The sequence below is a fragment of the Streptomyces sp. NBC_00988 genome (assembly GCF_045162645.1).
GTDB lineage: Bacteria > Actinomycetota > Actinomycetes > Streptomycetales > Streptomycetaceae > Streptomyces.
On sequence record NZ_CP108730.1, the window covers coordinates 4929052 to 4986197 of the forward strand.

The following is a 57146-nucleotide window of genomic DNA, read 5'->3' on the forward strand; positions in this document are numbered from 1 at the left end:
CGTGCTCGGGTCGCCGCATGCCCGGCTGCGGCCCGGGGTGATCAGTTATCGGGGGATGCGGCTCGACCTGGCGCGGCCCCGGGCGCGGCTGGAGGCGCCGATCGGGGCGGCGACGCTGCTGCTCGGGTTCGAGGGGTCGGTGCGGATCTCGCGGGCGGGGCGGCCTACGGCGACGCTGGGGTCCGTGTTCTGCGGGCCTACGACCACTGCGGCGCTCGGCGAACACAGCGGGCGGCTCGCGGGAGTTGAGGTCCTGCTGATGCCGTGGGCGGCGTTCACGCTGTTCGGCACGGCTCAGCACGAACTCGCCGACCGGGTGGTCGATCCGGACGAACTCCCGCACGTACTCGGCTCCCGCTGGGCCGGGATCGGCGAACTGGCCGCCGCGCTCGCCGCGTTGCCGACCTGGACGGCCCGATTCGAGCTGCTGGACGACGTGTTGACCCGCTGGACGGCGGCAGGTACGCCGAGTTCGGAGCGGGTGGTGCGGGCCTGGTCGGAGCTGGTGCGGACCCGGGGCGCGGTGCCGGTGCCCCGGCTCGCGGACGAAGTGGGCTGGAGCGTCCGGCAGTTGGAGAACCGTTTCCGGGAACAGATCGGCCTCGGCCCCAAGGCGGCGGCACGGGTACTGAGGTTGCAACGGGCCCGGCGGCTCCTCGCGTCCGGCCGCAGCCAGGCGGAGACGGCGGCGGTCTGCGGCTTCTACGACCAGGCACACCTGAGCGGCGAGTTCAGGGCGATGACGGGGTGTACGCCGGGGCAGTTCGCGGTGGCGCGGGTGAGTCCGGCGGCGGCGCGGTCCGGGATGCCGGCCGGGGACCGGATGACGGGCGAGGCGACGAGTCTGCTGATCGCCCCGGGCCGCGGTGCGGATTTCTCCAAGACCGGCCGAGCACGTTGATGCAGGCTGAGCGCCTGGCCGGTTGATCCCTGGGGACCCGAGGGTCTTCAGCGGGCTACCGGCCCGACGGGGGATGCGGGGGCAGCGGGCCGGACCCGACGCAGCGGGTCCGGCCCGCCTTGGTCGGGGGTGGGGGCGCCTTGCCGGGGCGGAGGCGGGGCGGGGGATCCGGCCTACCTCGCTGGGGGCCAGTACGGGAGATCTGGGGCCCCCACGCCAGGGCCGGCGCGGGAGGTTCGGGCCTCCTCGGCCGGAGCCGGCGTGGAAGATCTGGCCCACCTTCGCCGAGGCCAGCACGGAAGATCCGGGCCGCCTTCGCCGAGGCCGGCGCCGGAGGTCAGAGCCGCCTTGCCGCCCCGCGTCAACGCGTCCAGCCCACCTCGCCACCCCGCTCAGCCCGCCTTCGCCGGGGCCAGCGCGGGAGATCCGGCCCGCCTCGCCGCCCCGCCTCAGCGCGTCCGATCCACCTCACCGCCAGCACACCCCCGCCCCACACGTCAACGCGCCGCGCCCCCGCGCCCGCGTGCGCCTTTGCGTCACGTGTGTCACAAAAGCCTCCCTTGTGTCACACATATCGCGTGTACGCGGGTTTTGCGTCACACCCGGTCGACAGGCGCTTCCCGTCCCTCACTGTGTGTCGTTCACCCGGCACAGGCTTGTGATCGCCAGCGCAGCGCACGGCTCCCCCGACGGCCGCCCCCGGCCGCCGCCGCGGCGCGCGCAGGGAGGTGCACTCATGACCGACCGACGGCTCTGGTCGTACAAGGAAATCGCGGCCCACATCCGGGTCCAGCCCGACACCGTCCGCTCGTACCGCAAGCACGGCCTGCTGCCCCCGCCCGACCACGTGGAGAGCGGCAAGCCGTTCTGGTACGCGGACACGGTCCGGGCGTGGGTCGCCTCCCGGCCGGGCAACCGGGGTCGCAGAGACGACTGAGCCGAGCGGGTACGCCGACGCGGTGCCGGGCGCCCGGTACCGCGTCCGTCCCTCCGGTCGCGTCCGCGGGCGATCGATTCGGCTGCCGGTACGACCGGCCGTGGCCGGGGATCCCTCGGTGAACCTCTCCGCCGAACCCGTCCTCACCGGTGAGAAGACCGTCCTCCGCCCCTTCACCGCGCCGGACGCCGCATCGCGTCCAGTCGGAGGTCTGCGGCCACAGTCAACGCGCCCGGCGGGTGTACGAGAAGGTCGGGTTCGTGGTCGAAGGCGTGTGGCGCGAGGCTCAGTTGCGGGACGGGGAGTGGGTCGACGAGGTGGTCGTGGTCGTACTGGATCGCGGGTGGAGCGTGCATCGCGGATATTCCGGGCCCGCCCTCAACTCCACGGCTCGATGACCGTCACCCCCGCCCCCGGTGCCGTGCCCATCGCGGCCAGTGCCGCCGGGGTCTCCTCCAGGGTGATCGTGGCGGTGGTCAGGAGGTCCGGGCGGAGTACTCCCGATCGGACCAGTTCCAGCATGGGCGGGTAGGTGTGGGCCGCCATGCCGTGACTGCCGAGGAGTTCGAGTTCCAGGGCGATCGCGCGGGCCATGGGGACCGGGGTCGTGCCGGACGGGGAGGGGAGGAGGCCGACCTGGATGTGGCGGCCTCGGCGGCGCAGGCCGTTCACCGAGGCGGCGCAGGTCGCCGAGGAACCCAGGGCGTCCAGGGACAAGTGGGCGCCGCCGCCTGTCAGTTCGCGTACCGCCCGCGCCGTGTCCGGGGTGCTCGCGCCGTCCACGCACTCCGCCGCCCCGAACTTCCTTGCCAGCGCGAGCGCTTGGGGTGAGATGTCGACCGCGACGACCCTGGCGCCCGCGGCCGCCGCGATCATCACCGCCGACAGGCCCACTCCCCCGCAGCCGTGCACCGCCACCCACTCCCCCGGCGCGACCCGGCCCCGCTGCACCACCGCCCGGAACGCCGTCGCGAACCGGCAGCCCAGCGAGGCCGCCGTCGCGAAGGTCATCTCGTCCGGCATCGCGACCAGGTTCACGTCGGCGTGGTCCAGGGCGACGTACTGGGCGAAGGAACCCCAGTGCGTGAAGCCGGGCTGGGTCTGCCGCTCGCACACCTGCTGGTCGCCCGCGGCGCAGGCGGGACAGGTTCCGCAGGCGCACACGAACGGGACGGTGACGCGGTCGCCGCGGTGCCAGGCCGTTACCCGGGGGCCCACCGTCTCGACCACGCCGGCCAGTTCGTGGCCCGGGACGTGGGGCAGGGTGATGTCCGGGTCGTGGCCCTGCCAGCCGTGCCAGTCGCTTCGGCAGAGGCCGGTGGCTTCGACCCGGACGGTCACGCCGTGGTCTGCGGGATGGGGGTCGGGTACGTCGCGCACCTCGGCGGGTTCACCGTATTGCTCGAACACCACCGCTTTCATTCGGGCTCCCATCGTCGTTGCGGTCTGCGGGTACATCGTGGCTGGTCGCGCCCCGCGGCGGAGTCGCAGATTGATACAGCCCCGCGCCCCTGGGTGGGTTCTCTCCTCCCTCGCTGACACCGAACCGTTCGTGGAAGCGTCGCAGCGGACCCGGCGCCCACCAAGTCGCCCTTCCCGTCAGTCTCATCACCGCCGGGACCAGCAGGCTCCGGACGATCATCGCGTCCATCAGTACCGCGAGGGCGATGCCCAGGCCCAGCATCTTGGTGTTGGTGACCCGGGACGTGCCGATCGCGATCATCACCACCGCGAGGATGACGGCGGCGGCGGTTATCAGGCCGCCTGTCCGCTGGAGGCCGTGGCGGACCGCCTCGTTGTGGTCGCCCGTGCGGTCGTACTCCTCCTTGATGCGGGAGAGCAGGAACACGCCGTAGTCCATGGAGAGGCCGAAGGCCACGCAGAACATGAGGACGGGAAGGGTCGTCTCTATGGAGCCGGTGCTGGTGAAGCCGAGGAGGCCGGAGAGGTAGCCGTCCTGGAAGACCCAGACGACCGCGCCGAACATCGCCGTGAGGCTGAGCGCGTTGAGCAGGACCGCCTGGATCGGGATCAGCACGCTGCCGGTCAGGAGGAAGACCAGGAGCAGGGTGACCACGGCGATGAGGGCGGCGGCCCAGGGCAGGCGGGTCGCTATCGCGTGCTTGGAGTCGACCAGGACGGCCGCCGTGCCGGTCACCTTGGTGGTGAAGGGGGCGTCCGTGGCGCGCAGGTCGCCGACCAGGCGTTGGGCCGCGGCGTCGACCGCCTCGCCCTTGGGCAGCACCGTGAAGTACGCCGAGTCGCCCTTCACCAAGGGGCCGTCCACCCGTGTCACCTCTGGGAGTTGGGCGATCCGGGACTTGTACGCGCTGTACTGCGCCTGTGTCGCCCGCCCCTCGGCGAGCACTTCGAGGCCGCCACCAGGGTTGCCCGGGAAGCCGTCGCGGATGTGCTGCTGCACGACGTGCGACTCGGCGCCCGAGGGCAGTTGGCGGTCGTCCGCGGTGCCGAACCTGACGCCCAGGAAAGGCAGCCCGAGGAGGACGAGGACGGCTGTGGTGGCGAGGGCGAAGAAGGGGGCCCTGCGCATCACCAGGCTCGCTGTGCGCGCCCAGCCCGTGCCCTCCTCGCCGGAGACCTTCGCCGGGCGGCCTCGGCGGAACAGGCGCCGTAGATCGAGGGAGTTGACCCGGTGGCCGAGCAGCAGCAGGGCCGCCGGGAGGAGGATCAGGGCGGCCGCCGCGGCCAGGAGGACCACGGCGATGCCCGCGTAGGCGAAGGAGCGCAGGAAGTACATCGGGAAGACCAGCATCGCGGCCAGGGAGACCGCGACCGTGAGGGCGGAGAAAAGCACCGTGCGACCGGCTGTGCGCAGGGTGGTGGCGATGGCCGTCAACGGGTCGGCGCCGGTGGCCAGTTCCTCGCGGAAGCGGCGGACGATGAACAGGGCGTAGTCGATGGCCAGTCCGAGGCCCAGGGCCGTGGTGAGGTTCATCGCGAAGACCGAGACGTCGGTGAACTCCGTGAGGCCGCGCAGCACCGCGTTGGTCCCGAGGATCGCGACGATGCCGATGCCCAGGGGCAGCAGGGCCGCGATCGCTGAGCCGAAGACCATCACCAGCAGGAGCAGGGTCAGCGGCAGGGCGATCATCTCGGCGCGGGCCAGGTCCTCCTTGATGATCGTCTGCATCTCGTGGCGGACCGCGACGATGCCGCCGACCTTGACGTGCACCGGGCCGTGCGTGCCGCGAAGGGCGGGGGCGATGCGGTCCAGGGTGTCGTTCGTCGCCTTCTCGTCGCCCGTGAGGTGCGCGGCGATCAGCGCCTCGTGACCGTCCTTCGCGCGCAGGGACGGGGATCTGGTCTGCCAGTAGGAGCCGACACCGGTGATGCCCCGCTCGCTCGCCAGGCGGGCGGTGAGGCGGGCGGCCTCGGCGGTGACCGCCGGGTCGTCCACCGAGGCGCTGCCGGAGTCGACGAGCAGCAGGAGGTTGGGCTGCGAGGCCGGGAACTCGCGCTCCAGCGCCTTGGTCGCGTACGTCGACTGGGCGTTCGGGTCCTCCCAGCCGCCGCTGCCCAGCCGGTCGGCGACCCCGCTGCCGGCGACCACGGCGAGCGCGGTGAGCACCAGGGCCACGAGCAGCGACAACCGGGGGCGGGCGGTCACGAAACGCGTCCATCCCCCGAGCCGCGGCGGGCTGTTGACTTCGGTCATCGTGCGGTGCTCCCCTTCACCTTGACCCGGCCTCCGAGCGGAGCGGTGGCATGGGTCGGCCCTGCAATAGAATGGGAAACACGAGACACCGCTCGCGTTTCGCCGGAGCCCCAGAATGCGAGCGACCGCTCGTGTTTGTCAACGCCGTTCGGAGAGCTGGGGATAACTCGTGCCCGTGGACCAGGAGAAGACAGGCCCCCGCCGCCAGGCCCGCGGCGAGCGCCGCATCGCCCAGCTGCTGGAGGCCGCCGCCTCCGTCTTCTGCACGACGGGCTACACCGCGTCCAGCACCAACGCCATCGCCCGCGAGGCCGGCGTCTCACCGGGCACGCTCTACCAGTTCTTCCCGAACAAGGAAGCGATCGCGATCGAGCTGGGCGACCGGCTGCTGCACGAGATGCGGGACATGTACGGCGAGGCGCTCGCCCCGGTCGACCCGTCGACCCCGCTGGAGGAGGCGGTCGGCGCGGTGGTCGACCGTTTCACCGCGTTCAACTGCCGGCACCCGGTGTTCTTCGCCCTGATGCACGGCCCGGACATCCCCGGCCGGCTCGCCGAGGACCACGACGCGCTGCACGCGAACCTGCTCACCGGGATAGAGACAGTGATCGCGGTGTTCCTGCCCGACGCCCCCGCCGCCGACGTCACCCGCACCGCCCGCATGTGCCTGGGCCTCTACAAGGCCGGCCTCGAACTGGTCCTCTCCCACGAGGGCGCCGAGCGCGAGGCCTACATCCAGGAGCTGAAGAAGGTCCTGATCCGCTATCTGGCGCCGGTGGTCGCCGAGAACCGGGCCCCGGGGGACCTCACCACGACTCGGACCCCCTGACGGCCTCCTCCGCCACCGGCCGCTCCCCCCGCAGCCGCAGCGCGACCAGCGGAAACACCAGCACCGACACCATCGCCGCCCCCACCAGCGCGGCCGCGTCCGACGACTTCAACACCTTGTCGTCGACCCCGATGGTGGTGATCGCGACGACCAGTGGCAGCGCGGTGGACGCGAGGAGCGTGAGGGCGCGCCGGTCCCGTCGTACGAGATCGCGCGGGGCGAGGACGTAGACCGGAAGGCCGCGGACGAGCAGGAAGAGGGCCAGGAACACCGGGAGCAGGAGCAGGGCGCGGCCGCCGGACAGCAGGGCGTCCAGGTCGAACTCGATGCCGGTGACCACGAAGAACACCGGTACCAGGAAGCCGAAGCCCATCGCCTCCACCTTCTCCAGGACCGAACCCGCGCTCTCCGGGGCCGCGCCGTGCAGCACCAGGCGGGTGATCAGGCCGGCGGCGAAGGCGCCGAGGAGGGTGTCGAGGCCGAGGGCCTGGGAGATGCCCAGCATGACCGCCAGGAGGAGGACCACCAGTCGTACGGCGAACTGGCCGCTGCTGTGCAGGGTCTTGGCGATGATCCGGGAGAACCACGGCGGGCGGGGGCGCAGCGCCCACCACACGGCCGCGGCGGTGAGCAGGGCGAACGCGGCCAGGAGTGCGGTGGAACGGCCCGGTGCGCGGCCACTGAGCAGCAGCGCCATCGCGATGACCGGCCCGAACTCCCCCACCGCGCCGACCGCCAGCATCACGGAGCCGAAGCGCGAGCGCAGGTCCCCGGCGTCGCGCAGCACCGGCAGGACCGTGCCGAGGGCGGTGCTGGTGAGGGCCGTACCGATGTAGACGCCCTTGGACCAGCCGGAGAGGAGGGTGGCCAGGGCCAGGCCCACGGCCAAAGAGATCAGCCACGCGCGTACCGACCGTTTGAGCGTGTCCCCCCGGATCCTGTCGAACTCGATCTCGTACCCGGCGAGGAAGATCAGCATCGTCAGGCCGAGGTCGGAGAGGGTGTCGATCACCTGTCCGTCGCCCGCCCAGCCGAGTACGTCGGGACCGACGAGGATGCCCAGGAGGATCTCGAAGATGACCAGCGGGACGGGGAGCCGGCGGCCGATCGCGTAGGCCAGCAGGGGGGCCAGTACGGCGATGGCCATGATCAGGATGAGCGTCCCGGACTGCGACATGAGGCGTATCTACCATAAAGTGCCGGTAAATCTGCCCTGTAGGAGTACGAGGGGATTTGCCGTGACCTACTCTCCGCCGCCCGGTGCGCCCCGGGCCCGTATCCCCGGGCCGCAGCAGCCGCCGCCGACGTACCCCCAGATCCGTACCGGCCTGTGGAAGCACTGCCTGGGCGGCGGGCTGGCGCTGTGGGTGCTGACCGCGCTGGTCACGTACGCGACGAAGAACACCACCCTGTTGCCGACGCTGATCCTGCTCGGCAGCTTCCTGGTGCCGGTGACCTTCGTCCTGTGGGCGTACGAACGGCACGGGCGCGACCTGGGCGTCAGCGTGATCCTGGGCTGCTTCCTGACCGGCGGCACGCTCGGGGTGCTGGGCGCCTCGGTGATGGAGTACTACCTGCTGCATCCCTCCTTGTGGATGTTCGTCGGGGTCGGCCTCATCGAGGAGGCCGTGAAGCTGGGGGCGCTGATGTTCGTGCTGCGCCGGCAGCCGCGGCTGCACGGGATGCGCGCCGGGCTGGTGCTCGGCGCGACGGTCGGCTTCGGCTTCGCGGCCCTGGAGAGCGCCGGGTACGCGTTCAACGCGGCCGTCTCCACCAAGGGCATCGATCTGCGGGCACTCCTGGAGACCGAGATCCTGCGCGGGGTCCTCGCCCCCTTCGGGCACGGCCTGTGGACGGCGATCGCGGGCGGCGTCCTGCTCACGTACCGGCAGTTGAACGGGCGCTTCCGGTTCACCGCGCCGGTGGTCGGCACGTATCTCGGCGTCTCCTTGCTGCACGCCCTGTGGGACTCGACGCACGGCATCGCCATCTGGCTGGTGGCCCGGCTGTCGGGCACGGGCCTGGACAAGCAGCTGTTCGCCCAGGGGTACATCCCGAGTCCGACCGACCAGCAGGAGCACCTGTTCACGACGTTCTCGGTGGGCGGAATGGTGCTCGTGGCCCTGCTCGGCATCGCCTGGGTGCGGTCGCTGGCCCGGCGCGACCCCTCTTGGAAAAATACCCCCTAGGGGTATAGTGTGGAGCACAGAGTGAGCCACCGTGGGCCACTCCGACCCCATCTGCCTCCACACGCCTCCACGAGGAGAACGACATGACCGCCCAGACCGACACCCAGGGTTCCGTCACCACCGTCTACAAGGTGAGCGGAATGAGCTGCGGACACTGCGAGGGCTCCGTCTCCGGCGAGATCTCCCAGCTGCCCGGCGTCACCTCGGTGAAGGCCGTCGCGTCGACCGGCGAGGTCACCGTCGTGTCCGCCGCCCCCCTCGACGACGAGACCGTCCGCGCGGCGGTCGACGAGGCGGGCTTCGAGCTCGTCGGCCAGGTCTGACACAGCGGATCGGGCGAAACCCGCCGCGGTTCCGGCGGAGCGCCCCGCACGACACTTCCGTTTTTCGACCGGGCCGTGCCGACCAGCTGATACTGGCTCCGCGCGGTCCGGTCCGATGTCTGGAGTCCGGACATGACCAGCACCACCACAGCGACACCCACCACCGCGGAGACACCCATAGCCGCGGCTCCCGAATCCGCCGCCGAGGTCGAGTTGCTCATCGGCGGGATGACCTGCGCCTCCTGCGCGGCCCGCGTCGAGAAAAAGCTCAACCGCATGGACGGCGTCAGCGCCACGGTCAACTACGCGACCGAGAAGGCGAAGGTCAGCTACCCGGCGGGCATCCAGGTCGCCGACCTCATCGCGACCGTGGTGAAGACCGGGTACACCGCCGAGGAACCCGCGCCGCCGGAACCGGAGACGGAAGCCCCTGAGGACGCCCCGGACCCCGAACTGGCCTCCCTGCGCGAGCGGTTGACCGTTTCCGCACTCCTCGCCGTACCCGTCGTGCTGCTCTCGATGATCCCGGCCCTCCAGTTCGACAACTGGCAGTGGCTCGCGCTCACCCTCGCCGCGCCCGTCGTCGTCTGGGGCGGACTCCCGTTCCACAAGGCCGCGTTCACCAACGCGCGGCACGGCGCAGCGACCATGGACACCCTCGTCTCCGTCGGCACGCTGGCCGCGTTCGGCTGGTCGCTGTGGGCGCTGTTCTGGGGCGACGCGGGCATGGCCGGCATGCACGACGAGTTCCGCCTCACCGTCTCGCGCACGGACGGCGCCTCGACGATCTACCTCGAAGTGGCCGCCGGAGTCGTCGCGTTGATCCTGCTGGGCCGCTATCTGGAGGCCCGCTCCAAGCGTCGTGCGGGCGCGGCCCTGCGCGCGCTCATGCAACTGGGCGCCAAGGACGTCGCCGTACTACGGGGCGGTCGTGAAGTACGGCTGCCCGTGGCCGAGTTGGCCGTCGGGGACCACTTCGTCGTACGGCCCGGGGAGAAGATCGCGACCGACGGTACGGTCGTCGAGGGCGCCTCGGCGGTCGACGCGTCGATGCTGACCGGCGAGTCGGTGCCGGTGGACGTGGCACCGGGTGACACGGTCACCGGCGCGACCGTGAACGCCGGCGGGCGACTCGTCGTAGCGGCGAGCCGTGTCGGGTCGGACACCCAACTCGCGCGGATGGCGCGGCTGGTGGAGGACGCGCAGAACGGCAAGGCCGAGGTGCAGCGGCTCGCCGACCGGATCTCCGGGATCTTCGTGCCGGTGGTGCTGCTGATCGCGCTCGGCACGTTCGGGGTGTGGCTCGGAGTCACCGGCGATGTGGCCGCCGCGTTCACCGCGGCCGTCGCCGTGCTGATCATCGCCTGCCCGTGCGCGCTGGGCCTGGCCACCCCGACCGCCCTCATGGTCGGCACCGGCCGCGGCGCCCAGCTCGGCATCCTGATCAAGGGCCCCGAGGTCCTGGAGTCCACCCGCCGCGTCGACACGGTCGTCCTCGACAAGACCGGCACGATCACCACCGGCCGCATGACCCTCCAGGAGGTCCACGTCGCCGAAGGCACCGACGAGCGGGAGCTGCTGCGCCTCGCGGGCGCCCTGGAGCATGCCTCCGAGCACCCCGTCGCGCGGGCCGTCGCGGCGGGCGCGGAGGAGCGGGTCGGACCGCTGCCGCCCGCCGAGCACTTCGAGAACGTGCCCGGCCGTGGCGTCCGCGGCCGCGTGGAGGGCCGCGAGGTGGCCGTGGGGCGCCTCTACGACGATCTCCCGGAGGAGTTGGCCCGCGCCAGGTCCGAGGCCGAGAGCGGCGGACGTACGGCCGTGGTGGTCGGCTGGGACGGCGCCGCGCGCGGAGTCGTCGCCGTCGCCGACGCGGTCAAGGACACCAGCGAGGAAGCTGTACGGCAGCTGCGCGCCCTCGGGCTCACGCCGGTGCTGCTGACCGGGGACAACCGGGCGGTCGCGGAAGCGGTGGCAGCGGCCGTCGGGATCGACCCCGGGAACGTCATCGCCGAGGTGCTGCCCGAGGACAAGGTCGCTGTCGTACGACGGCTGCAGGGCGAGGGGCGGAGCGTCGCCATGGTCGGCGACGGCGTGAACGACGCCGCCGCGCTCGCCACCGCCGATCTCGGGCTCGCGATGGGCACCGGGACGGACGCGGCGATCGAGGCGAGCGATCTGACACTGGTGCGCGGCGACCTGCGGGTGGCCGCGGACGCGATCCGGCTGTCCCGGCGGACGCTCAGCACCATCAAGGGCAATCTCGTGTGGGCTTTTGGATACAACGTGGCGGCGCTTCCGCTGGCCGCCGCGGGGATGCTGAATCCCATGATCGCGGGGGCCGCGATGGCCTTCTCGTCGGTGTTCGTGGTCTCCAACAGCCTGCGACTTCGGACATTTCGCTGAAGTTCCGCAAAGTTACCGGGAGTTACGGGAAGTCGAAGTAAGAGTCCCCCTAGAGACGGACGACGGCCTCACATAAGCTCTTCACAAGGCTCGCGCATCATCCTTACGCTGGGGCCCCGACCACGACATCGGGGCTCTTGCGCACCTAACGGACATATGCAAGAGACGCAGATCACAGTGATGTGAACGTAACCATCGAAGGGGTTCGAAGGTCTAAGTTGACGATGTCAGCAAGCGTCTTGGGGGGCGCGAACTGGCATCTGAGGATGTCTTGGGGGACTTCCTCAGAGATGCGTTGCCGGGGCACGTACAACGGGGAGCTTTGAGCGGCCCTCCCGACGTGCGATGTCCCGGCAGATCGCACACATCACTGGCTCCACCCAGTAGTACGAGGAGTTTTGCTCGTTCTACTCAACGAAGCTCAGCTTCATCGGGCTTCGGCAGTACGCAGTACAGCGATTCAGGCGCTGGTTCTCTAAGACGCCCGGCCGGATCCCGTGGGGGGAATCCGCACCGGGACATGGGAAGGCGCCCTGTACGCCGGCCCGTGGGGGGACCGTCGGCAGGGCGCCTTCTTCCCCTCTTTTTTCGAGCTCGGTTCGCCTCCGGGGCGCCAAAGCCTGTGTCGAGAGCGCGATCGTGCTCGACCCTTCGGGCCTCCGCGCGTTCGCGCTCTCGACACAGGCGCGCCCCTTCGGCTCACTCGCCGGCGTGGGGCGAGGGGGTCGAAAGGGCGCGGGCTTGCTGTGGTCCGGGGTTGCTGCCGTGCTGCAGCGCTCTGCTTTTAGGGGCGCGGGGAACTGCGCGACCAGCCCCCACCGGGCCCGCAGCGAACAACCTACGGACCCAGCGGCGTTCTTGGCGGAGTGCTTCAGCGGCCCTCGACCGGGATGAAGTCCCGCTCGACGACGCCCGTGTAGATCTGGCGCGGGCGGCCGATGCGGGAGCCGGGCTCCTTGATCATCTCGTGCCACTGGGCGATCCAGCCCGGGAGGCGGCCCAGGGCGAACAGGACCGTGAACATCTCGGTCGGGAAGCCCATGGCCCGGTAGATCAGGCCGGTGTAGAAGTCGACGTTCGGGTAGAGGTTGCGCGAGACGAAGTAGTCGTCCGACAGCGCGTGCTCTTCGAGCTTCAGCGCGATGTCCAGCAGCTCGTCGGACTTGCCGAGGGCCGAGAGGACGTCGTGCGCCGCCGCCTTGATGATCTTCGCGCGCGGGTCGAAGGACTTGTACACCCGGTGGCCGAAGCCCATCAGGCGGACGCCGTCCTCCTTGTTCTTCACCTTGCGGATGAAGGAGTCGACATCGCCGCCGTTCGCCTGGATGCCTTCCAGCATCTCCAGGACGGACTGGTTGGCGCCGCCGTGCAGCGGGCCCCACAGCGCGTTGATGCCGGCCGAGATCGACGCGAACATGTTCGCCTGGGACGAGCCGACGAGGCGGACCGTGGACGTGGAGCAGTTCTGCTCGTGGTCCGCGTGCAGGATCAGCAGCTTGTCGAGCGCGGAGACGACGACCGGGTCGAGGTCGTACTCCTGGGCCGGGACCGAGAAGGTCATGCGCAGGAAGTTCTCGACGTAGCCGAGGTCGTTGCGCGGGTAGACGAACGGGTGGCCGATCGACTTCTTGTACGCGTACGCCGCGATCGTCGGAAGCTTGGCGAGCAGCCGGATCGTGGAGAGGTTGCGCTGCTTCTCGTCGAACGGGTTGTGGCTGTCCTGGTAGAAGGTGGACAGCGCCGAGACGACCGACGACAGCATCGCCATCGGGTGGGCGTCGCGCGGGAAGCCCTTGTAGAAGTTCTTGACGTCCTCGTGCAGCAGGGTGTGCTGCGTGATGTCGTTCTTGAACACGGTGAGCTCGTCGACGGTCGGCAGCTCGCCGTTGATCAGCAGGTAGGCGACCTCCACGAAGGTGGAGCGCTCGGCCAGCTGCTCGATCGGGTAGCCGCGGTACCGGAGGATGCCCTGCTCACCGTCGAGGTAGGTGATGGCGGATTTATAGGCGGCGGTGTTCCCGTAACCGCTGTCCAGCGTCACCAGACCGGTCTGGGCGCGGAGCTTCCCGATGTCGAAGCCCTTGTCGCCGACGGTGCTGTCGATCACCGGGTAGGTGTACTCGCCGTCGCCGTACCGCAGTACTACAGAGTTGTCGCTCACGTCATCCCTCACCGACGTTGTGCCTCTTCTTCGAGGTTGCCCTGACTGTCTCTACCATCCCCCATTTGGCGCAGGAGAGTGCACTCGGGGTCGACCATTGGGCCTATTGGCGGCACTCAGTGCCGTCAACCTGTTCATCCTGCCCCCTCCACCCCGCTATCAGGAAGTGCTGTGTGACCTTCCTGACTCATTTGATCGATCATTTTTCACGGTCAGTCCGATTTCCCGCTCAGTCTGAAGTCCAGTGCCGTGCAGCGTCGTCCCGCCGACACCGTGCGCACGGCCTGGCCGATCGCCTTGCGCGATCCGACCAGCACGACCAGCTGTTTGGCCCGGGTGATGGCCGTATACAACAGGTTCCGCTGAAGCATGGTCCACGCGCTCGTGGTGACCGGGATCACGACGGCCGGGTACTCGCTGCCCTGGGAGCGGTGGATGGTCACCGCGTACGCGTGCGCCAGCTCGTCCAGTTCATCGAATTCGTACGGAACCTCCTCGTCCTCGTCCGTCAGCACCGTGAGGCGCTGGTCCACCGGGTCGAGTGAGGTGACGACGCCGACCGTGCCGTTGAAGACGCCGTTCTCGCCCTTCTCGTAGTTGTTGCGGATCTGGGTGACCTTGTCGCCGACGCGGAAGACCCGGCCGCCGAACCGCTTCTCGGGGACGTCGGGACGGCCGGGCGTGATCGCCTGTTGCAGCAGGCCGTTGAGGTTGCCCGCGCCCGCCGGTCCCCGGTGCATGGGCGCGAGGACCTGCACGTCCCGGCGCGGGTCGAGCCCGAACTTGGCCGGAATCCGCCGGGCCGCCACGTCCACGGTGAGCCGGCCCGCCTCCTCCGTGTCGTCCTCGACGAAGAGGAAGAAGTCCTTCATGCCGTCGGTGACGGGGTGTTGGCCGGAGTTGATCCGGTGCGCGTTGGTGACCACGCCCGACTGCTGGGCCTGGCGGAACACGCGCGTGAGGCGTACGGCGGGGATCGGACCGCCGTCGGCCAGCAGGTCCCGCAGCACCTCGCCGGCGCCGACGCTGGGGAGTTGGTCCACGTCTCCTACGAAGAGGATGTGGGCTCCTGGGGGCACGGCTTTGACGAGTTTGTTGGCGAGGAGCAGGTCGAGCATGGAGGCCTCGTCCACGACCACCAGGTCGGCGTCCAGGGGGCGGTCCTTGTCGTAGGCCGCGTCGCCGCCGGGCTTGAGTTCCAGCAGGCGGTGGACAGTTGAGGCTTCGGCGCCGGTGAGTTCGGCCAGGCGTTTGGCGGCGCGGCCGGTGGGGGCGGCGAGGACGACCTTGGCCTTCTTGGCGCGGGCCAGTTCGATGATCGAGCGGACGGTGAAGGACTTGCCGCAGCCGGGGCCACCGGTGAGGACGGCCACTTTCTTGGTCAACGCGAGCTTGACGGCGGCCTCTTGCTCGGGGGCGAGTTCCACGCCCGTCTTCCCCTTCAGCCAGGTCAGCGCCTTGTCCCAGGCCACGTCGTGGAAGCCGGGCATGCGGTCCGCCTCGGCGCGCAGGAGGCGGCGGAGCTGGGCGGCGAGGGAGAGTTCGGCGCGGTGGAAGGGGACGAGGTAGACGGCGGTGACGGGGTCCGCGTCGCCGTCGGGGCCGGGGACTTTTTCGCGTACGACACCGGGGTCGCCCGACTCCTCGTCCGGGAGGGCGAGTTCGGCGAGGCACTCGATGACGAGGCCGGTGTCGACCTGGAGGAGTTTGACCGCGTCGGCGATCAGGCGTTCCTCGGGGAGGTAGCAGTTGCCCTGATCGGTGGCCTGCGAAAGGGCGTACTGCAGGCCTGCCTTGACGCGCTCAGGGCTGTCGTGCGGGATGCCGACGGACTGGGCGATCTTGTCGGCGGTGAGGAACCCGATGCCCCAGACGTCCGAGGCGAGGCGGTACGGCTGGTTCTTCACTATCGCGATCGACGCGTCGCCGTACTTCTTGTAGATGCGGACCGCGATCGACGTGGACACCTCGACGGTCTGGAGGAAGAGCATGACCTCCTTGATCGCCTTCTGCTCCTCCCAGGCGTCGGCGATCTTCTTGGTGCGTTTGGGGCCGAGTCCGGGAACCTCGATGAGGCGCTTGGGCTCGTCCTCGATGATCTGCAGGGTGTCCAGGCCGAAGTGCTGGGTGATGCGGTCGGCGAAGACGGGGCCGATGCCTTTGACGAGGCCTGAGCCGAGGTAGCGGCGGATGCCCTGGATCGTGGCGGGGAGCAGCGTTGTGTAGTTCTCTACGGTGAACTGCTTGCCGTACTGGGGGTGCGAGCCCCAACGGCCTTCCATGCGGAGGGATTCGCCGGCCTGGGCGCCGAGCAGCGCGCCTACGACGGTGAGGAGATCGCCGCCGCCTCGGCCGGTGTCCACGCGGGCGACCGTGTAGCCGTTCTCCTCGTTGGCGTAGGTGATGCGCTCCAGGACGCCTTCGAGGACGGCGAGGTGGCGCTCGCCTGTGGGGGTCCCCGGTTTTGCCGCCTGGTTGGACATGGGTCGACGGTACCGGGCGGGTGTGACAGTGGGGGTGGGGTCAGGGGTGGGGGTGCTGCTTCAGGGCTTCTATGAAGGTGGTGAAGGTGGGGGTGAGGGAGGTGCGGGCGGGGGTCTTGGAGTCGCGTATGGCTATGCGGGCGGGGCGGTTGGCGATCTCCACGCAGGAGTCACCGTCGCCCGCGCCGGAGTAGGACGACTTGCGCCAACGGTCGCGGGTGTCCACGGGGTGCCTCACAGATCCTTCGCCAGCCTGCTGATGAAGACGGTGAAAGCCTCGGTGGGGAAGGTGAGGGTGGCGTGGGTAGGGACTTTGGAGTCCCTGATGGCTATGTGCGGGTGGCGATGGGCGATCTCCACACAGGCGTCGCCCTGGCCGCCCCCGGAGAACGATGACTTCTGCCAAATGCCAGGGGTGATCATGCGGTCACAGCTCCTTCGCCAGCCTGTGGATGAAGTCACGCGAACGCTGGGGTTCGAATGACACCGCCTCCACCCTACGGAAGAGGGTTCGATAGCGGTTGAGCTGGGCCTCGGAGTCAATGAAAACGGGGCCGTTGGGACCGTCGCGTACCACGGTGTCCAACTGCGGGACAGCGCCGCCCGCGTACACCATGGCACTCCCGGCCCCGCCGAAGCCGTTCAGATCGAAGGGGATGACACGCACGGTGACGTGGTCGGCTTCGGAGAGTTCCAGGACACGGGTGAGTTGGGTCCGCGCCGCGATCTGGTCACCGACCCGGATGCGCAGGGCCGCCTCGTGGATCAACGTCTCATACGGGATTGGGTCGGGGCGCTCGATGATGACTCTGCGCTTCATCCGGTGTTCCACCCAGCTCTCCACCTCGCTCTTCGGGAACTCCGGGTTCACGTAGGAGAAGAGGGCTCGGGCGTAGTCCTCGGTCTGCAGAAGTCCCGGGATGTGCAGGAAGTCCACGTCCCATCGGTAGCAGGCGTGATGTTCCAACTCGGCGAGGTCGAGGAACGGTGTGGGCAGCGAACCTCGGTACTCCTCCCACCAGCCGCGAGTCCGGTCGGTCGCCATCGCGACCAGGGCGTCGATGAACTCCTCATCCGTGGCTGCGTAGTTGGCCGCCAAACGGCGCAGCCGCTTTTCACTGACGCCGGCCAGAGCCGCCTCGATCTGACTGATCTGTGCGGAGCTCACTCCGAGCAGTGCCGCCCCCTCGCGGGCCGCGAGACCTGCCGCGTCGCGGAGTCTGCGCAACTCGACCGCCAGGCGCATCTGACGTGCCGTTGGCTCGCGCCTCAGTGCCACGACTACCCCTCCCAACGCGCCGGTGGGCGCGACTCGTTCGGGGGTCAGATTACGCGACCGGCTTGCGAAACTTAAAATGCTAGGTCTACCGTCGGTGACGCGACGCACACGCTGCGGAAACCCCGGGGTACCGGAAGCGCACCACTCCGTCCTGCCAGGACGGCTGCGGCAAGCCACCGCCCGCGACACCCCGCAGTCCTCCGAAATCCCCACCACCGAACCGGAGTTGCCGCATGCCCGAAATCCCAACCCCACCCATCCCCTGGGAGTACTGCCTCCACATCCCGAACGACCTGCGTGCCGTCACCGTCAGCCGCCGCACCCTCCGCCTGATCCTCACGGTGCACGGACTGATCCAGCTGGCCGACACCGCCGAACTCCTCGCGACGGAGCTGGTCGCCAACGCCGTACGGCATACGAAGGGGCCCGCCGCCCTGCGGGTGGGCTGGGCGGCGGGGGTACTGCGGCTCGGGGCATGGGACGCCGATCCCGAACCGCCTGAGCCGCCAAGGCCGTTGGAGGAACTCGGCGACTCGGAAGACGGCCGCGGCCTCGCACTGGTCCAGGCCTGCGCCGATCAGTGGGGCTGGCAGCCGCTGTCCCGGAACGGCAGGCGGGGGAAGCTCGTGTGGTGCGAGCTTGGCGCGGCTTGAGGTGAGACGAAGTCCCTCCGGTGAACGGGAGATACGTTGGTCGAGGATCTGGCATCAGCAGCGGCAGACCGGAATCGAGCAGCGTGTGGCGAGCTTCCTGAGAGAAGGCGTGCTCACAGACATGACAAGTGGGCGCGGCCGTACCGCACTTGACATTGCCGTGGGGGGACACGGCGCCGTGTTTCGATTGCTTCTGGCTGCCGGGGCGGATCCGGAGCAGCGTATGGGCAAGATCGGTCAGGAAGCGTCATTGCGTTTTGCTGCCGCCCGAGGAATGACGGCTCAGCGAAGTTAGCGGGGGGCTGGGTCAGGCCGGCTTGACCGCCAGCGTCGCGAAATAGTGCGACATGTATGGGGCGGATGCGTCGGATTGGTGCGGCGCTTCCGTGAAGCCGGTGAGGACGAATCCCGCAGCGAGTTGCCCGCCGATCTGGTCGGTGAGGGTGTGGCTGTATTCAAGTGCGGCATCCGCGCCGAACTTCGTGGCGCGTTCCTCGGCGGAGTACTGCGTGACATCGCTGTAGGGCAGCTTGTGCGCGACGATCAGCTCGCCGCGCTCGTCGAGCGCCTCGTGGTCGAACAAGTACACATCAGGGTTGAGGAAGCCCGCGAGCAGAGTTCCGCCCGGTCGCAGGACGCGGAAGCACTCACGCCATACCGGAGCCAAGTCCGGTACGAACAGGTTGGAGACCGGATGGAACACGACGTCGAATGCCGCGTCGCCGAAGGCACCGAGGTCGCGCATGTCGCCCAGGACGGTGCGCAGTTCGAGTCCGTCGCGCGCCGCCACCATCTGGTCCTGGCCGAGCTGACGGGGTGAGTTGTCGAATACGGTGACCCGCGCCCCCGCGGCGGCGAGGATCGGACCCTGCTGGCCACCGCCGGAGGCCAGGCACAACACGTCCTTGCCGGTCAGGTCCGCCGGCAGCCAGGAGCGGTCGACCGGCTCACGCCCTATGAGAACGGTCGACCAGTCGCCCGTGCGGGCGCGCTCGACATCCTCAGCACTCACCGGCCTCGACCACTCGTTGCCCTCTTGGACATACTTGTCCCAGGCTGCCCGATTGTGGGCAACGGGGTCGACAACACCGTCCTGCACGTTCAACTCCCTGCTACAGCCAGGCGGACACCTGCGGTACTGACAGTTCGGTGCCGCCAGCCAACACGATCGCAGAGTGCGGGCTCAACGAAATTAGCCGTAGGCGTCGCGGGCGATGGTCTTGATGACCCGGCGGGTGCCTTCGGAGCCGGCGTCGGTGATCCCGGTGTGCGGGAACGCAAGGGTCTCCGGCCGCCATGTCTCGACGGTTGCGGCCATGCGCTGCAGTTCGGGAAGGCCGGCGCATCGGCGGCAGAACCGGTACAGCAGATCGCGGACCTGCTCCCGGTCCGGGCGGGTCCGGGCGGTGGCAAGCAGGTCCAGGATGCCTTCCTCGGCGTTCCACGCGACGGTGGTCGGCGCGCCGATCACCGAGGGCAGGTTGGACAGCTCGTCGAGGGGAGCGTCGACTCCCGACCGCATACCTGTCCCAGGACTCAGCCAATGACATGCGGCGGCCCTTCCCGGCGAGAGGCCCCCCAACGTACGGGGACAGGCCCCAACTCACCCGCTGCTCATGACTACTTGGGCGAGTCGTGGCACCCGGCGTGGCACTGGTTGCAGTTGGCCGCGCCCCTCATGACCCACAGGTCGGGGGCGATCTCGAACCCGGCCGCCTTGATCGCCTTGATCGTCTGTTGCAGGACGAGCGGGCAGCCGGCCTCAGTCACCCGACTTGAGAGTCCGCGAGGAGAAGGACTCGATCGGCCTCGACGTCGAAGCCGAGCACCGGATGGCCGTACTCGCCCTCCGGGTCCATCAGCACCGGGCTACCCAACCGCCGCCCGATCTCCCGGAAGAAGTCACAGAGCACATCAAGTCGGTCCTGGCCCTGCAACTCCCGCAGATCGACGTCGAAGTCAACTTCGTCAGCGGCGTGGAAACGGAAGATCGCCAACACATCGACGGTCGGCCAGACCCTCAGTTCCGGGCACTCGGCATCCGTCGGGCGGGACAGCACGACCTCCGCCCGAGGCACTGAAAGCACCGTCTGTCCCTCGGAGTACTGGCACTTCCAGCCCTTCTCGGCGACAAGATCGAGAACCGCCTGCCAGTCCTCCATCGAGGCATTCGGGACACGCACGTCCGGCAGCGACCCCGTCGAGTCCAGGTCGAAGAAGCACTTCACGTCATCCCACAGCAGGTCGGCCACCCCGCCATGCTGCCCGGACCGCCGACCCGACGCACCTCCGTTTCCCTTGGCCAAAGACACGGGGCTCCCACATCACAATCCGGTCACACCCCCTTGATAACTCGCATGTAATCGATTCCAATCCTCCATGTAATCGATTCCACGAGGAGGTGGAACGGCGATGGCGAGCATCAAGGACGTCGCCGCCGAGGCCGGGGTTTCCGTGGCCACGGTGTCGCGGGTGCTGAACGACCATCCGTCGGTCAGTGACGACGCACGCACACGTGTGCTGGCCGCCGTAGAGGCGCTGGGCTACCGCCCGAACGCCGTCGCCCGTTCGCTGCGCACCGATCAGACCCGCACCCTCGGCCTGGTCATCAGCGATGTGCTCAACCCGTACTTCACCGAGCTGGCCCGCTCCGTCGAGGAGGAGGCCCGCGCGCTCGGGTACAGCGTGATCATCGGCAACGCCGACGAGCGGCCGGAGCTGCAGGACCACCACGTGCGGACGCTGCTGGACCGTCGTATCGACGGACTGCTCGTGTCCCCCACCGACGGCGGCTCCCCCGGGATGCTGGACGCCGCCCGCGCGGGGACCCCGATGGTGTTCGTGGACCGGTGGATCCCGGGCCTGGACGTGCCCGTCGTGCGGGCCGACGGACGGGCCGCGATCCGGGATCTCGTCGCCCATCTGCACGGGCTCGGGCATCGCCGGCTCGCCATCATCGCGGGGCCTTCCGCCACCACCACCGGTAGCGAGCGCGTCGCCGCCTTCCGGGACGCGCTCGGCGAGTACGGGATTCCCCTCCCCGACGTCTACATCGGGCAGGGCGACTTCCAGGTCGAGAGCGGGCGGCGGGTGACCGAAGGGTTCCTCGATCTGGCCGAGCCGCCCGAGGTCGTCTTCGCGGCCGACAACCTGATGGCCCTGGGCGCCCTGGACGCCGTACGCGCGCGTGGGCTGCGGGTTCCGGAGGATCTCGCGCTGGCCGCGTTCGACGACATCCGGTGGTTCGTGCACACCGATCCGCCGATCACCGCGATCGCTCAGCCGACCGGTGACCTCGGGCGGGCCGCCGTTCGCGCGCTCGTCGACCGGATCGAGGGGCGGGCGCCGCAGTCCGTCATCCTCCCTGCCCGGCTGGTCGTGCGCCGCTCGTGCGGCGAACCGGACTCCGCGCAACCCCCTGTTGGAACTGCCCCAGTTCAACCTGTTCGAAGGAGCCAGTCGTGAGCAACCAGGACGAGTTGCTGCGCATCGAGGGCATCCGCAAGACCTTCCCCGGTGTCGTCGCGCTGGACGGCGTCGACTTCGATCTGCGTCGGGGTGAGGTCCATGTGCTGCTCGGTGAGAACGGCGCGGGCAAGAGCACCCTCATCAAGATGCTCTCCGGCGCCTACCGCCCCGACGGCGGCCGCATCCTGGCCGCCGGCGAGGAGGTGCGCATCCACAGTGCGCAGGACTCCGCGCGGCTCGGGATCGCCACCATCTACCAGGAGTTCAACCTCGTTCCCGATCTGACGGTCGCCGAGAACATCTTCCTGGGGCGGCAGCCGCGTCGGCTCGGGATGATCGACCGGAAGCGGATGGAGGCCGATGCCGCCGTTCTGCTGGAGCGCGTGGGCGTGAACGTGTCTCCACGTGCGCGTGTCCGTGAACTCGGTATCGCGCGGCTGCAGATGGTCGAGATCGCGAAGGCGCTCAGTCTGAACGCGCGCGTGCTCATCATGGACGAGCCGACCGCCGTGCTCACCTCGGAAGAGGTCGAGAAGCTGTTCGCGATTGTGCGTCAACTGCGCGCGGACGGCGTCGGGATCGTCTTCATCACCCATCATCTTGAGGAGATCGCCGCTCTCGGGGATCGCGTCACCGTCATCCGGGACGGGAAGAGCGTGGGACAGGTGCCTGCCTCCACCCCGGAGGACGAGCTCGTACGGCTCATGGTCGGGCGCTCCATCGAGCAGCAGTATCCGCGTGAACGGCCGGACGCCGGCGCCGCGTTGCTCTCCGTCGAGGGGCTCACCCGGGACGGGGTCTTCCACGACATCAGCTTCGAGGTGCGGGCCGGTGAGGTCGTGGGCATCGCCGGGCTCGTCGGGGCAGGTCGTACCGAAGTCGTACGGGCTGTCTTCGGGGCCGACCCGTACGACCAGGGAGCCGTCACCGTCTCCGGTGGACTCGTCCCCAGGCATGACGTCAACGCGGCCATGGCCGCCGGGATCGGGCTCGTGCCCGAAGACCGCAAGGGGCAAGGGCTCGTCCTCGACCAGTCGGTCGAGGAGAACCTCGGGCTCGTCACCATGCGGGCCGCCACCAAGGGTGGTCTTGTCGACCTCAAGGGGCAGCGGGTCGCCGCCGCGCGGATCGCGAAGCAACTGGGCGTACGGATGGCCGGACTCGGCCAGCAGGTGCGGACGTTGTCCGGCGGCAACCAGCAGAAGGTCGTCATCGGCAAGTGGCTGCTCGCCGACACCAAGGTGCTGATCCTCGACGAGCCGACCCGCGGCATCGACGTCGGCGCCAAGGTCGAGATCTATCAGCTGATCAATCAGCTCACCGCCGGTGGTGCCGCCGTGCTCATGATCTCCAGTGATCTGCCCGAAGTCCTCGGCATGAGCGACCGGGTGCTCGTGATGGCCCAGGGGCGCATCGCGGGCGAACTCTCCGCCGAACAGGCCACGCAGGACTCCGTGATGGCACTCGCCGTCAGCACACCCAGCACACCAGACCAAGCAACTACCGCTGTGGAGGGCCACCGTGGCCACTGACACGCTCAAGAGCACGCCGGGCGCGAGTGGCGCCTCGGGGATCCGCCGACTGCTCCTGGACAACGGGGCGTTGACCGCCCTCATCGTCCTGGTCATCGCCATGTCGGCGCTGTCCGGCGACTTCCTGACCACCGACAACCTTCTCAACGTCGGTGTCCAGGCGGCCGTGACCGCCATCCTCGCCTTCGGCGTCACCTTCGTGATCGTCTCGGCGGGCATCGACCTGTCGGTCGGTTCGGTCGCGGCCCTCTCGGCCACCGTGCTGGCCTGGAGCGCAACGCAGCACGGCGTCCCGGTCTTCCTCGCGGTGATCCTCGCGATCGCCACGGGTATCGCGGCCGGTCTCGTCAACGGTTTCCTCATCGCCTACGGCAAACTGCCGCCGTTCATCGCGACGTTGGCGATGCTGTCCGTGGCGCGCGGTCTGTCCCTGGTCATCTCGCAGGGTTCCCCGATCGCCTTCCCGGACTCGGTCTCGCACCTCGGTGACACCCTCGGCGGCTGGCTGCCGGTGCCGGTCCTGGTGATGATCGCGATGGGGCTCATCGCGGCCTTCATCCTCGGCCGGACCTACATCGGCCGCTCGATGTACGCGATCGGCGGCAACGAAGAGGCCGCGCGCCTCTCGGGACTGCGCGTGTCCAAGCAGAAGCTCGCGATCTACGCCCTGTCCGGCGTGTTCGCCGCCGCCGCGGGCATCGTCCTCGCCTCCCGGCTCTCCTCCGCGCAGCCGCAGGCGGCCGACGGTTACGAGCTGGACGCGATCGCGGCGGTCGTCATCGGCGGCGCGTCCCTCGCGGGCGGCACCGGCAAGGCGTCCGGCACGCTCATCGGCGCGCTGATCCTCGCGGTGCTGCGCAACGGCCTCAACCTCCTTTCCGTGTCCGCCTTCTGGCAGCAGGTCGTCATCGGTGTCGTGATCGCGCTGGCGGTCCTGCTCGACACCGTGCGCCGCAAGGCGGGTGCGACTCCCGCCTCCGGTGCGGGCGGTGGCGGTGGCAGCAAGGGCAAGCAGGCGACCACGTACGCGCTCGCGGCCGTCGTCACCATCGCGATCGTCGGTGCCACCTCCTTCCTCCACAACGACTCCTCCACGACGTCGAAGCCCAAGCTCGGTCTGTCGCTCTCCACGCTCAACAACCCGTTCTTCGTGCAGATCCGGTCGGGCGCGCAGGCCGAGGCGAAGAAACTGGGCCTGGACCTGACCGTCACCGACGCCCAGAACGACGCCTCGCAGCAGGCCAACCAGCTGCAGAACTTCACCAGTTCGAACTACGGCGCGATCATCGTCAACCCGGTGGACTCGGACGCGGCGAGCAACTCCGTGAAGGCCGCCGACAAGGCGAAGATCCCGGTCATCGCCGTCGACCGGGGCGTCAACAAGGCGGCCGTGGACACCCTGGTCGCCTCCGACAACATCGTCGGCGGTGAACTCGCCGCCAAGACCATCGCCACGAAGCTGGGCGGCAGCGGCAAGATCGTCATCCTCCAGGGCCAGGCGGGCACTTCGGCGGCGCGCGAGCGGGCGGAGGGCTTCGCCAAGGGGCTGAAGGCCTACCCCGGCATCCAGGTCGTCGCCCAGCAGCCGGCCGACTTCGACCGCACCAAGGGCCTCGACGCGATGTCGAACCTGCTCCAGGCGCACCCCGACGTCCAGGGCGTCATCGCCGCCAACGACGAGATGGCGCTCGGCGCGATCAAGGCGCTCGGCTCCAAGGCCGGCACGTCGGTCCCGGTCGTCGGCTTCGACGGCACGCCGGACGGCCTGACCGCCGTCAAGCAGGGCACGCTGTACGCGTCCGTGGCGCAACAGCCCAGCCAGCTCGGCAAGATCGCCGTGGACAACGCCCTGCGCGCCGCTCAGGGCAAGAAGGTCGAGTCGACGGTCAAGGTGCCGGTCAAGGTCGTCACCAAGGAGAATGTGGCCGGGTTCACCGGCTGACGAGGACCGGTCCACCACTCCAAGTCACCACCGTGGGGAGTCAATTGATGTACGACTACGACCTCCTGGTCGTGGGATCGGCCAACGCCGACCTCGTGATCGGCGTCGAGCGGCGGCCGGGCGCCGGCGAGACGGTCCTCGGTTCCGACCTGACCGTCCACCCCGGCGGCAAGGGCGCCAACCAGGCGGTCGCCGCCGCCCGGCTGGGAGCCCGTACGGTCCTGCTGGCCCGGGTCGGCGACGACGCGCACGGCCGGCTGCTGCTCGACTCGCAACGGGCCGCCGGTGTCGACACGGTGGGCGTCCTGGTCGGCGGCGCGCCGACCGGGGTCGCGCTGATCACGGTCGACCCGTCCGGCGACAACAGCATCGTGGTGTCGCCGGGGGCCAACGGAAAGCTGTTCCCCGTGGACGTCCAGGCCGCCGGGTGCCTCTTCCAGGCCGCCCGGGTGGTCTCCGTACAGCTGGAGATCCCGCTGGAGACGGTCGTGGAGGTCGTACGGAGTCTCGCGGACGGCAGCCGCTTCGTGCTGAACCCGTCGCCGCCCCGGCCGCTCCCGGCCGAAGTCCTGGCCGCCTGCGATCCGTTGATCGTCAACGAGCACGAGGCGAAGGTGATCCTCGGGGACGCGTGCGTGAGCGAGCGGCCCGAGGACTGGGCGCGGATCCTGCTGGCGAAGGGGCCGCGTTCGGTGGTCGTGACGCTGGGCGCGGAGGGTGCGCTGGTGGCCTCCAAGGACGGGGTCACCCGGGTGCCGTCCGTGAAGGTGGACGCCGTGGACACTACGGGCGCGGGCGACGCGTTCACCGCGGCGCTGGCGTGGAAGCTGGGTGCGGGGCTGTCGTTGGCCGAGGCCGCGGAGTACGCGGCCCGGGTCGGGGCGGTCGCCGTGACCCGTAAGGGCGCGCAGGACTCCTTCCCCACGGCGGACGAGGTCGCCGCGCTGTGAAGAAGGCAGGGATTCTCAACCGTCATCTCTCCGGCGCGCTGGCCGAGTTGGGGCACGGCGACGGGGTGCTGGTGTGCGACGCCGGGATGCCGATCCCCAAGGGGCCCCGGGTCGTGGACCTGGCGTTCCGCGCCGGGGTGCCGTCGTTCGAGGAGGTGCTGGACGGGCTGCTGGCCGAGCTGGTGGTGGAGGGCGCGACGGCGGCGAGCGAGGTGCGCGGCGCCAACCGCGCGGCCACGGCCCTGCTCGACGCGCGCTTCCCCGACGGCCTGGACCTCGTCTCCCACGAGCGGCTCAAAGAGCTGTCGGCGGACGCGCGGCTGATCGTACGAACGGGCGAGGCGCGGCCGTACGCGAATGTGCTGCTGCGATGCGGGGTGTTCTTCTAGCGGAGAAAAATTCGAGGGGGCCGGGTCCGTCGACCAAGCCCCCTCGGGTTTTCCCCTCCAGCATCAGGACCCCCGCGATCCCCCCAGATCCCCCTCCAAGAGTCCCGATGCCAAGTACGACCCGCGTGGTGGGGAGAGGGTTGTACGACATCTTGAGAATTCTTCAAGACGGGTTCGAGGTGCCGACGAATTGGGGCGGACGTAGCGTTTCAGGCATGACCGAAGACTCTGCTACGACCTTCCACGACGACATCCTCGACGAGCTGGGCGGCGACAAGGTCCAGGAGATCGCCGGCCTGCTGGGGACGGACGAGGCGGGCGCCCGGGACGTGGTCGGTACGACCGCGTCGGCGCTGTCCGGTGAGGCGGCGACCGTGGAGACCTCGACGGTCGGGACGCCTCAGGAGGCTCCGCTCCAGGGCGTGGCCACGCTGGGCGGTTTCGCGACCGGCGGGCTCATGGCCGGGGTGCTGGCGAAGGCGGCCAGGCCGGTGGCGAACGCGGTGGCCAAGAAGACGGGGCTGCCGCCGGCGACCGTGGCGCGGGTCGTCGAGATGCTGATCCCGGTGGTGCTGACGGTGCTCACGAAGCGGGCGGCGAAAAAGAGGTAGGCCGAAGAAGTAACCCGTGCGGTGCGGGTGTCGGCCGGCCGGTACGGCATACTCCTGACCTCCTGCCCCACCCCGGATCGAACGGGGTGGGGCAGGGCTCAGGGGTGTGTCGGTGCGGGGCGGTCGACGTCAGCGGACGGTGACCGAGACACCCTTGGACACGGCGGCGCCGTCCTTGACGCGCAGGACCTGGACGCCCTTCTTCTGGAACTTGTCGGTCAGCTTGTAGGCGCTGTGGTTGACCTTGGCGGTCACCGGCAGGGACTTCCAGGTCGCACCGCTCTTGACCTGGAGCGTCACCTTGCTGCCCTCCTTCAGACCGGCGGTCTTGCCGGTGAAGGTCACCACGTCACCGAGCTTCACGGCGGTGTGGTTGGCCTTGAGGGTGATGGTCGCGGGCGCCGGGGCGGGCGCGGCGACGGCGGAGGTGGCGCCGACGGCGACGAGCGCCGCGGAGACCACGGATACGGCGGCGATACGCACGTTCACAGATAACTCCTTGTTTTGTTTCTCGAATTACTTCTCTTATGCACCTCTCAGGCTTCTCTCATACAAGAGAAAGCCCGGAAGACCGCGCTTCCGGGCTTTCTCCCGGCCCCGCGGCGAGCACGATCCTACAGACATGACCTGGGGAGATACGGTTCCGGAAAGCTCCGAAAAACCTAAATCGACAGGCTAGTCACAGGAATAGCGCGCACCGCACGGACCCTGATCTGCATTTATAAAAACAAGCTGTGTGAAGGTGACTCTCACATTCCGACTACCGGATCACGTGCTCCACGAACCGTGCCGCCGTCTCCGCCAGCACCTCGCGGCCGTCCCGGGCCCACAGGCCCTCGTTGAACAGTTCGACCTCGATGGGACCGGTGTAGCCCGCCGACTCGACGTACGACAGCCACTCCCGCATGTCGATCGCGCCGTCGCCGATCTGTCCGCGGCCGTTGAGCACGCCCTCGGGCAACGGGGTGGTCCAGTCGGCGAGTTGGAAGGTGTGGATACGGCCGCCCGCGCCCGCCCGGGCGATCTGCTCGGGCGCCCGGTCGTCCCACCAGATGTGGTACGTGTCGACCGTGACGCCGACCTGCTGGGCGGGGAAACGCTCGGCGAGGTCGAGGGCCTGGGTGAGCGTGGAGACCACGCAGCGGTCGGAGGCGAACATGGGGTGCAGCGGCTCGATGGCCAGCCGTACACCCCGCTCCTCGGCGTAGGGCCCCAACTCCCCCAGCGCGTCGGCGATCCGCTCCCGCGCGCCGTGCAGGTCCCTGGAGCCGGCGGGGAGACCACCGGACACCAGGACGAGGGTGTCGGTGCCCAGAGTGGCGGCCTCGTCGACGGCCCGGCGGTTGTCGTCGAGGGCGCGGGCGCGTTCGTCCGGGTCGATCGCCGTGAAGAAGCCGCCCCTGCACAACGTTGTCACCGTGAGCCCCGCGTCGCGGACCAGCTTCGCGGTCTCCTCCAGGCCGTACGACTGGACCGGCTCGCGCCACAGGCCGACGCCGGGGACGCCCAACTCCAGGCAGGCGTCGACCAGTTCGGGCATCGACAGCTGCTTGACCGTCATCTGGTTGATGGAGAAGCGGGAGAGGTCGGCGGCGCTCACTGGTTCACTCCGTACAGGGACAGCAGGTTCTTCATCCGTTCCTCCGCGAGCTTCGGGTCGGGGAACAGGCCCAGGCCGTCGGCGAGTTCGTAGGCGCGGGCGAAGTGCGGGAGGGAGCGGGCCGACTGGAGGCCGCCGACCATCGTGAAGTGCGACTGGTGGCCCGCGAGCCAGGCCAGGAACACCACGCCCGTCTTGTAGAAGCGGGTGGGGGTCTGGAAGAGGTGACGGGACAACTCGACCGTGGGGTCCAAGAGTTCACGGAAGCCTGCCGTGTTCCCGGTGTCCAGGACGCGGACCGCCTCCGCCGCCAGCGGGCCGAGCGGGTCGAAGATGCCGAGCAGGGCGTGGCTGAAGCCCTGGTCGTCGCCCGCGATCAGCTCGGGGTAGTTGAAGTCGTCGCCGGTGTAGCAGCGCACGCCCTGCGGCAGTCGGCGCCGGATGTCGATCTCCCGCTGAGCCTCCAGGAGCGACACCTTGATGCCGTCGACCTTGTCGGGGTGCGCGGCGATGACTTCGAGGAACGTGTCGGTGGCCGCGTCGAGGTCCGACGAACCCCAGTAACCCTCCAGCGCCGGGTCGAACATCGGGCCCAGCCAGTGCAGGACGACCGGTTCCGACGCCTGGCGGAGCAGGTGGCCGTAGACCTCAAGGTAGTCCTCGGGCCCCTTCGCCACGGCCGCGAGCGCGCGGGACGCCATCAGGATGGCCTGCGCGCCCGACGCCTCGACGAGGGCCAACTGCTCCTCGTACGCGGCCTGTACGTCGGCCAGGGACTTCGGGTCGGTGAGCTGGTCGGTGCCGACGCCGCACGCGATACGGCCGCCGACCGCCTTGGCCTCGGCGGCACTTCGGCGGATCAGCTCGGCCGCGCCCGCCCAGTCCAGGCCCATTCCGCGCTGGGCGGTGTCCATCGCCTCGGCGACACCGAGCCCGTGCGACCACAGATGGCGGCGGAAGGCGAGGGTGGCGTCCCAGTCGACGGCGGCGGGCGAGTCGGGGCTCGTGTCGGCGAAGGGGTCGGCGACGACGTGCGCCGCCGAGAACACCGTACGAGAGGTGAAGGGGGTGCCGGACGTGACGGCGAGGGGTTCGGGGCGGGGTTCGTAGGCCCGCAACCCGCCCTTGGAGTCGGGGAGTCGGATGGTCACAGGGCGATCTCCGGTACGTCGAAACGGCGGCCCTCGGCGGACGACTTCAGGCCCAGCTCGGCGAGTTGGACACCGCGGGCGCCGGCCAGGAGGTCCCAGTGGTAGGGGGCGTCGGCGTAGACGTGGCGGAGGAACAGCTCCCACTGGGCCTTGAAGCCGTTGTCGAAGTCGGTGTTGTCGGGGACTTCCTGCCACTGGTCGCGGAAGACCTCGGTGGCGGGGAGGTCCGGGTTCCAGACCGGCTTGGGGGTGGAACTGCGGTGCTGGGCACGGCAGTTGCGCAGACCTGCGACGGCCGACCCCTCCGTGCCGTCGACCTGGAACTCGACGAGTTCGTCGCGGTTGACGCGGACGGCCCAGGAGGAGTTGATCTGCGCGATGGCGCCGCTGTCGAGCTCGAAGATGCCGTAGGCGGCGTCGTCGGCGGTGGCGTCGTAGGGCTTGCCGTTCTCGTCCCAGCGCTGCGGGATGTGGGTCGTCGCGATGGCCTGGACGGACTTCACGCGACCGAACAGCTCGTGGAGGACGTACTCCCAGTGCGGGAACATGTCGACGACGATGCCGCCGCCGTCCTCCGAGCGGTAGTTCCACGACGGGCGCTGGGCGGTCTGCCAGTCGCCCTCGAAGACCCAGTAGCCGAACTCGCCCCGGATGGACAGGATCCGGCCGAAGAAGCCGCCGTCGATGAGCCGCTTGAGCTTCAGCAGGCCCGGCAGGAACAGCTTGTCCTGGACGACGCCGTGCTTGATGCCGGCGGCGTCAGCGAGGCGGGCCAGTTCCAGGGCGCCCTCGAAGTCGGTGGCCGTCGGCTTCTCGGTGTAGATGTGCTTGCCGGCCGCGATCGCCTTCTTGAGCGCCTCCTCGCGGGCCGAGGTGACCTGGGCGTCGAAGTAGATCTCGACGGTCGGGTCGGCGAGGACCGCGTCGACGTCCGTGGAGACGTTCGCCGGGTCCAGCCCGTGCTGCTCGGCAAGCGCCTTCAGCGCGTGCTCGCGGCGGCCGACGAGGACCGGTTCCGGCCACAGCACCGTACCGTCGCCGAGGTCTAGACCACCCTGCTCGCGCAGTGCGAGGATCGAGCGGACGAGGTGTTGTCGGTAGCCCATGCGCCCGGTCACGCCGTTCATGGCGATACGCACCGTCTTGCGTGTCACGTGTTCCCCTTCGTCCACATGCGCCTCAACGCATGTCTCAGCGCATGTCCCGATTGCAGCAAGCGCTTTCTATATATGCAGAAGCTAGCCTTTGCCCACTGGTCTGTACAAGACCGTGATGGGGTCGAGTTGTTCGAGGGGGCGAACGACCGGGGCAGGTGGCCTTATGGTCTGCTCGGACGGGGACTTCCTTTGAGCAGCCTATGTACAACGGCGTACGACAAGATGCGCGACCGGAGGACGAACAACATGACGGTGACCCTGGCGGACGTGGCGGCCCGCGCCCAGGTCTCCCCCGCGACGGTGTCGCGCGTACTGAACGGCAACTACCCGGTCGCGGCCACCACGCGCGAGCGCGTGCTGCGGGCGGTCGACGAGCTCGACTACGTGCTCAACGGTCCCGCGAGCGCGCTCGCCGCGGCCACCTCCGACCTGGTCGGCATCCTGGTCAACGACATCGCCGACCCCTTCTTCGGGATCATGGCGAGCGCGATCCAGGGCGAGATCGGGGGGCCGGGAGGCCGCGCGGGCGGGGAACGGCTGGCGGTGGTGTGCAACACGGGCGGCTCCCCGGAGCGCGAGCTGACGTATCTGACCCTGCTGCAACGGCAGCGGGCGGCGGCGGTCGTGCTGACCGGCGGCGCGATGGAGAACGCGCCGCACGCGGCGGCGGTCGCGGCGAAGCTGCGGAAGCTGGGCGAGGCCGGGACGCGGGTGGTGCTGTGCGGGCGTCCGCCGGCGCCGGACACGGGGGCGTTCGCGCTGACCTTCGACAACCGCGGGGGCGGCCGGGAACTGACCGAGCACCTGATCGGCCTCGGCCATCGCCGGCTCGGCTACATCGCGGGCCCGGAGGAACGGACGACGACGCGGCACCGGCTGGAGGGCCACCGGGAGGCGCTGGCCGCGCACGGGATCGCAGAGGATCCCCGGTGGACCGTTCATGGCCGCTACGACCGGCGGTCGGGCTACGAGGCCACGCTGGAGCTGCTGCGGCGGGATCCGTCGCTTACGGCCGTGGTCGCGGCGAACGACTCCGTCGCGGTGGGGGCGTGTGCGGCGCTGCGGGAGTCGGGGCGGCGGATTCCGGACGACGTCTCGGTCGCCGGGTTCGACGATCTGCCGTTCAGTGTGGACGCGGTGCCTTCGCTGACGACTGTGCGGTTGCCGTTGTCGGAGGCGGGGGCCCGGGCGGGGCGGATCGCGATGGGGCGGGAGGAGCCGCCGCCGGGTGGGATCGCCACGGTTCGGGGGGAGTTGATGGTGCGGGGGTCTTCGGGGGTACCGCGGAAGTAGCTGCGCCGGAGCCGGGGTCGGGTGTGGTGGGTGGCAGGTCGGGCCTGTCCAGTCGCGGGCGGCCCGGTGGTGGCAGGGACCGGGCACGGAGGGTCCGGGAAGCTGTGTTCTTTTCTAACCAGTCAAAGGCCGGTTAGGGGGTTGGTTTACGGACAGCTTCTCGACACTCCCCGCCCGGCTCGACCCGGTCCCGCAAACCGGTGCCACGCGCTATCCGCCAGGTCCGATCCGGTACGTGCCCGGTGTCCGGCCCATCGTGTGGCTGAACGTGTCGATGAAGGCGCTGGTCGTGGACCAGCCGCACTGGCGGCCCGTTTCGCTGACGGATGCTCCTTCCGCCAGGAGGACCATGGCGTGGAAGACGCGGACGTTGGTCCGCCATTGCGGGTACGTCATGCCGAACTCGGTTCTGAACAGCCGGGCCAGGGTGCGTTCGCTCACGCCGACGCGGCGGGCGAGCCAGGTGGCGGTGCGGGGTTGGCTCAGGTCGTCCGTCACCAGTGAACATGCCTGCCGCAGCAGGGAGTTGGTGGCGGTGGGCAGCGTCAACGGCTCTACTTGAGCTCGCCTCAGCCGGTCCCGCAGGACCGCGCGCAGGCGGCGGGACTCCTGCTGCGGGAGGTCCGGTTCGCTGCACGCGATGATCAGTTCGCGCACCAGGGCGTCCACGGCCACGACGACCGGCGTCCCGGAGTCCAGCAGCGCGTCGTGGGCGGCGAAGCCGATGGTGTGCACGGAGCTGTGCCCGTGCACCCGGTGCTGGTGCCACATGCCGGCCGGCAGCCAGACGGCACGCGCGCTGGACGCCACCCAGGACGCCTCGCCCGTCCGCACCGCCAGCACACCGGCGCTGACGTAGAGAAGCTGGTGGTAGTCGTGCCGGTGACGGCCGATGACGTCACCGGCGAGGTGGGCGTGGGTGGTGTCCCTGGGCTCCGCAGCCGCGCTGTCCGCCGTCTCCACCCTGTCCGCGGTCTCCGCTGTCGTCGCCTTCTCCGCCTGTCCGTTTTCCGACATACCTCGGCAGAATAACGGAAGCGCCGCACCTGGCCGTCCTGCCAGCGTGAGGCCCATGCCCACGACACCCCCCGCCCCCTCTCCCTCCCCGCCCGCCCTGAAGACCCGTCTCGCCTCCGGGCTGCGCGACGCCGCGCTCGACACCCGTCCGCTCCAACTCCCCGTCTTCCGGCGCCTGTTGATCGGCCAGAGCGCGGCCTACGTCGGGACCATGGTCACCGACGTCACCATCCCGGTGCAGGTGTACGGGCTGTCCCGGTCGTCGCTGTTCGTGGGGCTGACGGGGGTCGCCGGCCTCGTACCGCTCGTGGTCTTCGGGCTGTACGGCGGTGCCGTCGCGGACCGGTTCGACCGCCGTACGGTGTACCTCGCGTCGTCATGTCTGACCTGGGTGGTCACGCTCGCCCTGCTGTTCCAGGCGGTCGCCAGCGTGCGTTCGGTCCCGCTCATCCTCGGCCTCGTCGCCGTGCAGGCCGGCGCCTTCGCCGTGTCGTCGGCGGCCCGGGGCGCGATCATCCCCCGTGTCGTGCCGACCCCGCTGGTGCCCGCCGCGAACACGCTGTACTTCACCGCCGGCAACATCGGACAGGTCGCCGGGCCGCTGGTCGCGGGCGTCCTGATCTCCCTCCCGAACGGCTACAGCTGGGCGTACGGCGCCGACGCCGCCCTGTTCTCGCTCCTGCTGTACTCGGCCCTGCGCCTCCCCTCGGTCAAGCCGACCGGCGAGGGAGCCGCCAACACGGGCGGGCTGCGCTCGGTGCTCGACGGGCTGCGGTTCATCGCCGTCGCACCCGTGCTCTGGATGTCCTTCGCGGTCGACATCGCGGCGATGACCCTGGCCATGCCGACCGCGCTGTTCCCGGAAGCGGCAGAGACGCGGTTCGGCGGCGGGGTGGGCCTGCTGTACTCGGCCATCGCGATCGGCTCGGTCGCGGCGGGCCTGTTCAGCGGCTGGATCGGACGCGTGCGGCGCCAGGGCCGGGCGCTCGCCGTCGCCGCCGTCGCCTGGGCGGCGGCCGTCGCGCTCGCGGGTACGGTCCATCAACTCCTCGCGGCAGCGGCCCTGTTGGCGGCCGCCGGAGCGGCCGACCTCGTCAGCGCGGTCTACCGCCAGACCATCCTCCAGACCTACGCCCCCGACGCCCTGCGCGGCCGCCTCCAGGGCGTCTTCACCGTCGTCGTCGCGGGCGGCCCCCGCCTCGGCGACCTGCGCGCCGGCGCGATGGCCTCCACGACAGGCCTCGGCCTCGCGTGGACGGGCAGCTCGCTGCTGTGCGTGATCGTCGTCATCGCGGGGGCGCTGGTGGTCCGACCGTTCTGGCGGTACGACGTCGGCGCGGCGCGGTCGGCGTCCCCGCGACCGTAGGGGGCCGGAACGCACCGACTCCCACGAACCGGCCGGGACCAGGGCTCCGGGACGCGTCAACTCCCGCGCGCGGTAAGGGTCATTGAGCGCCCCCAGCAGTAGGGCTCCGAAAAGCGCCGACTCCCGTGCCCCGTGCCGGCCTACGATCCCTTCATGCCCCGTGCCCTCATCCTCGGCGGAACCGGTCCGGTCGGGCGTGCCGCCGCGCATCGTCTGCTGGTCGCCGGGTGGCGGGTGGACGTGACCGGCCGGGACCCCGCTCGCATGCCGCCCGAACTGAGCGCGCTCGGGGGCGAGTTCAGGGCGGTGGACCGCGCGGACTCCGGCGCCCTGCGGGCCGCGGTCGGCGAGGGAACCGACCTCCTCGTCGACTGCCTCTGCTTCACCGCCGCCGACGCCCGTTCACTGCTGCCGTTGGCCGCGCACGCGACCTCCACCGTGCTGGTTTCCGGCCGGGCCGTCTACATCGACGCGGCGGGCAACCACATCAACTCCTCGACCCCGCCCCGCTTCTCCGGCCCGATCTCCGAGACCCACCCGACCATGACCCCGCGCGACGACATCGACCACCGTTCACGCGAGGGCTACGGCGCGAACAAGGTCGCCGCCGAACTCGTCGCCCTGGACAGCGGGTTGCCCATCAGCGTGCTGCGGCCGTCGCAGATCCATGGGGTCGGGGCGTCCCCGGCGCGTGAATGGGCCGTCGTCAAGCGGGTGTTGGACGGCCGTACGACCTTGCTGCTGGCCGATCGGGGCGCCGGGGTCGTCCACACCACCGCCGCCGCGAATCTCGCCGCGCTCATCGAGACGGTCGCCCAGCGGCCGGGCACCCGCGTCCTCAACTGCGCCGACCCGGACACGCCCAGCGTGCTGGAGATCTGCCGGACGATCGCGGGACACCTGGGCCATGAGTGGGAGGAGGTGTCACTGGACGACACGGCGCCGACCGGCCTGGGCCGCACCCCCTGGGACTCCCCGCATCCGATCGTCCTCGACACCTCCGCCGCCACGGCACTCGGCTACCGGCCCGCCGGTACCTACGCGACCACGATCGCGCCCGCACTCGACCGGCTGGTGAAAGCGGCTGCGAACGGCCAACCTCCTGCTGACGACGACTACTTCGCCGAGTACCTCGACTATGCGGCTGAGGACGCGTTTCTTGCGGGGCGGTGACGAGGGAGGGCGAGGGCGGGGAAGGGACGCAGAAGAGATGACGTCCGCCTTGTCGCGGTGTCCTCGATGACGTCGGCGAAGTGTCCGACGATCTCGTCGAGTTGTGGCCCCGGCTGCTGGAGTCGGCCGAAGCTACGGGGCTGTATCCGTTCGTCTGCTGGCGGGACGATCCTTACCAGCCTGCGGACTTGAGTGAGGTCGACGCGATTCGGCTCGATGGGGTGCTCGCGGCGGACTTCGCCGAATATCGGCGCCGGCGGCTGCCGTACTGGTCGAATCCGGCGGCGGCCGACGTGTTGCCGGACAGCGTGCCGGACGACGTCCGGGAGTACATCGAGCCCTGGCCGCACGATCCGGGGCCGCCGTTCGAGAGCTGACCCGGGCTAGCGGCGGGCGGGCCGGGCACGGGTGCCGGGGTGAGTGTGGCGGAGGCCGCCGGGTTGGCCGTAGCGGATCTGCTCGGGGACGAACCCTTCGTGCGCACTTGCCAGTTGGCCCTTGTGCCAGCGCGTCGTAGTGCTGACGTGCCGGCGATCGTCGGGTGGGCGGCCGAGGCTCCGCTTCCCTTGTTGTGTGCGCTGTTGCGGAGTTGGGAGGAGCGGTTCGGGGCGCGGGTCGTGTCGGGGTTCGGGGGTGCGCTGACCGTGTCGGTCGCCCGGCCGCCCCTCGATGTCCCTCACGCTGAGCAACTCGCCCTGGAACATGTGCTGTCGACCGCCGACAACATCGTGGACGATCCGCCGACGCCGTTCCCCGAGTACGCGAACAGGCTTGTGGGGCGGCGTCAGTGGCGGTTCTGGTGGGACTAGGTCCCGGTGACGGTCCAGAATCTCGGACGCGCGGCCCGGAAACATGGACGCGCGGCCCTCCCCGGTACTACCGTCAGAACCGCAATACCTCTGACTGAGTCAACTACCCTGAGCGACCACCGGGGATCGATCATGACCGTCCAGGACATCCGCGCCTTCAACCGCTTCTATACGAACGTCATCGGCGCCCTCGACTACAGCCGCCACCTCTACGCCCCGTTCACCCTCACCGAGTCCCGCGTCCTGTACGAACTCGCGCACTCACCTCGTACGGACGCCGCCGACCTCCGTGCCGAACTCTCCCTCGACGCCGGGTACTTGAGCCGGATCCTGAACCGGTTCGAGCAGGACGGGCTGGTCGAGCGGGCGCCCTCGGAGCGGGATCCGCGGCGGCGCCAGGTCACGTTGACCGTGCGGGGGCGGGAGACCGCCGCGCTGTTGGCGGAGCGGGCGGACGAATCCGTGGGGGCGCTGCTCGCGACCGTGCCGGAGGCCGACCGGCCGCGGCTCGCCGAGGCGCTGCACACCGTACGGACCATCCTGTCGGAGGACTCGGAGGACTCGGAGGACAATCGGCGGGCCCGGCCCGAGGACGTCGTGCTGCGGGAGCCGGGGCCCGGTGATCTGGGGTGGATCGTGCAGCGGAACGCCGCGTTGTACGCCGCCGAGTACGACTTCAACGCCGACTACGAAGGGCTCGTGGCGCGGATCGTCGCCGATTTCGCCGAGGATCACGATCCGCATCTGGAGCGGGTGTGGATCGCCGAGCTCGACGGGCGGGCGGTGGGGTGTGTGATGTGCGTGCGGGACGACGCACCCGGTGCCGCCCGGCTGCGGCTGCTGCTCGTCGAGCCCGACGCGCGCGGGCTGCGGATCGGGGATCAACTCGTCGCGGCTGTCGTCGAGTTCGCGCGCGGGGTCGGTTATCGCGACCTCGTGCTGTGGACCAACGACATCCTCGGGGCCGCCCGCCGGATCTACCAGCGGCACGGGTTCGTCCTCACCGCCGAGAAACCGCACCGCTCCTTCGGCCAGGATCTCGTCGGCCAGGACTGGCGGCTCGACCTGCACGAGCCACAGTGAGCGGTGACGAGTAGGGTCCCTGCCATGAAGCTCGCCTTCTCCACCCTCGGTGTCCCGGGCCTCCCCGTGGCCGACGTGCTGGACCTCGCCGTCACGCACGGCTACCACGGCGTCGAGTTGCGCGCGCACCCCGAGGAGCCCGTACATCCCGGTATCGACGCCGGCCAACGGGCCGACGTGGTCGCCGAGTTCAAGGCGGCCGGGGTCGAAGTCCTGGGCCTCGCGGGGTATGCGCGGGTGGCGGCGCCGGGCGACGACGACGCCGTACTCGCGGAGATCCGTGAACTGCTGGAGCTGGCACGGGACTTGGGCGCGCCCTTCATCCGTGTCTTTCCCGGTGGCGGTACCGAGCAGTCCGTAGCAGAGGCCGATGCCACGGCCGCGCGGCGGCTCGGTACGGCGGCGGAGTGGGGCGCCGATCTCGGCGTACGGGTGCTGCTGGAGACCCACGACTCGCACCGCACCGGCGCGGACGCGCTCCGTGTGCTCGGTCCGGTCGGGCATCGGCAGGTGGGTGCGCTGTGGGACGTGATGCACACCTGGCTGGGCGGCGAGCAGCCGTCGGAGACGCTCGCCGCGTTGGGCCCGTATCTCGGATACGTGCAGGTCAAGGACATCACGTCGGCCGACGACACCACCCCGCTGCCGCTCGGCGCCGGTGTCCTCCCGCTCGCCGAGTGCGTCGAGGTCCTCGCCCGGCACGAATGGGACGGCTGGCTGTGCTGGGAGTACGAGAAGCGGTGGTACGAAGCCGCCGCACCGCTCCGCGAACTGCTGGCCGCCGGCCACGATCACCTGGCGCGCCTCCTCAACGACTCCGCGTAAACAACTGGCGGCCCCGGCGGGCCGCGGCTTAGGGTCCCCCGGTGCCTCCTCACCCCGCCCCGCGCCCCGTCATGCCCTCATGAGCCTCACCCGTACGTTGATCGACGTCCGGCCGTTGCGGACGTCCCCGGTGTTCCGGCGGCTGCTGATCGGGCGGACGGTGTCCGTGCTGGGCTCGTTCATGACCTCGGTGACCGTCATGTACCAGATCTGGGACATGACCCACAGCACGGTCTGGACCGGCGCGGTCGGGCTGGCGAGCGCGGTGCCGACCGTGGTCGTCGGGCTGTTCGCCGGTTCGTGGGTGGACCGCGGCGACCGGCGGCGCATCTACCTCTTCAACACGCTCGGGCAGGCCGTCAGCTCGCTCCTCCTCGCGGTGCAGGGTTTCACCGGGCACGTCCCGGTGCTCGGTGTGCTCGCGCTGATCGCCGCGCAGTCGGGCTTCGGCGCGGTGGGCGGCCCGGCGTCGGGCGTGTTCATACCCCGGCTGCTGCCGAAGGACCAGGTGGCGGCGGGGCTCGCCCTCAACACCATGTCCTTCACGACCATGATGCTCGTCGGCCCCGCACTCGGCGGCCTGCTGATCGGCTGGGTCGGCATCGGCGCCGGCTACCTGGTCGACGCGCTCACCTTCCTCGTCGCCTTCTACGGCGCCTTCGGCCTGCCCGCGCTGCCGCCCGAGGGCGAGCCGTCGCGCGGCGGACTGCACGGCGTCCTGGACGGCCTGCGTTTCCTGGCGGGCCACCGGGTGGTGCGCGGCGCGTTGCTCACCGACCTGGCCGCGACGGTCCTGGCGATGCCGGTCAGCCTCTTCCCGCTGATCAACTCCGAGCGTTTCGGCGGCGATCCGCGCACCCTGGGCCTGTTCCTGTCGGCGGTCTCGGTCGGCGGCATCACCGCGTCCGTCTTCTCCGGCACCGTCACCCGGCTGGGCCGCCCCGGCCCGGTGATGCTGCTCGGGGCGAGCACCTGGGGTGTCGCGCTGGCGGCCTTCGGCCTGATGACGAACCCGTGGGCCGGCCTCGGCTGCCTCGCCCTGGCCGGCGCGGCCGACGCCTGCTCGGTGGTCTCCCGCAGCACGATCATCCAGACCCACACCCCGGACGCCCTTCTGGGCCGCGTCTCCGCCGCCGAACAGATCGTCGGCCAGGCGGGCCCCAACCTCGGCAACCTCCGCAGCGGCCTGATCGCCGGCTGGACCTCGGGCGCGACGGCCCTGTTCACCGGCGGGCTGCTGTGCGTGCTGGCGGTGGCGGGGGTGGGGGCGACCACGCCTGAGCTGCGGGCCGGGGCGGGGGTCGGGGTCACACCGGACGAGGCGTGAGCCGCACCGTCGCGCCCACCCGCACAGACCGGCCGCCCGGAGACAGTCCTACACCGGACGGGCCACAAGCCGTGTCGTCCCGTCCAGGCACCAGTCCAGCACCGCGGGCCACGAGCCGTAACCGGCGACCAGGTCCAAGTGGCCCGCGCCCGGGATGAGTTCGGTGGGGATGCCGAACGGGTCGCCGTAGGCGGTGCGGGCGTTCTCCGGGCAGTGCGGGTCGTCGTCGCCGGCGACGAGGCGGACGTCTCCGGGGAGGGTGAAGTCGGGGGCGGGCGGGGCGAATCCGGCGACCTCCGGATACTGGGCGACCACGGCGCGGGAGGGCGGTCCGACCAGCAGCACGCGATCCGCCTCACCGCCCCTGACCTGCCCGCGGGCGACGGCGTGCAGCCAGAGCAGCGCGGAGGCGCTGTGTCCGAGGACGACTCGTTCGGCGCCGCCGCTGTTCTTCAACTCGTCGAGGCAGCGGTCGAGTTCGGCCAGCCACACGTCCAGGTCGGGGGCGTCGGGGTCGGGAAGCTGGGGGTAGACGACGTGGTGGCCGAGGTCACTGAGCCGGTCGGCCAGCCAGTGCTGCCAGTGGTCCTTCGGGCGGTGGTTCTGCCAGCCGTGGAGGATGAGGTAGGAGTTCACGAGGCGATGGTTTCCGATCACCGGCCGATCGGTCCAGTTGACGGCGACCAGGTGTCCCTGCGCGAACTCACCACCGGCGCCTGGGCTCGGAGGGCGATCCGGTGCCGGGTGTCGGGTTCGGAAGGCGATCCGGTGTCGGGCGCGGTCCGCGGTCAACTCGACCTGTCCGCCCGCGACTTGTACCGCCCCACCCGCGCCTCCAACCCCACCCTGCACTCCCCCCACTCCGCCGCCGTGATCGAGTAGATCGCGGAGTCACGCAACCGCCCCTCCTCCCCTGGTGCCCAGGACCGCGACCAGTTGCGCAGTACGCCCTCGAAGCGGGCGCCCACGCTCTGGATCGCGGCGCGGGAGCGGTCGTTGCGGGCGTCGGTCTTGAGGTCGACCCGGGACACGTGCCACTCCTCGAACGCGTGCCGGAACAGCAGGAGTTTGGCCTCGGCGTTCACACCCGTGCCCTGCGCCGAACCCGCCAGCCAGGTGAACCCGACCTCCACGGCGTCGAGTCGGTCGTCCGTCAGCCAGGAGCGGGGTTCCCAGTAGGCCGTGACGCCGACCGCCTTTCCCGTGGACGTCAACACCTGGGCGTACGGGGCGAGTTGGCCTGTGGCCGCCCTGCCCAACTGGGCGTCGATGTAGGCCGGCACCTCGTCCGCCTTCGGCACCCACGTGAACTCGTACGAACCCCGGTTCTCCTCCGCCGCCACCGCCAGATCGGCCGCGTGCCGGTGGTCGAGCGGCTCCAGTCGCACCAACTCGCCTGCCAGGACCGGAGCCTTCAGTTCAAAACCCACCCGCTGACTCCCTATCCCGGCAACTGCCCCCGCAGCACCCCGAACGCCTCATGGAACCCCGGGAAAGTCTTCCGTACACACCCCGGGTCGTCGAACGAAATACCCGGTACCCGCAGGCCGGTCACCGCGAAGGACATGACGATGCGGTGGTCGCCGTAGGACTTGATCTCCGTGCCTGTGACGGGAGTTGACCCCGGCACGTCACTCGGGCGGATCTCGATCCAGTCCGGGCCCGTCGCCACCTCCACGCCCAGCCGCCGGAGGCCCTCCGCGCAGGCCTCAAGGCGGTCGCACTCCTTCACCCTCGTGTTGCCGACGTCCTCGATGCGGACCGGGCCCGAGGCGAAGGGGGCGATCGCGGCCAGTGTCGGCATGGTGTCCGAGATGTCCCGCATGTTGACCGTGAGGCCGCGCAACTCGCCCGTCCCCCGCACCCGGGTGCCCTTCGCGCCGGTCTCCACCTCCGCGCCCATCCGGCGCAGTACGTCGACGAATCCCAGGTCGCCCTGGAGCGCACCCGTGCCGAGGCCGGGGACCGTGACCTCGCCGCCGGTCACGGCCGCCGCGGCGAAGAAGTAGCTCGCGGTGGACGCGTCCGGCTCGATCCCGTAGGTGGTGGCCCCGTAGCCCCCCGGCGGGACGACGTAAGCAGCACCCTCCCTGCCGACCTCCACCCCGAACTCCCGCATCATCGCGATCGTGATCTCGACGTACGGCGCGGAGACCAGGTCCGTGACCCTGATGCGGAGGCCCTTCCTGGTCAGGGGGCCCAGCAGAAGCAGCGCGGTCAGGTATTGCGAGGACTGGCCGGCGTCCAGGACCACCTCGCCGCCCTCCACACCGGACGCCTCGATGCGCAGGGGGTGGTGGCCCTCCGCCTCCTCGTGGCGCAGGTCGACGCCCAGGTCGCGCAGGGCCTGGGTGAGCGGGAGGAGGGGACGACGGCGCATCTGCGGGGACGCGTCGAAGCGGAAGCTGCCGCGGCCCGCCGCCGCGAGGGTGGGCAGGAAGCGGGCCGTCGTCGCGCCGTCCCGGCAGTACACGTCCGCCTCCGCGACCGCCGGTCCCTGCGGGCGGCCGTCGATCTGCCAGGCGTCCGGGGTCCGGCCCACGCGGTAGCCGAGCCGGGTCAGGCCCTCGGCGAAACCCTCGGTGTCGTCCGAGCGAAGGGGGCGCCGGAGGGTGGTGACACCGTCGGCGGCGGCCGCCAGGAACAGCGCGCGGGCGGTGATGGACTTGGAACCGGGGATGTCGACTACGGGCATGCCCTCATGATCGGGCGGCGGTCGGCCGCCCCGCCGGGACGTCCACGGGATGGACGACCGCCGTTCGCCCGTACGTCCCTGTGAGCGGTCGCATCCGTCCCGTTGTGCACGCGTTCACCAACTTCCGGGAATCGGGCCGAAGCGGGGAACCCGGACTGCTTCCGCTCCGTCCAAACCGCATGCCGTCGGATGAGTCTCCGTGGTACGGCGTCGGCCTCGCTGCTGGCTGCGAAAGCTGACAAACCCTCTCCTCCGTACCGCGGCCGGCGGCAAGCCGTCATCGGCGCGCCCCCCTCCAACTGCGCCGATGGCGGCCCCTCCTCCGGTTTACTGTGCGCTCCCTTGACTGGCAGAAACTTCCCGGATATTCGTGAAGTCTTGGAAGTTTCCTTCAGCGGATCCGATGATCCGAAGTGGAACACCTCCGGAAGGAGCGCACGTGCCCTCCAGACGTACCGTCCTCGCCGCGACCATGGGCGTCACCGCGTCCCTCACGGTCGGCGGCACCGCCCACGCCGACGACACGAGACTCCGCTCGCTGATCTCCCGCATGACACTGCCGGAGAAGGTCGGCCAGCTCTTCGTGATGCGGGTCTACGGCCACTCCGCCACCGCCCCCGACCAGGCCGACATCGATGCCAACCTCAGCGAGATCGGCGTGCGTACCGCCGCCGAACTGATCGCCAAGTACCGCGTCGGCGGCATCATCTACTTCACCTGGGCCCACAACACCCGTGACCCGCACCAGATCGCCGACCTCTCGAACGGCATCCAGAAGGCGTCCCTCAGTCGACCCCGAGGGCTGCCCGTACTGGTCGCCACCGACCAGGAGCACGGCATCGTCTGCCGTATCGGCGCGCCCGCAACCCTCTTCCCGGGCGCGATGGCGATCGGCGCCGGCGGCTCCCGTACCGACGCCCGCACCCTCGGCCGGATCTCCGGCGCCGAGCTGCGCGCGATGGGCGTCAACCAGGACTACTCCCCCGACGCCGACGTGAACGTCAACCCGGCCAACCCGGTCATCGGCGTACGGTCCTTCGGCGCCGACCCGGACGCGGTGGCCGGCCTCGTCGCCGCCGAGGTGAAGGGGTATCAGAGCAGCCGGGTCGCCGCTACCGCCAAGCACTTCCCGGGGCACGGCGACACCGCCGTGGACAGCCACTTCGGGTTCCCCGTCATCACGCACAGCCGCGAGGTGTGGGAGGCGCTCGACGCCGTGCCCTTCCGGGCGGCCGTCAGGGCGGGCATCGACTCGATCATGACCGCCCACATCATGGTCCCGGCCCTCGACGACTCCGGTGACCCGGCCACCCTCTCCCACCCCATCCTCACCGGCATCCTGCGCGGCGAACTCGGCTACGACGGCGTCGTGATCACCGACTCGCTGCAGATGGAGGGCGTACGCCAGAAGTACGGCGACGACCGGGTGCCGGTGCTCGCGCTGAAGGCCGGGGTGGATCAGCTGCTCAACCCGCCCTCCCTGGACGTCGCCTGGAACGCCGTCCTCAAGGCCGTGCGGGGCGGGGAGTTGACGGAGGCGCGGCTCGACGAGTCCATCCTGCGGGTGCTGCGGCTGAAGGCGCGGCTGGGGTTGTTCGAGGACGCGTACGTCAGCCGGACGGATGTCGACGGCACGGTCGGGACCGGTGCTCATCTCGCCGCCGCCGACCGGATCGCCGAGCGGACCACCACCCTGCTGGTCAACTCGGCGGGGCTGCTGCCGCTGTCCCGCCGTACGCACGGGAGGGTTCTGGTGGTCGGCGCCGATCCGGCCTCCCCCTCCGGTACTACGGGGCCACCCACCGGTGTGCTCGCGACGGCGCTCGGGGAGTTGGGGTTCACGGCGACCGCCCTCTCCACCGGTACGGCTCCTTCCGCCGCGACCGTCGCGAAGGCCGTGGCGGCGGCGCGTGAGGCGGATGTGGTGGTTGTGGCGACCTACAACGTCACGGCGGCCGACGCGCAGAAGACGCTCGTCGAGCACCTGGTCGCCACCGGGCGGCCGGTCGTGGCCGTCGCCGTCCGCAACCCCTACGATGTTGCCCAACTGCCCTCGGTCACCGCCTACTTGGCGTCCTACTCCTGGACCGACGTCGAACTCCGGGCGGCGGCACGGGTGATCGCGGGCCGGGTCCGGCCGCGCGGGAAGCTCCCGGTCGCGGTGCAGCGCGCGGACGATCCGGCGCAGGTGCTGTATCCCGTGGGGCACGGGCTGTCGTACTAGGGGTACGTTCCACACCCGCCCCACCCCCGCCAACTGGCCCAAAGCCCCCCGCACGTCTGGCGTGCGCCCGCTGCCGCGGGTCACGCTGGGCGGGGGCAGTCGGGGGGATCGATGCGTGAGAAATGGTGCGCGGGGGTGGTGTGCGCGGTGCTGCTCGCCGCCCTGACGACGGGCTGCCAGGCCGCGCACGGTTCCGGATCGGGTGAGGGTGACGGGCGGCTCGGCGAGAAGGCCGCCGCGTCGTCCTCCGCGACCACCCAACCCTCCGGCTACGGCGCGGTGTTCCTCGCCGTCGACGAGTGCAGTTCCTTCGGTACGACGAGTTTCACCGAGGCGCCTTGTACCAGTGAGCGAGCGGCCGCCCGGGTCATCGCCCGCTACGACGGTGACGTGAGCGACGGTCCGGCGTGCCCGGCGACCACGGACTTCGTGCTGCACATCAGCGCCCAGGGGTCGTCGGGCGCGGGCGGCGACGGGGTCGTACCCAAGGGCTACGCCTGTATGCGGAACCTGGAGCCGCCGCATCCCGGTGACCCGGGTGGCGGGGGCGGGCCCCGCACGATCGTCGGTGACTGTGTCTACGGCTCGGGCAGCGGGCAGGTCCGGGAGACCGCGTGCGACGGTTCGGGGCAGCGGAAGCCGCAGTACAAGGTGGTCAAGGCCGTGCTCCGGCGCGCGAGTTGCCCCGCGTCGACCGCCCTGTACGTCCAGCTCGGCGGCGAGCAACCGGTGGGCTGCGCCCGGCCGGTGTAGTCGGGTGACTGTCAACGGCCGGGCGTAGCACGGAGGTTGCTTACGGGCGCAGCGTCGGCTCGCGCCGCACGTCCTGCCGGTCCAGCTTCGCGTCGTACGACGCCAGTGGCTTCGCCTGTGCCGTGGTGGTGGCCGGGACGCCGGCCCAGGCCAGGATGCGGGCGGTGGCGAGCGTCTTCTGGTCGGCGGTCAGGCCGGCGACGTTCGCGCCGTGGTTCAGGCCGGGCGCGGTGAAGACGTAGGAGTCCTTCGAGCCCTTGCCGACGGCGAAGCGCTCGGCGCCCCACGGGTCGTTCTGGCCGTAGACGAAGAGCATGTGGTCGGCGTGGTGGCGGACCCAGCTGTCCACGTCCCGCATGGCGTTCGGCTGGAACCTCATCGGGATGGAGCGGGGGACGAAGTTACGGGGCGGCTGGTAGCCGTAGCGGAGGTACTTCTTCTCGATGTACGGGAACTGGATGGTGGGGGCGCCGAGTTGGGTGCCCGCCTGGTAGTAGTACGGGGTGTACGGGTCCAGGCCCTGGTCGGTGTAGAAGGAGAAGCCGGAGATCGTGTCGACCGAGGTCCAGATCTCGTCGTCGGTGGCGGTCGCCGCGTTCGCGGGGATGGTGGTGCAGTCGGAGAGCAGGCTGTACTGCCAGAAGCCCCAGACGTAGTCGAGGACGACGGCTTCGTAGGCCTTGTCCAGGCTGCCGACGGTGGTGAAGGTGAAGCCGTTCTCGGCCGCGTACGCCGCGTACTTCTTCTCCAGCGAGTCCCTGCGCACCAGCGCCTCGCGCTGTACGGCGTCCAGGCGGTCGCGGCACTCCTTGGTGCCGACCTTCGTGAAGAAGCGGTCGTAGGCCGAATCCTCGTTGTTCACCACGTCGTTGGGGGCGACGTAGGCGACCACGCCGTCCATGTCACGCGGGTAGAACCGCTCGAAGTAGGTGGCCGTCATACCGCCCTTGGAGCCGCCGGTGGCGATCCAGTTCTTGGTGTAGATCGGCTTGAGGGCCTTGAAGACGCGGTGCTGGTCGCTGGCCGCCTGCCAGATGTCGAGCTTGGACCAGTCGGCAGGGGCGGGCCGGGACGGCGTGAAGTAGCGGTATTCCAGGGAGACTTGGTTGGCGTCCGCGATCCGGGTCGGTTCGCTGCGGCTGGGGTTCGTCGAGACGTTGTAGCCGCCGGTGTAGAAGACCGTCGGACGCGAGACGTCCTTGTGCAGCACGGTGATGCGCTGCTGGAACGTGCCCTTGGACGGGTGCCGGTGGTCGACCGGCTGGGTGTAGTTCAGAACGAAGTAGCGGTAGCCGGTGTACGGCTTCTCCTCGACCAGGCTCATGCCGGGTATCGCCAGCAACTGGTCCTTGATATCCGCCGTTTGACTGGTTCGGCCGGCCTGGGCGGCGGTGGCCACCCCGGCCGTACTCAGCGTGCCTATGAGCACGGTGAGCGCCAGCAGCCATCTGAGCGCCTTGCGCATGCCATCTCCCCTGTGAGGCAGTTGTGAACGGGAAGCTATCGGAGCAACTCCCGTCACACCAGGGGTGGTTGCGCGCTTACGGCGCTGACCTGCGGCTCAGCAGAGGATCCAGCCCGAACTGACCGACCCGCCGCCCACCGCGCCCTTCACCAGGACGCACCGGTGACCGGCGTGCACGGTGACCGGTCCGGCCCGGCGCGTGTACCGGCCCTTGTCCACGACCGGTCGGTTGCCGCGCGCCTGCACGCTGACCGACATCCTGCGCTTGGCGCCGGGGTTCTTGGGGGCGGTGTACGCGCAGACGTACCCACCCCGCCGGAAGACGTGGACGGTACCGGTGGAGAAGGGGAGCGTCGCGGCCTCGCGCCCGGGGCAGACCGCGGCCGCCTGGGCGGTGCCGGGGGCCGTGAACGCGAGCAGCCCGGATGTGGTGAGCACGGCCATGCCGAGCGCCACCCGCCGTCGTAGCGCACCCATGTCCACAGTCGCCCCTCCCGCACAGCACAGCAGCCGAACAGCGTACTGATGTACGGACGCAAGACGTATGTCGCATGGTTGCGCGACCGTCAGCGGGGGGCGGTGACCTGCTCCTCCGCCCCAGGCGCACCGACGAACGTGTGCCACAGGTCGGCGTAGTACCCGTCGAGCGCGAGCAGCTCGTCGTGCGTGCCGTCCTCGACGACCGCCCCGTGGGCTGAACCTCCCGATGCCGCTCTCGCACCGCTCGGCCCTGGCGGGCCTCCCGGGCTTCGAGACGGCGGCCGGACTCCGTCCGGCACTCGGTGTGGCCGTAGGCCCACGCGGGTCAGGCGGCGGCCGCGGGCGCGTCCTCCCCGACGAAGTTCCGCCACAACTCGGCGTAAGTCCCTCCGAGCTGCAGCAGCTCGTCGTGCGTGCCGTCCTCGACGACCGCCCCGTGATCCATCACCACGATCCGGTCCGCGCGGGCCGCCGTCGTGAGGCGGTGGGCCACGACGAGGGTGGTGCGGCGGCCCGCCAGGCGGTCGGTGGCCTGGTTGACCTGGGCTTCCGTGGCCAGGTCCAGGGCCGCTGTGGCCTCGTCGAGGAGGAGGATGTCGGGGTCCACCAGTTCGGCGCGGGCCAGGGCGATCAGCTGGCGTTGGCCCGCCGAGAGGTTGCGGCCCCGTTCGGCTACCTCGTGGAGGTAGCCGCCGTCGAACGTGGCGATCATCTCGTGGGCGCCGACCGCACGGGCCGCCGCCTCGACCTCGGCGTCGGTGGCGTCGGGGCGGCCGTAGGCGATGGCGTCGCGGACGGTGCCCTGGAAGAGGTACGCCTCCTGGGGGACGACGCCCAGGTGGTGGCGGTACGACGTGATGTCGAGGGCGCGGAGGTCGGTGCCGTCGACCGTGACCCGGCCGCCCGTCGGGTCGTAGAAGCGGGCGACCAGCTTCACGAGCGTCGACTTGCCCGCGCCCGTCTCGCCGACGAAGGCGACCGTCTGGCCGGCGGGGATGCTCAACTCCACTCCCCCGATGGCCTCTTCGTCGTCGCCGTACGCGAAGTGCACGTTCTCGAAGGCGATTTCGCCCCGGAGGGAGAGGACTTCGAGAGGTTCGTCGGCCGCTCGCGTCGACGTCGGTTCCTGGAGCAGCTCCTGGATGCGCCCCAGGGAGACGGTGGCCTGCTGGTAGCCGTCGAAGACCTGGGAGAGCTGCTGGACCGGGGCGAAGAACAGGTCGATGTAGAGGAGGTAGGCGACCAACGCGCCTGTCGTCAGGGTCGCGTTGTCCACCCTGCCCGCGCCCGCGATCAGTACGGACGCCGCCGCCACCGACGACAGCAGCTGTACGAAGGGGAAGTAGATCGAGATCAGCCACTGGCCCCGGGTACGCGCCGCACGGTAGCTGCTGCTGCGCTCGGCGAAGCGCCGGCCGCCGTCCTTCTCGCGCCGGAACGCCTGCACGATCCGCAGCCCCGACACCGACTCCTGGAGGTCCGCGTTCACCAACGACACACGCTCACGGGCGAGTTCGTACGCCTTCACGCTCGCCCGGCGGAAGAAGAAGGTCGCGATGACCAGCGGGGGCAGGGTGGCGAACACGACCAGCGCCAGCTGTACGTCGATCACCAGCAGGGCGACCATGATGCCGAAGAAGGTGACGACCGAGACGAAGGCCGTGACCAGCCCCGTCTGCAAAAACGTGGACAGCGCGTCCACGTCCGTCGTCATCCTCGTCATGATCCGGCCCGTCAACTCCCGCTCGTAGTAGTCGAGTCCGAGGCGCTGGAGCTGGGCGAAGATCTTGAGGCGGAGGGTGTAGAGGACCCGTTCACCGGTACGGCCCGTCATGCGGGTCTCGCCGCGCTGCGCCGCCCACTGGACGGCCACGGCGACGAGGGCCAGCAGCGACGCCGACCAGATCGCGCCGATCGCCATCTTGGTGACGCCCTGGTCGATGCCGTGCCGGATCATGACCGGCAGCAGCAGGCTCATGCTCGCGTCCACGGCGACCAGGCCGAGGCTGATCAGCAGCGGGGTGCCGAAACCGCGCAGCAGCCGGCGCAGGCCGTACGAGTCCTCGGCGCGGACCGCGCCCGCCTCGTCGATGTCGGGGACGTCGGTCGCCGGGGGCAACGCGTCGACCTGGGCGAGGAGTTCGGGCGTCGCGGGCATCCCGGACAGCGCGGTGTCCTTGGGCTCGCGGTCGCCGGTCCACAGCCGGGGCGTGACCCCGCGCTCGGCGTCGAACTCCGCGTCCAACTCGTCGCGTACGGAGGTGTCTTCGGCCGGTACGGCGGGCTGGGCGTGGCCGGGTGAGACTCCGCCGAGTTCGTCGGGGTCGGTGAGGAGGCGGCGGTAGAGCGGTGAGCGCTCCTGCAACTCCTCGTGCGTGCCGATGTCGGCGAGGCGGCCCCCGTCGAGGACGGCGATGCGGTCGGCGAGATTGAGGGTGGAGCGGCGGTGCGCGATGAGCAGCGTGGTGCGGCCCTGCATGACCTGCTTCAGGGCCTCGTGGATCTCGTGCTCGACGCGCGCGTCCACCGCCGAGGTCGCGTCGTCCAGGACCAGCAGGCGCGGGTCGGTGAGGATCGCGCGGGCGAGGGCGACGCGCTGGCGCTGGCCGCCGGAGAGGGTGAGGCCGTGCTCGCCGACCGTCGTGTCGTAGCCGTCGGGGAGTTCCGCGATGAACCGGTCGGCCTGCGCGGCACGGGAGGCGGTGAGGATCTCCTCCTCGGTCGCGTCGGGGCGGCCGTAGGCGATGTTGTTGCGGACCGTGTCCGAGAAGAGGAAGGAGTCCTCGGGGACCAGGCCGATCGCGGCGCGCAGCGAGTCGAGGGTGAGTTCGCGGACGTCGTGGCCGCCGATGAGGACGGCGCCGTGGGTGACGTCGTAGAAGCGGGGCAGCAAGAGCGAGACCGTGGATTTTCCGGAGCCGGAGGAGCCGACGACCGCGAGGGTCTCGCCGGGGCGGATCTCGAAGGTGAGGCCGTTCAGGACCGGGCGCTCGTGGTCGTAGCCGAAGGAGACGTCGTCGAACTCGACCGTGGCCGGGGCGTCGGCGGGGAGTTCCTTGGTGCCGTTCGTCATGGAGGGCTCGGTGTCGATGAGTTCCAGGACGCGTTCCGTGCCCGCGCGGGCCTGCTGGCCGACCGTGAGGACCATGGCCAACATGCGGACCGGGCCGACGAGTTGGGCGAGGTACGTGGAGAACGCGACGAACGTGCCGAGCGTGATGTGCCCGCGCACCGCGAGCCAGCCGCCCAGCGCGAGCATCGCGACCTGGCCGAGAGCGGGGACGGCCTGGAGGGCCGGGGTGTACTTGGCGTTCTGGCGGATCGTGCGGAGGCGGCCCGCGTACAGGCGGCGGCCGACCTCGCGGAGCTTGCCGGTCTCCTGGTCCTCCTGGCCGAAGCCCTTCACGACGCGTACGCCGCTGACGGCGCCGTCGACGACACCGGCCACCGCGGCGGCCTGGGCCTGCGCGTACCAGGTGGAGGGGTGCAGCTTGCTGCGGCTGCGCCGGGCGATGAAGCCGAGGGCGGGGGCGACGGCCAGGGCTATCAGGGTCAGCGGCAGGGACAGCCAGGCCATGATCGCGAGGGAGATCACGAAGAGCAGGACGTTCCCGATGGTCATCGGGAGCATGAAGAGCAGGCCCTGGATCAGCTGGAGGTCGCTGGTCGCGCGGCCGACGACCTGGCCGGTGGACAGCTCGTCCTGGCGGCGGCCGTCGAGGCGGGTGATCGTCCCGTACATCTCGGTGCGGAGGTCGTGCTGGACGTCCAGGGCGAGGCGGCCGCCGTAGTAGCGCCGGATGTACGTCGAGACGTAGACGAGGAGGGCGGCGACGATCAGGACGGCTGCCCAGGGGGCCATGGAGCGGGTGTGGCCGGTGATCACGTCGTCGATGATCACCTTGGTGACCAGGGGGACGAGGGCCATGACCGCCATGCCGGCGAGGGAGGCGCCCAGGGCCAGGACCACGTCCTTGGGGTAGCGCCAGGCGTATCCGGCGAGCCTTCGGGCCCAGCCTTGCCTCTGCCCCGGTGTCTCCCCCTGTTTCGCTGCCACGCGGTGCCTTCCGTTCGCCCCTGATCAGCTGGTCTTCCGGAAGGCACCAACGCGGATCGAAGCGGATTTCATCCCTCCGCAACAAACCGTCGGCAGGCGAAGCCGTCAGGCACGGACCCGGAGGTAGTAGAAGCGGGTCGTCTGGACCGCGTTCTGGTTGTCGTCGCTCACCAGCAGCACCTTGTAGCGGCCCTTCTCCTTCCCCGTGATCACCATGCCCTCGATGTTGTCGAGGAGGGGGTTCGGCTGGGGCTGCTTCGCTGTCGCGCCGAGGGACGGGCAGTCGGCGATGTCGGCCAGCAGGGTCTTCTTGATGAGGTGGACTCCGGGCTGGCCGGTGAGGGTGTCGATCTTGCTGGTGTCCGTGGCGTGGCGGGGGTCGGCCAGGTAGAGGCGGACGGTGTTGCCCACGCCGCTGGTGAAGCCGCGCTCCAGGACGAGGAGGCGGCCGTCGGGCAGGGCCTGCACCTCGGGGACGCCGAGGAAGGAGGCGTCCGGCTTGTACGCGTACTGCGCGGCCAGCTCGAAGTGGTCGCCCTTGGTCCGGGTCCAGGTCTGGAAGCGGACGTCGCCCGAGGTGTCCCCGGCGATCGGGTACTCCATCGACGCGAGGAGGGTGTGGCCGCCGGGCAGCAGGGTCAGGCCCTCGAAGGTCTGGTTCGAGACGGCCCGCCCGGCCGGGGCGACCAGGAGCGAGGAGGGGACCGGGAGGCGGTCGAGGATCTTGCCGTCGCGGGAGTAGCGGCGGATCGACGGCTCGGTCTCGGAGGTGATGAGGCGCGTGCCGTCGCGGTCGATGGCGAGGCCCTCGGAGTCGAGCGCGGCGCCGTTCTCGTCGGCGAGCGGAACGACGCGCTGCGGCTGGAGCGTCTTCGCGTTCAGGTCGAACAGCGACGAGCGGTCCTCCAGAGCGGCGATCGAGCCGTCCTTGTCCACGGCGAGCGCGGAGAAGTTGCCGACGAACGTGCCGTCGTACGTCGTCTTGTCGAGCGCGTCGGAGAAGCGGTCGATCGAGACGGAGGACGAACAGGCGTTGGTGGTACGGGAGTTGCTGGCGTTCGCGGGCCCGGCGGCGGCGGTGAGGCAGGTGGCCGCCGCCAGGCCGGCGGTCGCGGTCGCGAGTACGGTTCTCAGGCGCATGGGCGTCACCGTAGGACGGGTGGGTGACGTGCGGGAGACCGCGCAGTAAAGCGATGCCCTTGAGCAGGCGCTTTGGGCGAGTGGACTGGGGCCGGCTTTAGGCGAGGTCCTTGTGGATCGCCTTCGCGACACCCTGGATCGTGGTGATGCCGTAGCTCATCGTGCTGTTGTCCTGGGTGAGCACGGACATCATGTAGTCGTGGCCGCCGCCGTTGAAGGTGCCCAGGCTGTGGACGCGCCAGCCGTGCGTGGAGCGCTGCAGCCAGCCGTTCTTGACGTGGACGGTGACCGTGGAGGGGGCGCCGTACGGGGTGCCCCAGCGCTGGCTGGAGATGACCTGGTTCATCAACTTCAGGATGTAGGCACGGGAGTTGTCGCTCAGCACCGTGTTCTTGGCGGTGACCAGCTTGAGCAGCTTCTGCTCGTCGGTCACGGTCTCCTGGGTCAGGCCCCAGTAGTTGTTCGCGCCGGGCTTGGTCTGGGTCATGCCGGCGGCGGACAGGAAGCCCTTGATCTTCGTCAGGCCCAGCTGCTTCCACAGGGTGGAGGTCGCGGTGTTGTCCGACTTGGTGATCATGGACTTGGCGAGCGTCGACTCCCGCGTCGTCAGCGTGCGGTTGTGCTTCTTCGCGTCCCACAGCAGCGTGGCGAGGACGGTGACCTTGACGGTGCTGGCCGAGTCGTAGGCGCTCGTCGCCCGCAGGGTGCAGGTGGTCTTGGTGGTGCGGTCGTAGAGGCCGACGGCGACGGTTCCCTTACGGGTCGCGAGGGCCGCGGTGATGTCCTTCTTCAGCTTGGCGGCGAGGCCCGCCTTGGCCGACGTACAGCTGACCGTCGGGGTGGCCGCGGCGGCGGGCGTCGCGGCGGCCAGCACGGGTATGAGGATGCCGGTGCCCACGCCGACGGCCACCGCTCTGGCCCGGCGGGATGTCCAAAGAGACTGAGTCATGCATGAGTTGACTCACAGGAAGGCGTGAAAGGTTGTACGGGTTGGGGAACGGTTGTACGACGCGTTACCCGCCCCTTTGCGAATTCACAGCCGGGGGCAAGGTACGGCACAGCACTCTCCCACCCTGTTTTCGCACGATGCGTGGGTGACATCTGCCACCGATCCACACCCCCACACCGAACCCGCGTCCGCCGACTGGCCGCCGCCGGCCCCACCCGCCGACGCGCCGCCCGAGAAGGCGCCCCGCTGGTCGCTGCCCGCGCTCGTCGCCATCCTGGTCCTGGCGGCCGTGCTGTACTCCTGGAACCTGACCGGCTCCAGCATGAACAGCTTCTACAGCAGCGCGATCTACAGCGGCACCCAGAACTGGAAGGCCTGGTTCTTCGGCTCGCTGGACGCGGGCAACTTCCTCACGGTCGACAAGCCGCCCTTCTCCCTGATGGTGATGGGCCTGTCGTGCCGGATCTTCGGCTTCGGCACCTGGCAGATGATGCTGCCGGAGGTCGCCGCCGCGCTCGGCACGATCTGGATCCTGCACTCGTCCGTGAAGCGGTACTTCGGGCACGTGGCCGCGGCGATCGCCGCGCTGGTCCTCGCCCTGACGCCGATCACGGTCGCCATCAACCGTGACAACAACCCCGACACCCTGCTCGTCCTCCTGATGGTGGCGGGCGCGGCCCTCGGCCTGCGCGCCGTGCGCACCGAGCGACTGCTGCCGCTGATCGGCTCCGCGGTCTGCTTCGGCTTCGCCTTCAACACCAAGCTCCTCCAGGGCTACATCGCCCTGCCCGCCGTCTTCGCCGTGTACCTGTTCGCGTCGAAGCTCGGCTGGAAGAAGAAGGTCGTCCAACTCGCCCTGGCCACGGTCGCGTTGGCCGTCTCCAGCTTCTGGTGGGCCACGGCCGTCTCCCTCGTCCCGGCCGCGGACCGCCCGTACATCGGCGGCTCGACCGACGGCACCGCCTGGGACCTGATCATGGGCTACGACGGCTTCGGCCGCGTGTTCGGCGGCGAGGGCAACGGCGGCGGAGGCGGGGGTGGCGGCGGAGGCACCTTCGCCGGCACCGCGGGCCTCGGCCGGATGTTCAACGACATCCTCGGCGGCCAGATCTCCTGGCTGCTCCCCTTCTCGGCCATCGCCCTGATCGCCGGCCTGACCCTGGTCGGCCGCGCCCCGCGCACCGACCCGACGCGCGCCGCGCTGGTCATGTGGGGCGGCTGGACCCTGCTGCACTACGTCACGTTCAGCATGGCCCAGGGCACGATGCACCCGTACTACACGACCGCGCTCGCCCCCGGCATCGCGGCCCTGTGCGGTGGCGGCGGCGTCATGCTGTGGCGCGCCTTCCGCGGCGGTGACGCCCGCTGGTCCTGGGTCCTGCCGGCCGGTCTCGGGGTCACGGCGATCTGGGCGATCGTGGTGCTCCGCCGGGCCTCCGGCTGGAACACCTGGCTGTGGCCGACGATCGGCGTGCTGATGGTCCTCGCGATCGTGGGCCTGTTCGTCTTCCGCTCCGGCAACCGCGGTCGGCTCCTCACCGCGTCCATCACGGCGGCGATCATCGCCGCGCTCGCGGGTCCGACGGCGTACGCCGTCACCCCGGCCGCGTCGAGCGGTACGGGCGGCGGCATGGGCGGCACCAACCCGACGGCCGGTCCGTCGACCGGCGGCGGCTTCGGCGGTGGCGGGGCTCCCGGCGGCGGCCGCGGCGGCTTCGGCGGCAACCGGGGCGGCGAGATGCCCGGCGGCACCCAGCAGGGTGGCGGCACGGCGAGCGGCGAGGTCCCCGGCGGGATGACTCCCGGTGGCGGCGGCACGGGTGAGGTACCGCAGGGCGGTGGCGCCCCGAGCGGGGCACCGACCGGCGGCACCGGCGGCACGGCCGGTGGCCAACAGGGCGGTACCAACGGGGAGTTCCCCGGCGGCGGTACGGCTCCTGGCGGCACGGGCACCGGCACCGGTACGGCTCCGGGCGGCACCGGCGGTACGCGCGGCGGCTTCGGCGGCGGTGGCGGCATGGGCGGCACCACGTCCAGCGCGCTCATCTCGTACCTGGAGAAGCACCAGGACGGCGCCAAGTGGCTGCTCGCGGTGTCCAATTCGCAGAGCGCGGGCCAGCTGATCCTCAGCACCCACAAGCCCGTCATCTCCATGTGGGGCTTCACCGGCTCCGACAAGGCGATGACCCTCGCCAAGCTCAAGGAGCTGGTGAAGAAGGGCGAGCTGCACTACATCCAGCTCGGCGGCGGCGGTATGGGCGGCAACAGCAGCCTGAACACCGAGATCACCGCGTGGGTGCAGAAGAACGCGACGGCGGTGAAGGAGAGCGCGTACGACAAGAGCGCGTCGACGGAGAAGAGTTCGAGTTCCTCGTCCTCCACGACCGGCACCTCGACGACCAGCACGTCGACGATCTACCGGCTGGACCCGTCGGACGTGAAGTGACACCGACGTAGGTGACACCGACATAGGTGACACAGACGTAGCTGAACGGCCAACGGCCCCCGACCACAAGGTCGGGGGCCGTTCTGCTATGTCATCCCATCGTCAACTCGCGTAGACACAGGGCAAATTGTCGCTTCAGGTCACCGGATCGACACGTCCCGTTTATTTACTCGACCGCATGGACATGTCACGCTCCCGATTGCCGCCCCATTCAACCCGCGTAGATGGGACACTCTTTATGCTTGGGACACGGATCCACCGCTGGAAATCAGTGGCGTTGACGACCGCCGCCGTCCTGGTCGGCCTCACCGCGCCGGCCCTGACCGCGACCCCGGCGTCGGCCACGACCACGGCGTACGACGCGACGTACTACAAGAACGCGGTCGGCAAGACGGGCACCAGCCTCAAGTCCTCGCTGCACACGATCATCAGCAGCCAGACGAAGATCTCGTACTCCGCGGTCTGGGACGCGCTGAAGGCCACCGACCAGGACCCGAACAACAGCAGCAACGTGATCCTGCTGTACAGCGGTGTCTCCCGCGCCAAGTCCCTCAACGGCGGCGACGTCGGCGACTGGAACCGCGAGCACACGTGGGCCAAGTCCCACGGCGACTTCGGCGAGGTGACCGGCCCCGGCACCGACCTGCACCACCTGCGTCCCGCGGACGTCCAGGTCAACAGCATCCGCGGGAACCTGGACTTCGACAACGGCGGCAGCGCGGTCACCAACGGCGGCGGCAGCACCGTCGACTCCGACTCCTTCGCGCCGCGCGCGGCGGACCGGGGCGACGTGGCCCGCATGATCCTCTACATGGCCGTGCGCTACGAGGGTGACGACGGCTTCGCCGACCTGGAGCCCAACGAGAAGGTGGGCAACGGCAGCAACCCCTACATGGGCAAGCTCTCCGTCCTCAAGGCGTGGAACGAGGCGGACCCGCCGAGCGCCTTCGAGGAGAAGCGCAACGAGGTCATCTACAGCACGTACCAGCACAACCGGAACCCGTTCATCGACCACCCGGAGTGGGTCGAGGCGATCTGGTAGACAGCAGTCACCGGTCCTGAACTCCCCCTGTTCCAGGGGCAGTTCAGGACCGGTTTGCTGTCGCTGTCCGCCCCCGGCGCGGCAACTGCCGCGCCACCGCATGCGCCCCGACCGTGGCCGCCGCGGCGAACGCCAGCCCCCGTGCCACATCACGCGGCCGCGCGGGACGCAGGACACCGGCCCGCCACACCCGTTCCGGCACCCGCGGCCAACAGCCCGAAGGTCACGCCGACTTCGACGGCTCGGCCGCCTTCGCTCTCCTCATGTCCGCCCATGGGCGGGGAGTCTTTCAGGACTGGCACTTCGACCGGGACTCCCGTCACCCCAAGACACCTCTCGCGACGCTGTCCTGACGTTTCATCAGGGAC

At 70.1% G+C, this 57146-nt stretch carries 54 protein-coding genes (1 of these 54 running past the window's edge); 27 read left to right on the plus strand and 27 right to left on the minus strand.

The features are described 5' to 3' along the window. Positions 1–55 precede the first annotated feature (55 nt). Together OG496_RS22370 and OG496_RS22375 are read left to right on the plus strand one after the other, a co-directional pair. Entirely contained in the window at positions 56–901 is an 846-nt protein-coding gene (locus tag OG496_RS22370) for a helix-turn-helix domain-containing protein (protein WP_405976677.1), read from the plus strand. A 736-nt stretch (positions 902–1637) separates the two neighbouring features. Further along, entirely contained in the window at positions 1638–1838 is a 201-nt protein-coding gene (locus OG496_RS22375; protein ID WP_200691293.1) for an AlpA family transcriptional regulator, read from the plus strand. A gap of 173 nt (positions 1839–2011) precedes the next feature. On the opposite strand, the gene OG496_RS22380 is transcribed toward OG496_RS22375, so the two are convergent. Genes OG496_RS22380 through OG496_RS22390 form a run of 3 tightly spaced genes read right to left on the minus strand, consistent with a single transcriptional unit; the run spans position 2012 to position 5514 of the window. Then, the gene (locus tag OG496_RS22380; RefSeq protein ID WP_405972148.1) at positions 2012–2194 is read right to left on the minus strand and encodes a hypothetical protein; all 183 of its coding nucleotides are present in this window, start codon (positions 2192–2194) and stop codon (positions 2012–2014) included. A 22-nt stretch (positions 2195–2216) separates the two neighbouring features. After that, on the minus strand, positions 2217–3260 hold the full coding sequence (locus OG496_RS22385) for a zinc-dependent alcohol dehydrogenase family protein (protein WP_405972149.1): 1044 nt from the start codon (positions 3258–3260) through the stop codon (positions 2217–2219). After that, the gene (locus OG496_RS22390) at positions 3229–5514 is read right to left on the minus strand and encodes an MMPL family transporter (RefSeq protein ID WP_405972150.1); all 2286 of its coding nucleotides are present in this window, start codon (positions 5512–5514) and stop codon (positions 3229–3231) included. Before OG496_RS22390 ends, OG496_RS22385 begins: the two co-directional genes overlap by 32 nt. A gap of 169 nt (positions 5515–5683) precedes the next feature. Between OG496_RS22390 and OG496_RS22395 the strand changes: the two genes are divergently transcribed. Then, the gene (locus OG496_RS22395; RefSeq protein WP_405972151.1) at positions 5684–6343 is read left to right on the plus strand and encodes a TetR family transcriptional regulator; all 660 of its coding nucleotides are present in this window, start codon (positions 5684–5686) and stop codon (positions 6341–6343) included. Here OG496_RS22395 and OG496_RS22400 read toward each other — a convergent pair. Beyond that, positions 6321–7520 (minus strand): cation:proton antiporter, encoded by a 1200-nt coding sequence (locus OG496_RS22400; protein ID WP_405972152.1) that lies wholly within the window; start codon positions 7518–7520, stop codon positions 6321–6323. The two genes, OG496_RS22395 and OG496_RS22400, sit on opposite strands and share 23 nt — an antisense overlap. Positions 7521–7581: 61 nt before the next feature. Between OG496_RS22400 and OG496_RS22405 the strand changes: the two genes are divergently transcribed. The 3 genes from OG496_RS22405 to OG496_RS22415 all read left to right on the plus strand — a co-directional run bounded on the left by OG496_RS22405 (position 7582) and on the right by OG496_RS22415 (position 11258). Continuing rightward, positions 7582–8532, plus strand: coding sequence for a PrsW family intramembrane metalloprotease (locus tag OG496_RS22405; RefSeq protein WP_405972153.1), 951 nt, complete (start codon positions 7582–7584; stop codon positions 8530–8532). A gap of 83 nt (positions 8533–8615) precedes the next feature. Beyond that, positions 8616–8855, plus strand: a complete 240-nt coding sequence (locus tag OG496_RS22410; RefSeq protein ID WP_366490708.1) for a heavy-metal-associated domain-containing protein — start codon at positions 8616–8618, stop codon at positions 8853–8855. Between the two features lie 132 nt (positions 8856–8987). Continuing rightward, a complete protein-coding gene (locus OG496_RS22415) occupies positions 8988–11258 on the plus strand; it encodes a heavy metal translocating P-type ATPase (RefSeq protein ID WP_405972154.1) in 2271 nt (756 codons plus the stop codon). Positions 11259–12129: 871 nt separating this feature from the next. On the opposite strand, the gene OG496_RS22420 is transcribed toward OG496_RS22415, so the two are convergent. From OG496_RS22420 to OG496_RS22440, 5 genes are all read right to left on the minus strand, one after another. Further along, complete coding sequence (locus OG496_RS22420; protein ID WP_043669475.1) at positions 12130–13419, minus strand: citrate synthase; 1290 nt, start codon at positions 13417–13419, stop codon at positions 12130–12132. Positions 13420–13631: 212 nt separating this feature from the next. Next, on the minus strand, positions 13632–15902 hold the full coding sequence (locus OG496_RS22425) for an ATP-dependent RecD-like DNA helicase (RefSeq protein WP_405972155.1): 2271 nt from the start codon (positions 15900–15902) through the stop codon (positions 13632–13634). Between the two features lie 40 nt (positions 15903–15942). Then, entirely contained in the window at positions 15943–16128 is a 186-nt protein-coding gene (locus OG496_RS22430; RefSeq protein ID WP_405972156.1) for a DUF397 domain-containing protein, read from the minus strand. A gap of 8 nt (positions 16129–16136) precedes the next feature. Then, positions 16137–16325, minus strand: a complete 189-nt coding sequence (locus tag OG496_RS22435; RefSeq protein WP_405972157.1) for a DUF397 domain-containing protein — start codon at positions 16323–16325, stop codon at positions 16137–16139. A gap of 4 nt (positions 16326–16329) precedes the next feature. After that, on the minus strand, positions 16330–17181 hold the full coding sequence (locus tag OG496_RS22440) for a helix-turn-helix transcriptional regulator (protein ID WP_405972158.1): 852 nt from the start codon (positions 17179–17181) through the stop codon (positions 16330–16332). Between the two features lie 233 nt (positions 17182–17414). Between OG496_RS22440 and OG496_RS22445 the strand changes: the two genes are divergently transcribed. Next, entirely contained in the window at positions 17415–17834 is a 420-nt protein-coding gene (locus tag OG496_RS22445) for an ATP-binding protein (RefSeq protein ID WP_405972159.1), read from the plus strand. A gap of 121 nt (positions 17835–17955) precedes the next feature. Beyond that, entirely contained in the window at positions 17956–18129 is a 174-nt protein-coding gene (locus OG496_RS22450; RefSeq protein WP_405976678.1) for an ankyrin repeat domain-containing protein, read from the plus strand. A 12-nt stretch (positions 18130–18141) separates the two neighbouring features. Here OG496_RS22450 and OG496_RS22455 read toward each other — a convergent pair whose 3' ends face one another. From OG496_RS22455 to OG496_RS22470, 4 genes are all read right to left on the minus strand, one after another. Next, positions 18142–18933, minus strand: coding sequence for a class I SAM-dependent methyltransferase (locus OG496_RS22455; RefSeq protein WP_405972160.1), 792 nt, complete (start codon positions 18931–18933; stop codon positions 18142–18144). A 93-nt stretch (positions 18934–19026) separates the two neighbouring features. Continuing rightward, positions 19027–19356, minus strand: a complete 330-nt coding sequence (locus tag OG496_RS22460; RefSeq protein ID WP_405972161.1) for a transposase — start codon at positions 19354–19356, stop codon at positions 19027–19029. Positions 19357–19454: 98 nt separating this feature from the next. Next, the gene (locus OG496_RS22465; RefSeq protein ID WP_405972162.1) at positions 19455–19604 is read right to left on the minus strand and encodes a hypothetical protein; all 150 of its coding nucleotides are present in this window, start codon (positions 19602–19604) and stop codon (positions 19455–19457) included. Beyond that, positions 19601–20086 (minus strand): hypothetical protein, encoded by a 486-nt coding sequence (locus OG496_RS22470; RefSeq protein WP_405972163.1) that lies wholly within the window; start codon positions 20084–20086, stop codon positions 19601–19603. Before OG496_RS22470 ends, OG496_RS22465 begins: the two co-directional genes overlap by 4 nt. Before the next feature lie 160 nt (positions 20087–20246). Between OG496_RS22470 and OG496_RS22475 the strand changes: the two genes are divergently transcribed. The 6 genes from OG496_RS22475 to OG496_RS22500 all read left to right on the plus strand — a co-directional run bounded on the left by OG496_RS22475 (position 20247) and on the right by OG496_RS22500 (position 26726). Continuing rightward, positions 20247–21299 (plus strand): LacI family DNA-binding transcriptional regulator, encoded by a 1053-nt coding sequence (locus tag OG496_RS22475; protein ID WP_405972164.1) that lies wholly within the window; start codon positions 20247–20249, stop codon positions 21297–21299. Continuing rightward, positions 21296–22834 carry a sugar ABC transporter ATP-binding protein gene (locus OG496_RS22480; RefSeq protein ID WP_405972165.1) on the plus strand — a complete coding sequence of 513 codons (1539 nt, stop codon included), beginning with the start codon at positions 21296–21298 and terminating at the stop codon, positions 22832–22834. The genes OG496_RS22475 and OG496_RS22480 overlap by 4 nt, the downstream gene beginning before the upstream one ends. Further along, on the plus strand, positions 22824–24776 hold the full coding sequence (locus OG496_RS22485; protein WP_405972166.1) for a substrate-binding domain-containing protein: 1953 nt from the start codon (positions 22824–22826) through the stop codon (positions 24774–24776). Before OG496_RS22480 ends, OG496_RS22485 begins: the two co-directional genes overlap by 11 nt. Positions 24777–24823: 47 nt before the next feature. Beyond that, positions 24824–25726, plus strand: a complete 903-nt coding sequence (locus tag OG496_RS22490; RefSeq protein ID WP_405972167.1) for a ribokinase — start codon at positions 24824–24826, stop codon at positions 25724–25726. After that, positions 25723–26115, plus strand: a complete 393-nt coding sequence (gene rbsD / locus OG496_RS22495; protein WP_266856957.1) for a D-ribose pyranase — start codon at positions 25723–25725, stop codon at positions 26113–26115. The genes OG496_RS22490 and rbsD overlap by 4 nt, the downstream gene beginning before the upstream one ends. A 215-nt stretch (positions 26116–26330) precedes the next feature. Continuing rightward, complete coding sequence (locus OG496_RS22500; protein WP_405972168.1) at positions 26331–26726, plus strand: DUF937 domain-containing protein; 396 nt, start codon at positions 26331–26333, stop codon at positions 26724–26726. Between the two features lie 129 nt (positions 26727–26855). Here the strand turns inward: OG496_RS22500 and OG496_RS22505 are convergent, their stop codons facing one another. The 4 genes from OG496_RS22505 to OG496_RS22520 all read right to left on the minus strand — a co-directional run bounded on the left by OG496_RS22505 (position 26856) and on the right by OG496_RS22520 (position 30631). Further along, a complete protein-coding gene (locus tag OG496_RS22505; RefSeq protein WP_399391797.1) occupies positions 26856–27215 on the minus strand; it encodes a hypothetical protein in 360 nt (119 codons plus the stop codon). 271 nt (positions 27216–27486) lie between these two features. Next, a complete protein-coding gene (locus OG496_RS22510; RefSeq protein ID WP_405976679.1) occupies positions 27487–28287 on the minus strand; it encodes a sugar phosphate isomerase/epimerase family protein in 801 nt (266 codons plus the stop codon). 35 nt (positions 28288–28322) lie between these two features. Continuing rightward, positions 28323–29477 carry a dihydrodipicolinate synthase family protein gene (locus tag OG496_RS22515; RefSeq protein WP_399391799.1) on the minus strand — a complete coding sequence of 385 codons (1155 nt, stop codon included), beginning with the start codon at positions 29475–29477 and terminating at the stop codon, positions 28323–28325. Next, positions 29474–30631 (minus strand): Gfo/Idh/MocA family protein, encoded by a 1158-nt coding sequence (locus tag OG496_RS22520; protein WP_405972169.1) that lies wholly within the window; start codon positions 30629–30631, stop codon positions 29474–29476. Before OG496_RS22520 ends, OG496_RS22515 begins: the two co-directional genes overlap by 4 nt. A gap of 249 nt (positions 30632–30880) precedes the next feature. On the opposite strand from OG496_RS22520, the gene OG496_RS22525 reads away from it, so the two are divergent. Further along, positions 30881–31927: a LacI family DNA-binding transcriptional regulator gene (locus tag OG496_RS22525; RefSeq protein ID WP_366490689.1), complete on the plus strand. Its 1047-nt coding sequence runs from the start codon at positions 30881–30883 to the stop codon at positions 31925–31927. 210 nt (positions 31928–32137) lie between these two features. On the opposite strand, the gene OG496_RS22530 is transcribed toward OG496_RS22525, so the two are convergent. Beyond that, positions 32138–32944, minus strand: a complete 807-nt coding sequence (locus OG496_RS22530; protein ID WP_405972170.1) for an AraC family transcriptional regulator — start codon at positions 32942–32944, stop codon at positions 32138–32140. Between the two features lie 55 nt (positions 32945–32999). Between OG496_RS22530 and OG496_RS22535 the strand changes: the two genes are divergently transcribed. The 7 genes from OG496_RS22535 to OG496_RS22565 all read left to right on the plus strand — a co-directional run bounded on the left by OG496_RS22535 (position 33000) and on the right by OG496_RS22565 (position 39527). Next, the gene (locus tag OG496_RS22535; protein WP_405972171.1) at positions 33000–34310 is read left to right on the plus strand and encodes an MFS transporter; all 1311 of its coding nucleotides are present in this window, start codon (positions 33000–33002) and stop codon (positions 34308–34310) included. Between the two features lie 153 nt (positions 34311–34463). After that, the gene (locus tag OG496_RS22540; protein WP_405972172.1) at positions 34464–35483 is read left to right on the plus strand and encodes an NAD-dependent epimerase/dehydratase family protein; all 1020 of its coding nucleotides are present in this window, start codon (positions 34464–34466) and stop codon (positions 35481–35483) included. An 80-nt stretch (positions 35484–35563) separates the two neighbouring features. Next, the gene (locus OG496_RS22545) at positions 35564–35860 is read left to right on the plus strand and encodes a hypothetical protein (RefSeq protein WP_405972173.1); all 297 of its coding nucleotides are present in this window, start codon (positions 35564–35566) and stop codon (positions 35858–35860) included. Between the two features lie 123 nt (positions 35861–35983). Continuing rightward, complete coding sequence (locus OG496_RS22550) at positions 35984–36292, plus strand: DUF4253 domain-containing protein (RefSeq protein ID WP_405976680.1); 309 nt, start codon at positions 35984–35986, stop codon at positions 36290–36292. Positions 36293–36424: 132 nt separating this feature from the next. Further along, the gene (locus OG496_RS22555; RefSeq protein ID WP_405972174.1) at positions 36425–37375 is read left to right on the plus strand and encodes a GNAT family N-acetyltransferase; all 951 of its coding nucleotides are present in this window, start codon (positions 36425–36427) and stop codon (positions 37373–37375) included. Between the two features lie 24 nt (positions 37376–37399). Further along, positions 37400–38200 (plus strand): sugar phosphate isomerase/epimerase family protein, encoded by an 801-nt coding sequence (locus OG496_RS22560; protein ID WP_405972175.1) that lies wholly within the window; start codon positions 37400–37402, stop codon positions 38198–38200. 79 nt (positions 38201–38279) lie between these two features. Then, the gene (locus tag OG496_RS22565) at positions 38280–39527 is read left to right on the plus strand and encodes an MFS transporter (RefSeq protein ID WP_405972176.1); all 1248 of its coding nucleotides are present in this window, start codon (positions 38280–38282) and stop codon (positions 39525–39527) included. Between the two features lie 48 nt (positions 39528–39575). On the opposite strand, the gene OG496_RS22570 is transcribed toward OG496_RS22565, so the two are convergent. The 3 genes from OG496_RS22570 to aroA form a co-directional block, all read right to left on the minus strand. Then, the gene (locus tag OG496_RS22570) at positions 39576–40163 is read right to left on the minus strand and encodes an RBBP9/YdeN family alpha/beta hydrolase (protein ID WP_405972177.1); all 588 of its coding nucleotides are present in this window, start codon (positions 40161–40163) and stop codon (positions 39576–39578) included. 152 nt (positions 40164–40315) lie between these two features. Continuing rightward, the gene (locus OG496_RS22575) at positions 40316–40957 is read right to left on the minus strand and encodes a GNAT family N-acetyltransferase (RefSeq protein ID WP_405972178.1); all 642 of its coding nucleotides are present in this window, start codon (positions 40955–40957) and stop codon (positions 40316–40318) included. An 11-nt stretch (positions 40958–40968) separates the two neighbouring features. Beyond that, positions 40969–42222, minus strand: a complete 1254-nt coding sequence (gene aroA / locus OG496_RS22580) for a 3-phosphoshikimate 1-carboxyvinyltransferase (RefSeq protein ID WP_405972179.1) — start codon at positions 42220–42222, stop codon at positions 40969–40971. A 403-nt stretch (positions 42223–42625) separates the two neighbouring features. Between aroA and OG496_RS22585 the strand changes: the two genes are divergently transcribed. Then, positions 42626–44446, plus strand: coding sequence for a glycoside hydrolase family 3 protein (locus OG496_RS22585; protein ID WP_405972180.1), 1821 nt, complete (start codon positions 42626–42628; stop codon positions 44444–44446). Between the two features lie 111 nt (positions 44447–44557). Further along, positions 44558–45199 carry a hypothetical protein gene (locus OG496_RS22590; RefSeq protein WP_399391816.1) on the plus strand — a complete coding sequence of 214 codons (642 nt, stop codon included), beginning with the start codon at positions 44558–44560 and terminating at the stop codon, positions 45197–45199. Between the two features lie 40 nt (positions 45200–45239). Here the strand turns inward: OG496_RS22590 and OG496_RS22595 are convergent, their stop codons facing one another. After that, positions 45240–46664: a S28 family serine protease gene (locus tag OG496_RS22595; protein WP_405972181.1), complete on the minus strand. Its 1425-nt coding sequence runs from the start codon at positions 46662–46664 to the stop codon at positions 45240–45242. A 96-nt stretch (positions 46665–46760) separates the two neighbouring features. Next, entirely contained in the window at positions 46761–47147 is a 387-nt protein-coding gene (locus tag OG496_RS22600; protein ID WP_405972182.1) for a hypothetical protein, read from the minus strand. Between the two features lie 68 nt (positions 47148–47215). Between OG496_RS22600 and OG496_RS22605 the strand changes: the two genes are divergently transcribed. Next, positions 47216–47362, plus strand: a complete 147-nt coding sequence (locus OG496_RS22605; RefSeq protein WP_405972183.1) for a hypothetical protein — start codon at positions 47216–47218, stop codon at positions 47360–47362. 107 nt (positions 47363–47469) lie between these two features. On the opposite strand, the gene OG496_RS22610 is transcribed toward OG496_RS22605, so the two are convergent. The 3 genes from OG496_RS22610 to OG496_RS22620 form a co-directional block, all read right to left on the minus strand. Next, a complete protein-coding gene (locus OG496_RS22610; protein ID WP_405972184.1) occupies positions 47470–51201 on the minus strand; it encodes an ABC transporter ATP-binding protein in 3732 nt (1243 codons plus the stop codon). 105 nt (positions 51202–51306) lie between these two features. Further along, a complete protein-coding gene (locus OG496_RS22615) occupies positions 51307–52341 on the minus strand; it encodes an esterase-like activity of phytase family protein (RefSeq protein WP_405972185.1) in 1035 nt (344 codons plus the stop codon). Positions 52342–52438: 97 nt separating this feature from the next. After that, positions 52439–53290, minus strand: coding sequence for a serine hydrolase (locus OG496_RS22620; RefSeq protein ID WP_405972186.1), 852 nt, complete (start codon positions 53288–53290; stop codon positions 52439–52441). Positions 53291–53435: 145 nt separating this feature from the next. On the opposite strand from OG496_RS22620, the gene OG496_RS22625 reads away from it, so the two are divergent. Together OG496_RS22625 and OG496_RS22630 are read left to right on the plus strand one after the other, a co-directional pair. Continuing rightward, positions 53436–55736 (plus strand): ArnT family glycosyltransferase, encoded by a 2301-nt coding sequence (locus tag OG496_RS22625; protein WP_405972187.1) that lies wholly within the window; start codon positions 53436–53438, stop codon positions 55734–55736. A gap of 238 nt (positions 55737–55974) precedes the next feature. Further along, on the plus strand, positions 55975–56778 hold the full coding sequence (locus OG496_RS22630) for an endonuclease (RefSeq protein WP_366490669.1): 804 nt from the start codon (positions 55975–55977) through the stop codon (positions 56776–56778). A gap of 319 nt (positions 56779–57097) precedes the next feature. Here OG496_RS22630 and OG496_RS22635 read toward each other — a convergent pair whose 3' ends face one another. Continuing rightward, positions 57098–57146, minus strand: the 3' end of a protein-coding gene (locus OG496_RS22635; RefSeq protein ID WP_405972188.1) for a hypothetical protein. The gene runs 821 nt beyond the window's last position; the window shows 49 of its 870 coding nt (coding positions 822–870); the start codon falls outside the window, past its right edge; its stop codon occupies positions 57098–57100.

What these genes read in the sequence shown, in the direction of transcription:
- OG496_RS22370 (WP_405976677.1), top strand. Translation starts at nt 56, where the DNA reads ATGCGGCTCGACCTGGCGCGGCCCCGGGCGCGGCTGGAGGCGCCGATC.
- OG496_RS22375 (WP_200691293.1), top strand. Translation starts at nt 1,638, where the DNA reads ATGACCGACCGACGGCTCTGGTCGTACAAGGAAATCGCGGCCCACATC.
- OG496_RS22380 (WP_405972148.1), bottom strand. Translation starts at nt 2,194, where the DNA reads ATGCACGCTCCACCCGCGATCCAGTACGACCACGACCACCTCGTCGAC.
- OG496_RS22385 (WP_405972149.1), bottom strand. Translation starts at nt 3,260, where the DNA reads ATGAAAGCGGTGGTGTTCGAGCAATACGGTGAACCCGCCGAGGTGCGC.
- OG496_RS22390 (WP_405972150.1), bottom strand. Translation starts at nt 5,514, where the DNA reads ATGACCGAAGTCAACAGCCCGCCGCGGCTCGGGGGATGGACGCGTTTC.
- OG496_RS22400 (WP_405972152.1), bottom strand. Translation starts at nt 7,520, where the DNA reads ATGTCGCAGTCCGGGACGCTCATCCTGATCATGGCCATCGCCGTACTG.
- OG496_RS22410 (WP_366490708.1), top strand. Translation starts at nt 8,616, where the DNA reads ATGACCGCCCAGACCGACACCCAGGGTTCCGTCACCACCGTCTACAAG.
- OG496_RS22415 (WP_405972154.1), top strand. Translation starts at nt 8,988, where the DNA reads ATGACCAGCACCACCACAGCGACACCCACCACCGCGGAGACACCCATA.
- OG496_RS22425 (WP_405972155.1), bottom strand. Translation starts at nt 15,902, where the DNA reads ATGTCCAACCAGGCGGCAAAACCGGGGACCCCCACAGGCGAGCGCCAC.
- OG496_RS22435 (WP_405972157.1), bottom strand. Translation starts at nt 16,325, where the DNA reads ATGATCACCCCTGGCATTTGGCAGAAGTCATCGTTCTCCGGGGGCGGC.
- OG496_RS22445 (WP_405972159.1), top strand. Translation starts at nt 17,415, where the DNA reads ATGCCCGAAATCCCAACCCCACCCATCCCCTGGGAGTACTGCCTCCAC.
- OG496_RS22450 (WP_405976678.1), top strand. Translation starts at nt 17,956, where the DNA reads ATGACAAGTGGGCGCGGCCGTACCGCACTTGACATTGCCGTGGGGGGA.
- OG496_RS22460 (WP_405972161.1), bottom strand. Translation starts at nt 19,356, where the DNA reads ATGCGGTCGGGAGTCGACGCTCCCCTCGACGAGCTGTCCAACCTGCCC.
- OG496_RS22475 (WP_405972164.1), top strand. Translation starts at nt 20,247, where the DNA reads ATGGCGAGCATCAAGGACGTCGCCGCCGAGGCCGGGGTTTCCGTGGCC.
- OG496_RS22490 (WP_405972167.1), top strand. Translation starts at nt 24,824, where the DNA reads ATGTACGACTACGACCTCCTGGTCGTGGGATCGGCCAACGCCGACCTC.
- OG496_RS22500 (WP_405972168.1), top strand. Translation starts at nt 26,331, where the DNA reads ATGACCGAAGACTCTGCTACGACCTTCCACGACGACATCCTCGACGAG.
- OG496_RS22510 (WP_405976679.1), bottom strand. Translation starts at nt 28,287, where the DNA reads ATGACGGTCAAGCAGCTGTCGATGCCCGAACTGGTCGACGCCTGCCTG.
- OG496_RS22525 (WP_366490689.1), top strand. Translation starts at nt 30,881, where the DNA reads ATGACGGTGACCCTGGCGGACGTGGCGGCCCGCGCCCAGGTCTCCCCC.
- OG496_RS22530 (WP_405972170.1), bottom strand. Translation starts at nt 32,944, where the DNA reads ATGTCGGAAAACGGACAGGCGGAGAAGGCGACGACAGCGGAGACCGCG.
- OG496_RS22535 (WP_405972171.1), top strand. Translation starts at nt 33,000, where the DNA reads ATGCCCACGACACCCCCCGCCCCCTCTCCCTCCCCGCCCGCCCTGAAG.
- OG496_RS22540 (WP_405972172.1), top strand. Translation starts at nt 34,464, where the DNA reads ATGCCCCGTGCCCTCATCCTCGGCGGAACCGGTCCGGTCGGGCGTGCC.
- OG496_RS22555 (WP_405972174.1), top strand. Translation starts at nt 36,425, where the DNA reads ATGACCGTCCAGGACATCCGCGCCTTCAACCGCTTCTATACGAACGTC.
- OG496_RS22560 (WP_405972175.1), top strand. Translation starts at nt 37,400, where the DNA reads ATGAAGCTCGCCTTCTCCACCCTCGGTGTCCCGGGCCTCCCCGTGGCC.
- OG496_RS22565 (WP_405972176.1), top strand. Translation starts at nt 38,280, where the DNA reads ATGAGCCTCACCCGTACGTTGATCGACGTCCGGCCGTTGCGGACGTCC.
- aroA (WP_405972179.1), bottom strand. Translation starts at nt 42,222, where the DNA reads ATGCCCGTAGTCGACATCCCCGGTTCCAAGTCCATCACCGCCCGCGCG.
- OG496_RS22585 (WP_405972180.1), top strand. Translation starts at nt 42,626, where the DNA reads ATGATCCGAAGTGGAACACCTCCGGAAGGAGCGCACGTGCCCTCCAGA.
- OG496_RS22590 (WP_399391816.1), top strand. Translation starts at nt 44,558, where the DNA reads ATGCGTGAGAAATGGTGCGCGGGGGTGGTGTGCGCGGTGCTGCTCGCC.
- OG496_RS22595 (WP_405972181.1), bottom strand. Translation starts at nt 46,664, where the DNA reads ATGCGCAAGGCGCTCAGATGGCTGCTGGCGCTCACCGTGCTCATAGGC.
- OG496_RS22605 (WP_405972183.1), top strand. Translation starts at nt 47,216, where the DNA reads ATGGTTGCGCGACCGTCAGCGGGGGGCGGTGACCTGCTCCTCCGCCCC.
- OG496_RS22615 (WP_405972185.1), bottom strand. Translation starts at nt 52,341, where the DNA reads ATGCGCCTGAGAACCGTACTCGCGACCGCGACCGCCGGCCTGGCGGCG.
- OG496_RS22620 (WP_405972186.1), bottom strand. Translation starts at nt 53,290, where the DNA reads ATGACTCAGTCTCTTTGGACATCCCGCCGGGCCAGAGCGGTGGCCGTC.
- OG496_RS22630 (WP_366490669.1), top strand. Translation starts at nt 55,975, where the DNA reads ATGCTTGGGACACGGATCCACCGCTGGAAATCAGTGGCGTTGACGACC.